This window comes from Pseudomonas sp. NCHU5216 (assembly GCF_052156495.1).
Lineage (GTDB): Bacteria > Pseudomonadota > Gammaproteobacteria > Pseudomonadales > Pseudomonadaceae > Aquipseudomonas.
Window position 1 is genome coordinate 1 of sequence record NZ_JBQLIX010000006.1, and the last position, 55,565, is coordinate 55,565.

Here is a 55,565-nt window from a genome sequence, read left to right on the forward strand (position 1 = left end):
AGTGAGCGAACCCTGGCGCAGCCAGGGCCGGATGAAAGGGCGGAGGTTTTGGTTACTTTTGCCCCAAAAGTGACTCGTCCGGGAGGGCGAAACCAAAAAACATCAGCAAAAACGCGGCAATCCGGAACAAGCACTCACACAAACTTGCCAGTCCAGTGTCAAGACTTACTTACCCGAGATTCCGCGAAGAACCTTTTTTGTTGCGCTTGTGCCGCGTAACTCGGAGGTAATCCGGATTACGTCAATTCGGGTTGCCCAGCCGTTCGCTGAGGAAATCGAGAAAGCAGGTGATACGCGAAGCCAGCGCGGTGTTGCGGTAGTACACCGCATTGATCGGCTGCCCCACCTCGACACGCTGCTCGGCCAGCACCTCCACCAGCGCGCCGCTGGCGCGGGCGGCAGCGGTCATGAAGTCCGACAGGCACACCAGGCCCTCACCGGCCATGGCCAGTGCCAGCAGGGTGTCGCCGCTGGAGGCACACAGGCTTGGGGCGATGCGCCAGCGCTCGCCAAGGGCATGGCGCAATGGCCACTCGTTGAGGCTGTCGGGTTCGGTGAAACCGAGCAGGCTGTGCCCAGCCAGCGCCTCGGTGCGTGCCGGGGTGCCGTGCTGACGTAGATATCCAGGGCTGGCCAGCACCCGCCGGCGGCTGTGGCACAGCGGCCGGGCGTGCAGGCTGGAGTCCGGTAGGTGGCCGATGCGGATGGCCAGATCGGTGCGTCGCTCCAGCAGGTCGATGATGCGGTCGTCGCTGTTCAGCTCCAGTTCGATCTGCGGATAACGCGCGCGAAACTCGCCGATCAGCGGCACGATCACATGCAGCATGAAGGGCGAGGCGGTGTTGATGCGCAGCCGCCCGGCCGGAGCCTGACGGCGCAGGGCCATCTGCTCCTCGGCTTCCTCGACGCTGGCCAGGATGCGCCGCGCCTGAGCCAGGAACAGTTCGCCCTCCTCGGTCAGCTCCAGGCGCCGGGTGGTGCGGCGCAGCAGGGTGACGGCGAGTTTTTCCTCCAGGCGGCTCAGCGCCCGGCTGACGCCCGACGCGGTTTGCTCGAGCTGCTCGGCGGCGGCGCTGATCGAACCGCTGTCGACCACGCTGACGAAGGCGAGCATTTCTTCCAGGCTGGTCTTCATGGTTGCGCTTCAGTCATGGACGCCTGCGGATTGGCCGGCGTTTCGAGCAAGAGTCTGCCGATCCGCCCGGCTGACGGCAACGCGCTCAACGCCCGCCGGCGATATCGATCAGTGCCCCGGTGGTGTAGCTGGCCTTGTCATCGAGCAGCCAGACGATCGCCTCGGCGACCTCTTCGGCACGCCCGGCACGGCCCAGCGGCGTGGTCTTGCCCAGGCGCTCGGCGCGATCCGGCTGGCCGCCGCTGGCGTGGATCTCGGTGTCGATCAGCCCCGGGCGCACCGCATTGACCCGCACGCCCTCGCCGCCCAGCTCCTTGGCCAGGCCACGGGTCAGCACATCCATGGCACCCTTGGCCCCGGCGTAGTCGACATACTCGAAGGGCGAACCGAGGCTGGCAGCCACCGACGACACCAGCACCATCGCGCCGCCCTCGCCGCCGCGACTACGGGCCATGCGCCGGGCGCCTTCGCGTGCGGTGAGGTAGCTGCCCAGCACGTTGACCTCGAACATACGCCGCAAGCGCTCGCCGCTCATGTCCAGCAACGGCATGGGTGGGGCGACGATACCGGCATTGATCACCAGGCCATGCAGCGGGCCGAGCGCGTCCATGGCCGCGAACAGGCGTTGAACCTCCTCTTCGACCGCCACATCGCCAGGTATGGCGACAGCCTTGCCGCCCAAGGCGGCTATCCGCGCCACCACCTCATCGGCAGCAGCACGGTCGCTGCGGTAGTTGATGCCGACCGTCCAGCCCTGCGCGGCGGCCAGCAGGGCGGTGGCACGGCCGATGCCACGGCTTGCGCCGGTAATCAGCAGATTCTTGCTCATCAGGCGTCTCCTGTTCGTTGTGGTCATCATGCGTAGGGTGGACGACGCTTCACCCGTCCACCACCTGGCGATCCCGCTGGTGAACAAAAGCGTTGTCCACCGAGAGGCGATTGTCGAGAGCCAGACACATGACGGGTGGCCGCCAGCGGACTCGGGGGTTACCATGCGCGCCCTTCTAGCGACCCGCACCTGCTCATGAAACCTGCAAGCTTGCGCGCCGACCTGCTGGCCGGCCTGACCTCCTCCTTCGCCCTGGTGCCCGAGTGCATCGCCTTCGCCCTGGTGGCCCAGGTCAACCCGCTGATGGGCCTGTATGGCGCCTTCATCATCTGCACCCTCACCGCCCTGTTCGGCGGCCGGCCGGGGATGATCTCCGGTGCCGCCGGTTCGATGGCCGTGGTGATCGTCGCCCTGGTGGTGCAGCACGGCGCGCAGTACCTGCTGGCCACGGTGCTGCTGGGTGGCCTGATCATGCTGGGGTTCGGTCTGTTGCGCCTGGGCAAGCTGATCCGCATGGTGCCGCACCCGGTGATGCTCGGCTTCGTCAACGGCCTGGCCATCATCATCGCCCTGGCCCAGCTCGAGCACTTCCAGCATGACGGCCACTGGCTGCAGGGCAAGGCGCTGTACCTGATGCTGGGCCTGGTGGCGCTGACCATGGTCGTCGTCTACCTGCTGCCGCGCCTGACCCGCGCGGTGCCGCCAGCGCTGGTGGCGATCCTCGGCATCGGTGCGCTGGTTTATGCGCTCGACCTGCCGACCCACACCCTCGGCGACATGGCGCATATCGCCGGTGGCCTGCCGAACCTGATGCTGCCGGACATTCCCTGGAACCTGGAAACCCTGGCCATCATCACCCCCTACGCCGTGCTGATGGCCCTGGTCGGCCTGCTGGAAACCCTGCTGACGCTGAACCTGACCGACGAGATCACCGCCACCCGCGGCCACCCGGATCGCGAATGCGTGGCCCTTGGCGTGGCCAACATGACCTCCGGCCTGTTCGGCGGCATGGGCGGCTGCGCGATGATCGGCCAGACCGTGATCAACCTCAGCTCGGGTGGGCGTGGGCGGCTCTCCGGTGTGGTCGCCGGGGTGATGATCCTGCTCTTCGTGCTGTTCCTCTCGCCGCTGATCGAGCGTATTCCGCTGGCCGCGCTGGTGGGGGTGATGTTCGTGGTGGCGCAGCAGACCTTCGCCTGGGGCTCGCTGCGGGTGGCCGGCAAGGTGCCGGCCAACGACGTGCTGGTGATCGTCGCGGTGACCGCCATCACCGTGGCCACCGACCTGGCTACGGCGGTGCTCTGTGGCATCGTCATCGCCGCGCTCAACTTCGCCTGGCAGCACGCCCGCGAGCTGTACGCCGACAGCGATATGCAGGCCGACGGCAGCAAGCTGTACCGCGCCCACGGCACCTTGTTCTTCGCCTCCTGCACCACCTTCCTGGCCCAGTTCGACCCGGCCGACGACCCGCAGCAGGTGACCCTGGACTGCCGCCACCTGAGCTTCGTCGACTACTCGGCCATCGCTGCGCTGAAGACCCTGCGTGAACGCTACGAACGCGCCGGCAAGCACCTGCGTGTGGTGCACCTGTCCGAGCGTTGCAAGCAGTTGCTCAAGCGGGCTGGCGCGGGTGAATAGGGCACGCCTGCGGCGTGATCATGGTGGTGCAGGCTGCATTCTCGATGAAAGAACATTGAAGAGTCCCAAATAAGGACTTATCGTTCCCTGATTGGGACTCAATGGATCTTCTATGCCAAAGCTTTCATTAAGCGAGGCGCTGTTCACCGGCACCCAGCGCAAGGTATTGGGCCTGCTTTATGGCAAGCCGGAGCAGAGCTTCTATACCAATGAAATCGCCCGCCACGCGCAAGTCGGCAAAGGCAGCCTGATGCGTGAGCTGGAGCGCCTGCAGCAGGCGGGCATCCTGACCATGAGCCACCAGGGCAACCAGACCCACTACCAGGCCAATCCGAACTGCCCGATCTATGCCGAGCTGCAAGGCATCGTGCGCAAGACCTTCGGTATCGGTGCGCCGCTGCGTGAGGCACTCGCGACGCTGGCCGGACAACTGACGTGGGCATTCGTCTATGGTTCGCTGGCCAAGGGCAGTGAACATGCCGATAGCGATATCGACCTGATGCTGATTGGCGATGGCCTCAGCTACGCCGGAGTGATGGAGCTCTTGCTGCCGGTCGAGGCGCAACTGGGACGCACCATCAACCCGACGCTATACACTCCGAGCGATTGGCTGGCGAGGAAAGCCGCTGGCAACAGCTTCGTATTGCGGGTGGCGCAGCAGGACAAGATCGAGCTGATCGGCCACGACCCGGAGGGAACCGAACATGGGCAGTAACGACAATCTGGACAATCTGGTGCGCACGGGCAACCTCAAGGCCGAAGCGCCAGACCGCAAGGAATGCGAAGGACTGCTGCGTTCGGCCATCGATCGCCTGCAGGACGCAAAGCATTCCGCGCTATCATTCGCCAGCCGCTTCGACCTCGCCTACAACGCCGCCCACGCACTGGCTCTGACTGCATTGCGCCTGCAGGGCTATCGCTCCGACCGCCGCTATCTGGTGTTCCAGTGCCTGACGCACACGCTTGCCGTCAGCAAGGCACAAGTGCGCCTGTTTGCGCTGTGCCATGACCGACGCAATTTGGCTGAATACGAAGGGTATATGGACGTGGATGAGCCGCTGCTGGCAGAGTTGGTTGCGGCTACCGACGCACTTCTGCCTGAAGTACAGAAGGCCATGGCGATGGTTTGGCCAGCATGAAGTCGTAGGATGGGTAGAGCTTCGCGAAACCCATCAAGCAATTCCTGGGTTTCGCTACGCTCGACCCAGGCTACAAAGCCATGAAAAAGCCGCTGACGGATCGCTCCGCCAGCGGCTTTTTCGTATGCCAGAGCGGGTATCAGCGACGCGCGCTGCGCACACCCTCGGCCAGTTCGCGGCACAGGCCGAGCACGCCGTCGATGGCCTGCTGCGGGCTCTTCGCTTCGGCGATCTTGTCGATCAGCGCCGAGCCGACCACCGCGCCCTCGGCGCGCTTGGCCACTTCGGCGGCGTGCTGCGGGGTGCGGATGCCGAAGCCGATGCACACGGGCAGGTCGGTATGGCGGCGCAGGCGAGTTACGGCTTCTTCGACATGATCCATGGTCGCCGCGCCAGCGCCGGTCACGCCCGCCACCGACACGTAGTAGACGAACCCGGAGCTGCCAGCCAGCACGGTGGGCAGGCGGTCGTCATCGGTGGTCGGCGTGGTCAGGCGGATGAAGTCCATGCCTGCGCTCTGCGCCGGTTCGCACAGCTCGTCGTTGTGCTCCGGCGGCAGGTCGACCACGATCAGGCCGTCGACGCCGGCCTCTTTGGCATCAGCGATGAAGCGCTCCACGCCGTAGACGAAGATGGGGTTGTAGTAGCCCATCAGCACCAGCGGTGTGCTCTGGTTGCCTGCGCGGAATTCGCGCACCATCTGCAGCGTCTGCTGCATGCCCTGCTTGCCAGCCAGCGCGCGGATGTTGGCGAGCTGGATGGCCGGGCCGTCGGCCATCGGGTCGGTAAAGGGCATGCCCAGCTCGATCACGTCAGCGCCAGCGTCCGGCAGGCCCTTGAGGATGCTCAGCGAGGTGGCGTAGTCGGGGTCACCGGCGGTGATGAAGGTCACCAGCGCGGCGCGGTTTTCCGCTTTCAGTTCGGCGAAACGGTTCTGCAGGCGGCTCATGCGTGCTTCTCCTGGTTATCCTGCATGTGGTGCATCACGGTCTGCATGTCCTTGTCGCCACGACCGGACAGGTTGATCACCATCAGGTGATCCTTGGGCAGCTTGGGTGCGCGTTTGAAGGCTTCGGCCAGCGCGTGGGCGCTTTCCAGGGCCGGGATGATGCCTTCCAGGCGGCAGCACTGGTGGAAAGCTTCGAGGGCTTCGTCATCGCTGATCGGCACGTACTCGACGCGCTTGATCTCGTGCAACCAGGCGTGCTCGGGGCCGACGCCGGGGTAGTCGAGGCCGGCGGAAATCGAGTGGGCATCGGTGATCTGGCCGTCCTCGTCCTGCAGCAGGAAGGTGCGGTTGCCGTGCAGCACGCCTGGCGCGCCACCGGCCATGCTCGCGGCATGCTTGCCGGTGTCGATGCCGTGACCGGCTGCCTCGACGCCGACGATCTGCACGCCCTGGTCATCGAGGAAGGGGTGGAACAGGCCGATGGCGTTGGAGCCACCGCCGATGCAGGCCACCAGCGAGTCGGGCAGGCGCCCTTCCTTGTCCAGGATCTGCTCACGCACTTCGTTGCCGATCACCGACTGGAAGTCGCGCACCATGGCCGGGTACGGGTGTGGGCCGGCAGCGGTGCCGATCAGGTAGAAGGTGTTGTGAACGTTGGTCACCCAGTCGCGCAGGGCCTCGTTCATGGCGTCCTTGAGGGTGCCGGTGCCGGCGGTGACCGGGATCACCTCGGCGCCGAGCAGCTTCATGCGGAAGACGTTGGCCTGCTGGCGATCGATGTCGGTGGTGCCCATGTACACCACGCACTGCATGCCGAAGCGCGCGGCCACGGTGGCGGTGGCCACGCCGTGCATGCCGGCGCCGGTCTCGGCGATGATGCGTTGCTTGCCCATGCGCTTGGCCAGGAGGATCTGGCCGATGCAGTTGTTGATCTTGTGCGCGCCGGTGTGGTTGAGGTCTTCGCGCTTGAGGTAGATCTTCGCCCCGCCGAAGTGCTCGGAGAGACGCTCGGCATGGTACAGCGGGCTGGCGCGGCCAATGTAGTCGCGCTGGAAGTAGGCCAGCTCTTCGAGGAAGGCCGGATCATTCTTGGCCTTCTCGTATTCGGCGGCCAACGAGTTGATCAGCGGCATCAGGGTTTCGGCGACGAACTGGCCACCGAAGCGGCCGAACAGGCCGCGGGCGTCGGGGCCGGTGCGGAAGGAATTCTGTGAACCAGACATGGCAGTCATCCATTGGTTAGTCAGACAATGGCGCCAGTGTAAGGCTCGAAAGCACGCCTAAAAACCGATTTATTTGCCTTGAAACGTGATATTTTCTCACATATCAATCATGGAAGAATTGTATGAATGACCGCTGGTTATGGACTTTCCCTGTGCTGGGTGGAATTTTCATTCTGTTTGCTCTGCTGCTCCAGATTCACAGATGGAATGCAGAGGAGCAGATGCTACGAACGACCGGAGAGGTGGTTGCAGTGATGGGAAGAGGCTGCCCAGTGGTCGAATTTTCCCCACGCCAAGGTGAGCTCACCCGCTTCACCGGCGAGGTGTGCAGCCGCCCCGGTTATGCCATGGGTGAAGTGGTGGACTTGTTCTATGACCCGCTGCAGCCGGAGAACGCTCATATCGATAGCTTCACGCAGAACTGGTTCATCAGCCTGATACTGGGCGCAGTCGGCCTCTTCTTCTGCCTGGTCGGATCCTTCCTGCTGATGCCTGACTCCTTTTCCAACAGGCGAGTCAAGCGCCTTGAAAGCAGAGCCCAGGCTGTTCAGGCGAAATTCGTCGACGTCCGGCGCAATCCTTTTTCCACACTCAACGATGTACCGGCCTGGCAGTTGGTCTGTCAGTGGCACAACCCGGAGAGCGGAGCCATGCACGTTTTCTATAGCGAAGATCTCTGGTTCGACCCCCGACCGTTCATCCAGGAAGAGTGCCTGCGGGTCATGGTCGATCCGGAAGATCCTCGACATTACAGCGTGGACACCAGCTTTCTGCCACGCCTGGCGGTATGAGCCATGAGCCGAGAACTACCGCCGCTCAACGCCCTGCGCGCCTTCGAGGCCGCCGCCCGCCTGCAAAGCATCAGCAAGGCTGGTGAAGAGCTGCACGTCACCCATGGCGCCATCAGCCGGCAGATTCGTGCATTGGAAGAACAGCTTGGCCTGAACCTGTTCGACAAGGACGGGCGCGGCGTGAAACTCACCGATGCCGGGCTGCGCCTGCGTGATGTCAGCAGCGAGTGCTTCGAGCGCCTGAGTAGCGTCTGCGCCGAGCTGCGCCGCGAAACCGAGCAACGCCCCTTCGTCCTCGGTTGCTCGGGCAGCCTGCTGGCGCGCTGGTTCATTCCACGTCTGGATCGCCTGCAGCGTGAGCTGCCGGATTTGCGCCTGCAGCTATCGGCCAGCCAGGGCGAGCTGGATCCGCGCAGCGCTGAAGTGGACGCCACCCTGCTGTTTGCCGACCCGCCCTGGCCCAGCGACATGCAGGTGTTCGAGCTGGCGCCTGAGCGCATCGGCCCGGTGCTCAGCCCGCGCTATGCCAATCATGCGCAACTGAGCGCCGCCAGTGCCGATACGCTGTATGCCGAGCCACTGCTGCACACCACCTCGCGCCCGCAGGCCTGGCCGCAGTGGGCGCACGCCCGGGGGCTGGCGCCCGAGCGGCTGCAAATGGGCCAGGGATTCGAGCATCTTTACTATCTGCTGGAGGCCGCCGCTGCCGGGCTGGGTGTGGCCATCGCGCCGCAGACCCTGGTGGCCGACGACCTGCACGCCGGGCGCCTGGTCGCGCCCTGGGGCTTCGTCGAAACCAGCGGCTGCCTGGCGCTATGGACGCGCCGCGCCGATCCGCGCAGCGAGCGGCTGGCGCGCTGGCTGACGAAAGAGTTGGCAGCAGCTCCGGATTGACCACCTGGTCGCCTCTGCGGCACGGCGTGACGTAACCAGCGACGCGGCGGACGAGGTCGGTTGCTAGCATCGTCGGACTTTCCTTTCGCTCAGCGGCCTGGCCGGTTCAGACGAGGCATCGATGTCCAACCCGTGCAGCAATTTCACCCCCTATACGCTGGAAGTGACCGGCAAGGGCATCCATGAAGTCGAGCAGGCGAAGGCGGCGATACCGGCTGGCACGCCGATCAACATTGCCTTTCTCGGCAACGAAGACCATGCCCAGCGCATCCATGCGGCGAAGGTCATCCGTGCCTGCGGCGCCGAGCCGGTACCGATCATTTCCTCACGCCGGTTACGCTCCGAGGCGGATCGCGACGAACTGATCGGCGCGCTGATCGCCCAGGCAGCGCCCAAGCGCTTCATGTTCGTCGGCGGTGACCCGAACACGCCAGCCGGGCCCTATCAGGACTCCCTGGCGCTGCTGGTCAGCGGCGTGCTGGAGCGCCACGGCATCGAGCAGGTGGTGATCACCGGTTACCCGGAAGGGCACCCGAAGATCGCCAGGGACGAACTCATGCGCGCGCTGAAATGGAAGCTGGATTTTCTCCGTGAAGCCGGTTGCGCCGTGGAGATCACCACGCAGTTCGGCTTCGACGCCGAGGCAGTGGTGCGCTGGATCGAGCAATTGCGCCAGCAGGGCATCGACACCCCGGTGCGCATCGGCGTGCCCGGCCCGGCCGATGTCGGCAAGCTGCTGCGCTTCGCCCGCCAGTTCGGCGTGGCAACCTCTGCCTCCATCCTGCGTCGCTATGGCTTGTCGATCACCAACCTGATGCAGCGTGTGGGTGCCGAGCGCTACTGGGATCAGTTGCAGGCTGGGCTGGGCGGCAGGCAACTGGGCCGCATCGGCTGGCACCTCTACCCCTTTGGCGGGATCGAGGAAGGCGTCAACTGGATCAATGCCCGACTGGGTGACATGAGCGCCCCTTCACCCCAGCCTATAGAGTGCAGTTCTGAGGCCGAGGTAGCGGTCGATGACACTTATGCGTAGCGAGCTAGTCTGAAGAAGACACCCCAAGACGCAGGAGTCCATCCATGACCGACCACCACACCTACAAGATGATCGAACTCGTCGGTTCGTCCCGCAGCAGTATCGAAGACGCCATCGACAACGCGCTGGCCGAATGCGCCAAGAGCGTGCGCAACATGGACTGGTTCGAGGTGGTGAGCACCCGCGGCCATATCGAAGGCGGCAAGGTCGGTCACTATCAGGTCACCCTCAAGGTCGGCTTCCGCCTCGGCGATAGCTGACCTGCCTGGCCGGGCGGGCTCCGCTAGCCACCAGCCCGCCCGGCTTCCCCGCCGCGCCTGTAATCGCGCCGCGGCGAGCACGTCCCTCAGCCGAAGAACCAGTAGGTCACCGAGATCGCCGCAATCACCCCGGCCAGTTCGGCCAGCAGGGCGCAACCCACGGCGTGGCGAGCACGCTGGATGCCCACCGCACCGAAGTACACGGCCAGCACGTAGAAGGTGGTTTCCGTGCTGCCCTGGATGGTGGCGGCGGCCAGGGCGGCGAAGCTGTCGACGCCCTGCGCCTGCATGGTTTCGATCAGCATGGCGCGTGCCGCGCTGCCTGAGAACGGCTTGACCAGCGCGGTGGGCAGGGCATCGACGAAGCGCGTGTCCCAGCCCAGCAGATCCACCAGCCAGCGGATGCCGTCGAGGCCGAATTCCAGCGCGCCGGAGGCACGTAGCACGCCGATGGCGCAGAGCATGGCCACCAGATAGGGCAGCAGGCTCTTGGCGATGTCGAAGCCTTCGCGTGCGCCTTCGATGAACTGCTCGTAGACCGCGACACGGCGCAGCGCGCCGATAAGCACGAAGGCGAGGATCACGCAGAACAGCGTCAGGTTACCCAGCAGCGATGACAGTGCCGCCAGCGCCGTGGCACTGAGCCCGGCCAGCAACGTCATGAAGCCGCCGAGCAGCAAGGCACCCGGCACCAGGTAAGCCAGCACCACCGGATCCCACAGGCGCAGGCGCTGCATCAGCGCCACCGACAGCAGGCCGACCACGCTCGATGCACTGGTGGCGAGCAGGATCGGCAGGAACACCAGGGTCGGATCCTCGGCGCCCTGCTGCACCCGGTACATGAAGATCGACACCGGCAGCAGGGTCAACGACGAGGCATTGAGTACCAGAAAGAGAATCTGCGCGTTGCTCGCCACCAGCTTGTTGGGATTGAGCTCCTGCAGGCTGCGCATGGCCTTGAGGCCGATGGGCGTGGCGGCATTGTCCAGGCCCAGGCCATTGGCGGCGAAGTTCATGGTGATCAGCCCCAGCGCCGGATGGCCGCGTGGCACCTCCGGCATCAGGCGAGCGAACAGCGGGCCGAGCAGGCGCGCCAGCAAGTCGACCAGGCCGGCCTGCTCGGCGATGCGCAGCAGACCGAGCCATAGCGTCATGGTGCCGAACAGCAGCACCATGACCTCGACCGACAGCTTGGCCATGGCGAACAGCGCCTCGACCATGGCGGCGAACACGCTCGGATCGTCGCCGATCAGCCAGCGGGAAAATCCCGCCACCGCGGCTATCAGGAAAAAGCTCAGCCACAGGCCGTTGAGCATGCCTCACCCCCTCGTTGCACTGGCCGGGGATGATAGCGCGACAGCCGTGGCGATGGGGCGCAAGCAGCGCCACCGCCACGGCTCATTGGTCAATGAGTTCGCTGCTGCGGGTGATCAGACGGGCTCAGAACCAGTTGGGATCGCTGCTTAGCTGCTCCTGCAGCAGCTTGCGCACTTCCTCGTCCGGCTCACCCAGCCAACGCAGGCTGGCATGCTCGCTCGGCGCGCGATCCTCTGGCAGGCCATCAGGCACTTGCACGTAGAGCGCGTAGGCATCGTCCTTGTCCCAGTCGAAGGCCACGTAGACGCGCTGGTTGAAGCAGTTGTGCGCCTCGCAGACCTGGCCGACGAGGAAGCGTCCCTCTTCGCTGTCCACGGCCTGCATGGGCGTGGAAGTGCCACTGAGGTTCATCACCCACTCCGGCAGGCGTTTTTCATCTTCGACCATGTCCTGCCAGGCTTCGCGGTACTCGCTGTCGCTGCCGAGCAGCTCGCTGGGCTGGAACATGGCGTCACGGTCGGCGGCGTGAGCCGCCACGGCGCCGCCCAGAAGCAGGGCGGCGACCAAGGCGTGAAGTGTCTGCATCGCGTCCTCCTTACATGCGCGGGCGACGGCCTATGAAGAAGGAGATGACGAACAGTACCAGGAAGACCACGAACAGGATCTTGGCGATACCCGCAGCGGTGCCGGCGATACCCCCGAAGCCCAGTACGGCAGCGACGATGGCGATGATCAGAAAGGTCAGTGCCCAGCTCAGCATGGCAGTTCTCCTCAAGTATTGCGGTTCAAGGCGGCCCGCGAGGGCCATGAGTCTTGTGTTTGACGCTCTACGCCCCGGTTCTGGAGGCGTTTGACAGAAAGATTGCACTGCCCGTGCCAGACTTGGTTTTTACACAAAGCCTTTAAAATCAAATAGATAAAAAACAACGCCGAGCAAGCTTCAAGGCATCCTGCCCGATGGCCGCTTGCAGGGTCGTGCGTTTTACCCGAGCGCTGCGCTTCAGCCAAGCGCCTCTACGCCGCAATGGTCGCTCACCGCCCGCTCAGCCGTTATACTCGCCAAGCCTTCTACCGCCAGGGTTCGCGCCCAGACCAACAACCGCGCCGTGAGTCTCGAGCCATGAACGACTACGAACAGGAAGATCCGATCCCTCAGGGCGACCTGGCCCTGCAGATCACCGCGCTGCCGCGCGAGACCAATGGTTTCGGCGACATTTACGGCGGTTGGCTGGTGTCGCAGATGGATCTCGCCGGCACGGCCATGGCCAGCAAGGTCGCCGGTGGCCGCGTGGCCACGGTGGCCATCGACCGCATGGCCTTTCTGGTGCCGGTGGCGGTGGGCGCGCAGCTTTCGTTCTATACCCAGACGCTGGAAGTGGGGCGCAGCTCGATCCAGATGATGGTCGAGGTGTGGAGCGACGACCCGCTGTCCAACGAGTGGCGCAAGGTTACCGAGGCGGTGTTCGTCTTCGTCGCCATAGATGGCAGCGGCCGCACCCGCCCGGTGCCGCCACGCCGCGGCTGACAGCCGGCGCGCAACCCGGGAATGCTAACGAAAACGCCGGCTGAAGAGCCGGCATTTTGCTGTGCAACGAACGCTTAGCCGCGGATGTTGTAGATATCCTTGTCTGCTACTTCCGCATAGTCGTACAGACGTTGCAGGTAGGCCTTCTGCTGCGCCCAGACCTTGGCGGCGGCCGGATCGGCAGCGGCGCTGGTCTCGACCACTTCGGCCGCCACTTCCTTGAGGCGCGCCAGCACCTCGTCCGGCAGGCGACGGACTTCCACACCTTCGGCCTTGAGCTGCTCCATGGCCTCCATGTTCTTGGCGTTGTAGTCGTCGAGCATGTCGGCGTTGACGTCACGCGCGGCGGCGCGAACGATGGCCTTGAGGTCGGCCGGCAGGGTTTCCCAGGCCTTGAGGTTGACGTCCAGCTCGAACAGCACGCTCGGCTCCTGCCAACCCGGGGTGTAGTAGTACTTGGCCGCCTTGTGCAGGCCCAGGGCCAGGTCGTTGTACGGGCCGATCCACTCGGTGGCATCGATGGCGCCGGTCTGCATGGCGGTGAAGATCTCGCCGGCCGGCATGTTGACCACGGTGCCACCCATCTTGGTCAGCACTTCGCCGCCCAGGCCCGGGGTGCGCATCTTCAGGCCCTTGAAGTCGTCGACCGAGTTGATTTCCTTGTTGAACCAGCCGGCGGTCTGTACGCCGGTGTTGCCACAGGCCATCGGCAGCACGCCGAACGGCTTGTACACCTCTTCCCAGAGCTGCTGACCGCCGCCGTAATTCAGCCAGGCGTTCATTTCCTGGGCGTTGGGGCCGAACGGCAGGGCGCAGAAGAACTGCGCGGCCGGCACCTTGCCTTTCCAGTAATAGGGTGCGCCATGGCCCATTTCCGCGGTGCCGCGCGATACGGCGTCGAACACTTCCAGCGCCGGTACCAGTTCGCCAGCGGCATAGACCTTGACCTTCAGGCGGCCATTGCTCATTTCATCGACCAGCTTGGCGAAGCGCTCGGCCCCCACGCCGACGCCCGGGAAGTTCTTCGGCCAGGAGGTGACCATCTTCCAGGTGAAGGTCTGCGAGCTGGAACCCTCTTGGGGTGCGCCACTCTTCGCTTCTTCTTTGCAGCCCACCAGCGCGGTGGCCGCAAGGCCCACACCTGCTGCGGCGAGTATGTCGCGACGTTTCATGCAATGCTCCTTGTTGTTGTATTGGTCTGACCACGGGATCGCCGACGGCAGACCGGGCTTGATTAACATAGGGCCAAGTGACTCTCAAGCCTAGTCGCTACGACTAAAGTTGCATGGGCATTGCTGCCGGGCCGGCAGCCTGCCTAGAATCGCCGGCCGGCGCCTCACAAGGGCGTGCGTGTCATGGCGTGCGACCTACGCCCTGCCTCCTTCCAATAACGATAAAGGACTCACTATGTCCGACAAGCCTTCACTTCCCCTCGCTCTTGCATCCCTGATCGACAGTCTCAACGCCGGGCTCGGCAAGGCCTGCGCCTGGCTGACCCTGTTCCTGGTGATCGGTACGGCCATCGTCGTGGTGCTGCGCTACGGTTTCGGCATTGGCGCCACCGCCCTGCAGGAGTCGGTGCTGTACGCCCACGCCCTGGTCTTCATGGGCGCGGCCTCCTGGGTGCTACAACGCAACGGCCACGTGCGTGTGGACATCTTCTATCAGAAATTCAGCGGTCGTCGGCAGGCCCTGGTGGATCTGCTCGGCACCCTCTTGTTCCTGCTGCCGGTAAGCCTGTTCCTCGGCTGGGCCAGTTGGGACTACGTCGCCAACTCCTGGGCCACCCACGAGGCCTCCAGCGAGTCCGGCGGCCTGCACTTCGTCTATCTGCAGAAGAGCATCATCCTGGTGCTGGTGGTCAGCCTGGTGCTGCAGGGGCTGTCCAACGCCATCAAGGCGCTCTACGTGGTCAGCGGTCGCCTGCCGGCTGTGGAGGTGAAACATGGCTGAGTTGATGGCGATTCTGCTGTTCGTCAGCATCTGCGCGGCCCTGATGGCCGGTTTTCCGGTGGCCTTCACCCTGGCCGGTGTCTCCCTGCTGTTCGCCGGTATCGGCGCGCTCACCGGCACCTTCGATGCCGGCTACCTCAGCGCTCTGCCGAACCGTCTGTTCGGCATCATGAACAACCAGACCATGCTGGCCGTGCCGCTGTTCGTGTTCATGGGGGTGATGCTGGAACGCTCACGGGTGGCCGAGGATCTGCTCGAATCCATGTCGCGCCTGTTCGGCACTCTGCGCGGCGGCCTGGCGATCTCGGTGTGCGTGGTCGGCGCCCTGCTCGCCGCCAGCACCGGCATCGTCGGCGCCACCGTGGTGACCATGGGCCTGCTGGCGCTGCCGACCATGCTGCGCCGCGGTTACGATCCGGCCATCTCCACCGGCACCCTGGCGGCTACCGGCACCCTGGGGCAGATCATCCCGCCGTCCATCGTCCTGGTGCTGCTGGGCGACGTGATGTCCAGCGCCTATCAGCAGGCGCAACTGAAAATGGGCATCTTCTCGCCCAAGACCGTGTCGGTCGGCGATCTGTTCGTCGGTGCGCTGCTGCCTGGCCTGCTGCTGGTCGGTCTGTACATCGCCTACATCATCTTCGTCGCCATCTTCCAGCCGAAGAAGCTGCCGGCGCTGCCGCAGGAAGAGCTCGGCCCGATCGAATGGGGCAAGCTGGCCAAGGCACTGATTCCGCCGCTGATTCTGATCGGTGCAGTGCTCGGCTCGATCCTCGCCGGTTACGCCACCCCCACCGAAGCCGCTGCGTTGGGCGCCGTCGGTGCCATGCTGCTGGCCCTGAGCAAGAACAAGCTGAACTTCGGTCAGCTAAAGGAAGTGGCTTACGGCACTACCGAGATCAGCGCCATGGTCTTCATGATCCTGATCGGCGCCTCGCTGTTCTCCCTGGTGTTCCGCGGCTTTGGCGGCGAAGTGCTGATCGAGGACGTGTTCGCCCAGCTACCCGGCGGCGTGCTCGGCGCCTTCTTCGTGGTGATGCTGGTGATCTTCCTGCTCGGCTTCATCCTCGACTTCATCGAGATCACCTTCGTGGTGGTGCCGATCGTCGGCCCGGTGCTGCTGGCCATGGGCCTGGATCCGATCTGGCTGGGGGTGATGATCGCGCTGAACCTGCAGACCTCCTTCCTCACCCCACCCTTCGGCTTCGCCCTGTTCTACCTGCGCGGGGTAACGCCTGCCAGCGTGGCCACCAGCACCATCTACAAGGGCGTGGTGCCGTTCATCCTGATCCAGATAGTGCTGCTGGTGATTGCCTATGTATTCCCTGGGCTGATCACCTGGCTGCCGGAACAGGTCTACGGCAACTAGGTCATAAAGGCTGGCAAGGAGCTCGAAACGCCCGTCCTTGTGACGGGCGTTTCATTTCCCCATACCCCATTCAGCAAAGCGAGACGCGTCATGAGCAGCCCTCAAGTCGAATGCCTGGAACTGGATCAACTGACCTGCTGGCGCATCCGTTGCGCAGGCAGCGAATTGCTGCTGGCGCAGCAGGGCGCGCAAATCCTCAGCTATGCCCAGGACGGGCAGCCGCCCCTGATCTGGCTCAGTCCCGAGGCCGCCTATCAGCGCGGGCAGAGCGTGCGCGGCGGCGTGCCGATCTGCTGGCCCTGGTTCGGTGACCTGCGGCGCAACCCGCAGGCGGTGCAGGCTCACTATCACCATGACCAGCCGCCAGCCCATGGCCTGGTGCGGGCGCGAGACTGGGAGCTGCTGGGTATCAACGAAGAGGCTGACGCAGCAACCCTGCGCTTCGCCTACGACACGCGCGAGGCGCCCCTGCCCGGCTGGCCCCGCGATGTCGGCCTGACCTTCATCGTGCGCCTCGGTGAAGATCTGAGCATGAGCCTGGAAACCCACAACCGCAGCGACACGCTCCTGGCCCTGAGTCAGGCGCTGCACAGCTACTTCGCCGTCAGCGACATCCGCCAGGTGCACGTCGAGGGGCTGCAGGGCTGCCGCTACATCGATACGCTGCAGGACTGGCGCGAACTGCAACAGGACGGCCCAGCGACTTTCAGCGGTGAGGTGGATCGCATCTACCTCGGCACATCTGAGCGCCTGAGCATCGTCGACCCGCTCTGGCAGCGGCGCATCCACCTCGACGCCCGGGGTTCGCACTCCGCGGTGCTGTGGAACCCCTGGATCGACAAGGCCAGACGCCTGTCGCAATTCGCCGATGACGCCTGGCAGGGCATGCTGTGCATCGAAACGGCCAACCTGCTCGAAGACATGTTGCAGCTACAACCCGACGAACGGCACCGTCTGGAATTACGCCTTCACAGCGCACCGCTCGACGCCTGAAACCTGCTCACCCTCGCCGGCCGCCCTTGCATAAAGCCCGCATGAAAACAGCGGCCGGCATCACAAACGGCAATATCAGAAAGCCAGCAAATGTGATGCGCCACTAATTTGCCAGTAAGTTATTTCTTACATGCATCCGATATGTTTTCTGAAAGGCAAAACATCGATAACGGATTGCTCCAAGTGCATGTGCAACATGCCTGAACGAGTCGCCTGCAATAATTCGATAGATATCGCTGAATGTTATGCATATCACACTTTGGATGGTTGCCCACCTCCGCTCATGGGGCTAGGATGCCCAACCCATAAGGATCTTGCGCAAGTTGTTGCACAAACGACTGCGCAAAAAGTTGCGCAAAACGGCGCTTTGCCATCATCTTGATGGCAACTTGTAGTTCCGTCTAAGTTGCCCACTTTCAATAGTCGAGTCATGGAATGACATACTCCAGCAAGCTGACCGCTCATTATCTCAACCTCGCCAAGACGCCTATTATCGAGGGCAACTTTGCAGGTGAGGATGTGCGTTATTCCAGCGAATACGAAATGCTGGAAACCGAACTGGGCAAAGCCTCATCGCTGCATGACACCGGCGGCATCGACTGGCAGAAAGTGCGCGAAGGCAGCGAGAATCTGCTGACCACCCAGTCCAAGGATCTGCGTGCCGCCACCTGGCTGACCTGGGGCCTGTTCCAGCGCGAATCCTTCGCCGGCCTGCAGGCCGGCCTGAATCTGCTGCACTACCTCTGCGAGCATCACTGGCACGAACTGCACCCACGCAAGGCACGTACCCGCGCCGCCGCCATCAACTGGCTGCTGCCACGCCTGGAACAGGCATTGGCCGATCACGTGCCAATCAGCGAGCAATTGCCGCTGTTCCGCCGCCTGGCCGAGCACCTGCACGGCCTCGAAGCCAGCCTTTCCGCTCATCTTGGCGAAGACTCGCCGCTGCTGCTGCCGCTGTGCCGTCGTCTCGATGAACAGATCAAGCGCGCCAGCCAGGGCCAGGCCGAGCCCGGCGCCGTGGGCGCCGCCATCGCCCAGGTCAAGCAGGTCGCCACCCAGATCATTACCGGCAGCGGCCCCATCGAAAGCGAGAAAGATGCGCACAAGGCCCTGCGCACCCAGCAGGACGCCGCCCGGCCGCTGTGCGCCTGGTGGCTGAAGAACAAGGCCACCGATCTCAAGCCACTGCGCCTAGCGCGCACCCTGCTATGGCTGCCCATCGAATCGCTGCCCGAGCGTAACGCCGAGCAGATCACCGCCCTGCGCGGCCTGCCGGCCGACAAGCTGGCCTCGTACAAGGAACGCTTCGCCCAGGGCGCCTACGCCGATCTGCTCGCCGACCTGGAAGCCAGCATCGCCCGTGCGCCGTTCTGGCTCGACGGCCAGCGCCTGGTCTGGGAATGCCTGCAGGAGCTCAAGGCAGAACAGGCCATGCGTGAAGTGGAAATCCAGCTCGCCCTGTTCCTGCAGCGCGTGCCCGGCCTGGACGAACTGCGTTTCCACGACGGTGTACCGTTCGCCGATGCCGAAACCCGTGCCTGGATCGGCGCCCATGTGCTGCCGCACCTGCAGGCACCGGAAGTGGAGAAGAAGCCCGCCGCCAACGAGCAGGGCGCCACGCCCCCCTGGGAAGAAGCCCTGCAAAAAGTGCTGCCCGACCTGCGCAAGGACGGCCTGAAAGCCGCCGTGCAACAGCTCAAGCAAGGCATGTCACGCGCCCGTGGTGGCCGCGAACGCTTCTTCTGGCAACTGACCCTGGCCCGTCTGTGCTTCGCCGCGAAGAAGTACGACCTGGCCAAGACCCAACTCGAATCGCTCGACCAGACGCTGCAGGCCTCCGGCCTCGGCGAGTGGGAACCCGATCTCGCCCTCGATGTGCTGCGTCTGCTGCACAACTGCTGCGAGCTACTGCCGCAGAACCATGCGGTGCGCGACAGCAAGGACGAGATCTATCGCAGGTTGTGCCACCTCGACCTCGAGGTGGTGCTGGACTAAGGCGCCAATACGCCCAACCAAAGGCCTCCGGGCCATAAACGCAAAGGAGAACACCCATGGCCAAAGAAGGCTCGGTAGCCCCCAAGGAACGCATCAACGTCACCTTCAAACCCGCCACCGGCGGCGCCCAGGAAGAAATCGAACTGCCCCTGAAGCTCATGGTGCTCGGCGATTTCACCCAGCGTGCCGACGATCGCAAGATCGAAGACCGCAAACCCATCAGCATCGACAAGAACAGCTTCGATGAAGTGCTGGCCAAGCAGGAACTGAACCTGACCTTCGCCGTGCCGAACCGTCTGCAGGACGAAGAGACCGACGACGAGCTGGCCGTGCAACTGAAGATCAACTCCATGAAGGACTTCAACCCCGCCAACCTGGTCGAGCAGGTGCCGGAGCTGAAGAAACTGATGGAGCTGCGCGACGCCCTGGTCGCCCTGAAAGGCCCGCTGGGCAACGCCCCGGCCTTCCGCAAGGCCATCGAGAGCGTGCTCTCCGACGACGACTCGCGTGACCGCGTGCTCGGCGAACTGGGCCTGGCCGCCAAAGACAAGCTCGACTCCTGATACTCAACTGACAAGGACGCATATCCATGAGCACGACTAGCGCAGCCGTAGAAAGCAGCCAAAGCGCCGCCGACCTCGGCATCCTCGACCGCATCATCGCGGAAACCAAGCTGACGCCCGACGACGAAGCCTACGACATCGCCAAGCGTGGCGTGTCGGCCTTCATCGAAGAGCTGCTCAAGCCGCAGAACGAAAACGAGCCGGTGAAGAAGGCCATGGTCGACCGCATGATCGCGGAGATCGACGCCAAGCTCAGCCGGCAGATGGACGAAATCCTCCACCACGAGCAGTTCCAGGCCCTGGAATCCTCCTGGCGCGGCCTCAAGCTGCTGGTGGATCGCACCAACTTCCGCGAAAACATCAAGCTGGAGATCCTCAACGCCTCCAAGCAGGATCTGCTCGATGACTTCGAGGACAGCCCGGAAATCGTTCAGTCCGGCCTGTACAAGCACATCTACACCGCCGAGTACGGCCAGTTCGGTGGCCAGCCGGTCGGCGCCCTGATCGCCAACTACTTCTTCGATCCGAGCGCTCCGGACGTCAAGACCCTGCAGTACGTCGCCTCGGTGGCCTGCATGTCCCACGCGCCGTTCATCGCCGCTGCCGGCCCGAAATTCTTCGGCCTGGAGACCTTCACCGGCCTGCCGGATCTGAAGGATCTGAAAGACCACTTCGAGGGCCCGCAATTCACCAAGTGGCAGAGCTTCCGCGAGCAGGAAGACGCCCGTTACGTCGGCCTGACCGTACCGCGCTTCCTCCTGCGCAACCCGTACGACCCGGAAGACAACCCGGTGAAGACCTTCGTCTACAAGGAAAACGTGGCCAACAGCCACGAGCACTACCTGTGGGGCAACACCGCCTACGCCTTCGCCAGCCGTCTGACCGACAGCTTCGCCAAGTTCCGCTGGTGCCCGAACATCATCGGCCCGCAGAGCGGTGGCGCGGTGGAAGACCTGCCGCTGCACCATTTCGAGAGCATGGGCGAGATCGAAACCAAGATCCCGACCGAAGTGCTGGTCTCCGACCGCCGCGAGTACGAGCTGGCCGAAGAAGGCTTCATCGCCCTGACCATGCGCAAGGGCAGCGACAACGCCGCGTTCTTCTCCGCCAACTCCGCGCAGAAGCCGAAGTTCTTCGGCATCAGCGAAGAAGGCAAGACCGCCGAGCTGAACTACAAGCTGGGCACCCAGCTGCCCTACATGTTCATCGTCAACCGCCTGGCTCACTACCTGAAAGTGCTGCAGCGCGAGCAGATCGGTGCCTGGAAGGAACGTACCGACCTCGAGCTGGAACTCAACAAGTGGATCCGCCAGTACGTGGCCGACCAGGAGAACCCCAGCTCCGAAGTGCGTAGCCGTCGTCCGCTGCGCGCCGCCCAGGTCATCGTCAGCGATGTCGAAGGCGAGCCGGGCTGGTACCGCGTCAGCCTGAACGTGCGCCCGCACTTCAAGTACATGGGTGCCGACTTCACCCTGTCGCTGGTTGGCAAGCTGGACAAGGAATAAGCATCGATGAACGGATACGGCAGCCTGTTCGAGCGCCTCGGTGGCGAGGCCGGCCAACGTGCCGGCTGGAGCCGCGAGGTCGCCGCCATGGCCTCGGTGGCTGCCCATCTGGCCAAGATGCTCAGCACCCGTGCGGGCAGTGTGCAAACGCTGCCCGACTACGGGTTGCCCGATTTGAACGATATGCGCCTGTCGCTGCACGACTCGCTGCAGCAGGCGCGTATCGCCATCGAACGCTTCATCGAAGCGTACGAACCGAGACTGACCCAGGTGCGGGTGATATCCCTGCCGCGCACCCATGACCCATTGCGTCAGGCCTTCGCCATCGACGCCATGTTGGAAATGGACGGCATCAAGCGCCAGGTCAGTTTCTCCGCGAGCCTGGATGGCAGCGGTCAGGTCAACGTCAACCCAGGAGCCTCACATGTCCGGTAAACCCGCCGCCCGCCTGAGCGACCCCACCGCCTGCCCGATTCCCGGCCACGGCACCAACCCGATCGCCGTCGGCTCGCCCGACGTGCTGTTCGACAGCCTGCCGGCTGCGCGCATGGGTGACCCTTCCGCCTGCGGCGGCGCCATGTCCGGCGCGGTGATTCCCACCGTGTTGATCAACGGCAAGCCGGCGGCGGTGGTGGGCAGTGTGGGGAGTCACGGCAATGTGGTGGTGAGTGGGTCGGGGACGGTGATTATCGGGACTAGCGGCGGAGGGGCGGCGTTTATACCTCCTCAGCCGTTGCTCACTAAGGGATTCGATATCTGCATTCAATTGCTTGACCAGGCAAGCGGTACACCGATGAAGAACATGGCCTATATCGCCACCTTGGAAGATGGCATTGAGGTTCATGGTACGACGGATGCAAACGGCTTGACACGGTGTTTAGGCAAGAAAGATATACCCCAATCGGTTGCCTTTTCTGTAAAGCCGGGCTGGATATTGCGGGGCGAATGGGATGACTGAAGCAGCAATTCCACTCGGCACAGTAAAGACAACCCCGGCTCAGGATCAAAGCCCTGCACAGCTATACTTGGTCGGGCAGGAAGACTTCGTTATTCCGGTAGTCTTTCCTGACTACTTGATTCACATTGATGGTTATGAAGCTGAGATTTTTGGCCGAAAAATAACAATTCCCGCACAGAAAGCTCCTTATCTGGGCCATGCGGGAGTATTGATCGTTAATGGAAAAACTGGGCTCACCAAGTATTACGAATACGGCCGCTATGGGCCAAATGGAAAGACCCGCTCCGGGAGGATCCCAGATGTGGCTTTAAAGGGCGGAATGATCACCGAATCCTCCCTGAAGAAAACTCTGCGAGTGGTTTCCGCTAATCACGGACAGTCAGGCCGAATTGCAGGAGTCGTATTGCGTGGTCAAATATTCGACCAAGCCCTTGCCTGGCTCAAGGCAAAGGAGGCTGAGAACGCGGACCCTGAGCGACAGCCATATGATCTTGGTAACCACAACTGTATGACGTTTGTAGCAGACCTGGTCGATCACATCGGCTTAGATAGTCCTTTCCGCCCACCTGTTGTGATTCCTAGCGCCTATATGAAGCAGTTCCAGTTCAGCAACCCTGACCTTGAGTACGACTACGCAAGCGACAATTTGGAGCTTTCAGATTGAAAGCTCTGAAATGGATATCTCTGGCAGGCATAGCACTATTGCTAGCCGTGACAGTTTTGGCGGTCTTCTTTATTCAGTGGGAGCCGATAGTGATTAAACCAGAAGCACTACGCGATCACCCAAATGCTCACTGGAGCGGCGGCGTAGACGGTGGCGCATTTTTTGAAATCACTAAAGCCGATCCGCCACATTACTTTCTCGAAATTCGCTACGAGAATGGGAATCTTTGGGCCAAAGGTTGGTTAAACGAGCAGGAAAAAAGCCTGACTAATAGTGATTTCCTTGGTTACTACGGTGGGGATACTGTCGAACTGAATAGTGGTAAGCAACTTCGACTGGAGAACCAAAACAGCACTCCAATCGACGTTAATTAAGTAGAGTCAGAGACCAATAAAATGCCAAGCACAAACACTTCCGGTTACCTAGCTACTGTTGCTGACAGCGATCTGTTTGGGCTATTGGCCGTCTACTGCTTTGTGACTGCAATCCTTGGGCTTTTTGAGAATGTGCGTAATACAACGCCCTATCAATTCATGGCATTCGTTGGGCTTTTGGTTGTTCCGGCGCTGCACGTTGCAGGTACCTATTTCCTTAACCAGGTGCCTGCCTGATGACCATGTCACCTGAATTGAAAACGTCGTTGGCGGCCTATCCACGCAAGGTCTTCATCGGTGAACAAGCCTCTGCAACGCATTACTGCGTCCTGATGATCACTGAAGCTGAGATTCAGCTACTTCGTGATCTGATCGCAGAGCGATTTGGCCACACGAACATCGAATTGGAGCAGGTTGCTGAGCTGGCGAATAAAGACGGAGAGTTGCTGAAGCTCTCTGCACGCGAAGAATTCAACGGCTTGATCATCGAGCTGATCACCAACTCACAGAGGTTTCTCGAAAGGCTCGACGCGACCTTCAAGGCGCCTCCAGCACCTTGGTTTGCCTTTCCAAACATGGCACCCATCGAGGCGATCATGAGCAAGCAGGGCAGCCTGGAATACTGGTGGGAAAATATCTGGAATGCCTTTTGGCTACACGCACCAGGTGAAGTACGCATGGCCTATCTGAAGCAACACGAGGCCAGCGATGAATGGATCGAGTATTTGGCTGAACCCGCCAATGGCTCCGACTGATCAAGGATAGATAGATGTCTTTCAACCACTACTACCAAAGCGAACTCACGGCCCTGCGCCAACTGGGCAAGCGCTTCGCCGAGCGCAGCCCGGCGCTGGCACCTTTCCTTGGTCAGGCCGGGCGTGATCCGGATGTCGAGCGCCTGCTCGAAGGCTTTGCCTTCCTCACCGGGCGCCTGCGGCAGAAGCTCGACGACGAGCTGCCGGAGCTGACCCATTCGCTGATGCACCTGCTGTGGCCGAACTACATGCGCCCACTGCCGGCCTTCAGCATGATCCAGTTCGACCCGCTGACTCGGCCCGGGCCGGCACTGCCGGTGGCACGGGGTACGCCGGTGGAGGCCAAGCCGGTCGAGGACGTTACCTGCCGTTTTCGTACCTGCTTCCCCACCGAGGTGCTGCCGCTGGCACTGAACGGTCTGGATTATTCGGTCAAGGGCGACGGTGCCCTGCTCAGCCTGCGCCTAGGGATGACAGCCGACGGCCATATCGGCGAGATCGGCCTGAACAAGCTGCGCCTGCACCTGGCCGGCGAGCGTTATATCGGCCAGATGCTCTACCTGGCACTGCTGCGTAACCTCGGCGGCATCCAGGTGGTGCTGCTCGATGCCGCCGGCAAGCCGATGCAGGATGCCTTCGGCCAGACCCTCGGCACGCTGCAGCTCAAGCCCGAGCAGGTGCAGCCGGTGGGCTTCGCCGAGGACGAGGCGCTGATCCCCTACCCGCTGAACACCTTCCGTGGCTACCGCTACCTGCAGGAGTATTTCGCCTTCCAGGAGAAATTCCTCTTCGTCGACCTGCTCGGCCTGAATGCCATCAACGGCCTGCCCGAGGATCTGCTCAAGCAGGCACGCGGCCTGGAGTTGCGTTTCGATATCCACAAGGCCGGCGTGCAACGCATCCGCCCGACCCTGGAAAACGTGCGCCTGTACTGCACGCCGGTGGTCAACCTGTTCAAGCACGACGCCATCCCGATCCGCCTCGACGGCAAGCAGGATCAGTACCTGCTGCTGCCCGCCGAATACGACTCGCAACACTGCGGGGTGTTCTCGGTGGACTGCGTGACCGGCTGGAAGCCGGGTGGCATGGGCTACGAGGAGTACGTGCCGTTCGAGTCGTTCGAGCACGACCCCAGCTTCGACGTGCCGGTGGCGCGCCCGCACTACAGCGTGCGCCAACAGCCGTCGATGCTCGGCGAAGGCCTGGAGACCTGGCTCAGCTTCGGCCTGTACAACCTCGAGCAACACGAGACGCTCTCCATCGAGCTGACCTGCACCAACCAGAACCTGCCACGCCAGTTGCGCCTGGGCGATATCTGCCTGCCCAGCGAAGACACCCCGGACTTTCTCAGCTTCCGCAACATCAGCGCGGTCACCCCGAGCTATGCACCGCCGCTGCACCGCGACTTCCTGTGGAAGCTGATTTCCAACATGTCGCTGAACTACCTGTCGCTGGCCAACGTCGAGGCGCTCAAGGTGATCCTCGAGACCTACGACCTGCCGCGCTACTACGACCAGCATGCCGAGCGCGTCAGCAAACGCCTGCTCGGCGGCCTCAAGAGCATCGGCCACCGCCATGTCGACCGCCTGCACCGCGGCCTGCCGGTGCGTGGCGTGCGTACCGAGCTGGTCATGAACCCGGAAGGCTACCTGGGTGAGGGCGATCTGTTCCTCTTCGCCTCGGTGCTCAATGAATTTTTCGCCCTCTACGCCAGTCTCAACAGCTACCACGAGCTGCACGTACAGAGTACACAGGGAGAGTCGTACAAATGGACGCCACGCATGGGGCAACAGCCCCTGCTCTGAATCGGCTCAGCCGGGGTATCCGCGAGTACAGCCTGTTCCAGGCCGTACAGCTGGTGCTCGAGCGCCTTGCAGCGGCCCATCCGCATCTGGATGAGGAGCGCCTCTACGAGCATCTGGAGTTCCAGGCCAACCCGAGCCTGGGCTTCCCGGGTAGCGACATCGACCGCGTGCAGTTCTTCGAGGAACACGGCGAGCTGCGCGCGCGCATGCGCGTCAATCTGGTCGGCCTGTTCGGCGGCGGCTCGCCGCTGCCGGCGTTCTACAGCGAACAGGCCCTGGGCGACAGCGAGGACGGCAACCCGACCCGCGATTTCCTCGACCTGTTCAACAACCGCCTGCAGCGCCTGCTGCTGCCGATCTGGAAGAAGTACCGCTATCGCGCATGCTTCCAGAGCGGTGCAGTGGACGCCTTCTCGGCGCATCTGTTCGCCCTGATCGGCCTCGGCAGCGAGCAGATCCGCCAGGCGCAGGAACTGAACTGGAAACGCCTGCTGCCCTACCTCGGCCTGCTCAGCCTGCGTGCCCATTCGGCGGCGCTGATCGAGTCGGTGCTGCGTTACTACTTCAAGCATGCCGAGCTATTCATCGAGCAGTGCCTGGAACGCCAGGTCACCGTGCTGGAGGAACAGCGCAATCGCCTCGGCCTCGCCAACAGCCGCCTCGGCGAAGACACCGTGCTCGGCGAGCATGTGCGCGACCGCGGCGGCAAATTCCGTATTCACGTGCGCCAGCTCGGCTGGACGCGCTTTCACGAGTTCCTGCCGATCGGCACGGGTTACCAGCCGCTGTGCGCGCTGGTGCGCTTCACCCTGCGCGATCCGCTGGACTACGACATCCGCCTGGAACTGCGCCAAGACGAAATTCGTGACCTGCGCATCGGCGAAGAAAATCCCTGCCTGTTAGGGTGGACGACCTGGCTCGGCCGTGAAAACGCCGACGGCTTGGTCACGCTCGGCAGCAAAACACATTAAGGAAGATGAAATGATCAACGTCGATCTGCAACAACTGGTTCAAGCCCTGGACGCCGCGAGCAAACGCGATCTGGAGATGGCCGCCGAGCGCTGCGTGGTACGCGGCGGCAACAAGATTCTCGTCGAAGACCTGCTGCTGGGCCTGCTGGAGCGCCCGGAAAGCCTGCTGGCACGCGCGCTGCAGGATGCCGAACTGGACGCTGGCGAGCTGGCCCAGGCCCTGCAGCCGCGCGGCGAACACAGCGAATCGCGCAACCCGGTGTTTTCCGCCGAGCTGGTGCAGTGGCTGCAGGATGCCCTGCTGGTGGCCAACCTGGAGCTGGGTGCCAGCCAGATCGACCAGGCTGCGCTGATCCTCGCCCTGCTGCGCAACCCCATGCGCTACGCCGGCAGCCGCTACCAGGCACTGCTGGGCAAGCTCAACGCCGAACGCCTGCGCGACTTCGCCCTCAGCCAGCAGCCGCAGGCCGCAGGTGGCAAGCCGGCAGCGGGTGGTGAATCCAACCTGGCGCGCTTCACCCACAACTTCACCCAGCAGGCCCGCGACGGCAAGCTCGACCCGGTGCTGTGCCGCGATGGCGCGATCCGCCAGATGGTCGACATCCTCGCCCGTCGGCGCAAGAACAACCCCATCGTGGTCGGCGAGGCCGGTGTCGGCAAGACCGCCATCGTCGAAGGCCTGGCCCTGCGCATCGCCAATGGCGAGGTGCCGCAGGTGCTCAAGGGCGTCGAACTGCTGTGCCTGGATCTCGGCCTGCTGCAGGCCGGCGCCAGCGTCAAGGGCGAGTTCGAGCGTCGCCTGCAAGGTGTGATCGACGAGGTCAAAGCCTCGCCCAAGCCGATCATCCTGTTCATCGACGAAGCCCACACCCTGATCGGTGCCGGTGGCCAGGCCGGCAGCGGCGACGCCGCCAACCTGCTCAAGCCCGCCCTGGCCCGTGGCGAGCTGCGCACCATCGCCGCCACCACCTGGAGCGAATACAAGAAGTACTTCGAGAAGGATCCGGCCCTGGCCCGCCGCTTCCAGCCGGTACAACTGCACGAGCCCACCGTGGAGGAGGCAGTGACCATCCTCCGTGGCCTGGCGCCGGTGTACGAGAAGAGCCATGGCATCTACCTGCGTGACGATGCGGTGGTCGCCGCCGCCGAGCTGTCGGCACGTTACCTGGCAGGCCGGCAACTCCCGGACAAGGCGGTGGACGTGCTCGACACCGCCTGCGCCCGCGTGCGCATCAGCCTGGCTGCCGCACCCGAGGCGCTGGAGCGTCTGCGCGGCGAGATCGCCGAAGGTGAGCGCCAGGGCGAGGCCATGCGCCGCGACCTGGATGCCGGCCTGAGCATCGACCACGAGGCGCTGGATGCGTTGGAAGAGCGCCTGGTCGCCGCCCGTGCCGAACTGGAGCAGGTGGAAACCCGCTGGGCCGTGCAGCGCGAGCTGGCCGAACGTCTGCTGGAACAACGCAAGCAATGCGCCGCCGCGCGTCTGCCGGGCGACGAAGAGCCCGGCGACGAACCGCGCCCGAGCCTGGAAGAACTGGAAACCGAGCTACGCGCCATCCAGGCCGAGTTGGCCGCTGCCCAGGCCAGCGAGCGCCTGGTCAGCTTCGAGGTTTGCCCGCGCCTGGTGGCCGAGGTGATCAGCCACTGGACGGGCGTGCCACTGAGCCAACTGGCCCGCGAGCACAACACCAAGGTCATCACCTTCGCCGAGGATCTGCGCCAGCGCGTGCGTGGTCAGGAGCAAGCGATCCAGGCGCTGGACAAGGCCATGCGCGCTACCGCCGCCGGCCTCAACAAACCCGATGCACCAGTCGGCGTGTTCCTCCTGGTCGGCCCCAGCGGCGTCGGCAAGACCGAAACCGCCCTGGCCCTGGCCGACCTGCTGTACGGCGGCGAGCGCTTCCTCACCGTGATCAACATGTCCGAGTTCCAGGAGAAGCACACCGTCTCGCGCCTGATCGGTGCGCCGCCCGGCTACGTCGGTTATGGCGAAGGCGGCATGCTCACCGAAGCGGTGCGGCAGAAGCCCTACTCGGTGATCCTCCTCGACGAGGTGGAAAAGGCCGATCCGGATGTGATGAACGTCTTCTACCAGATCTTCGACAAGGGCGTGGCCAACGACGGCGAAGGGCGTGAGATCAACTTCCGCAACACCCTGATCCTGATGACCAGCAACCTGGCCAGCGATCGCATCGCCAGCCTCTGCGCTGGCGGCGAGCGCCCGGCTGCCGAGGATCTGGAGCTGGCCATCCGCCCGCAACTGTCGCAACACTTCAAGCCGGCCCTGCTCGGGCGCATGCGCGTGGTGCCTTACTACCCCATGGACGCTGACCTGCTGCGCCAGTTGGTGGGCCTCAAGCTGGCCCGTTTCGGCGAGCGTTTGGCCCGCCGTCAGTTGGCCTTCAGCCACTGCGACGGCCTGGTCGAGCATCTGGCCGAGCGCTGCACCCATGGCGACAGCGGCGCGCGCCTGATCGATCATCTGATCGACCAGCACCTGCAACCGCTGGTGGTCGACCGCCTGCTCGACGCCATGGCCGCTGGCGAAAGCCTGCAGCGCGTGCACGCCACGCTGGATGCCGATTCCACCGTGATCTGCGAGTTCGCCTGAGATGACGCCGATGTTCGCCGCAATCCCGCAGCCGCTGCGCTACGCCGAGGCCCTGCTGCAGCGCTACGCCGAACTGGCCGGCGCGGCCAGCAGCGAGCGTCTGCTCGCCGAGCTGGTGCGCGCCGCGGCCGAGCTGGCCGACTGCGAGCTGGGTCAGCTCTACCTGCTGGATCACACCAACACCCGCCTGACCCTCAGCGCCGAGTGGCTGGACGGCACGCTGCAAGCGCGTACTGCCGCCAGCCTGCCCAGCGACTACGATGGCGAGCACTTGCTGCAGTACTGCCTGTGCCAGAACCAGCCGCTGTGCATCGAGGAACTCGACAGCAGCCTGCACGCCATCGACTGCCTGCCCGAGGGCACCACCTGGCGTAGCCTGCTGTGCCTGCCGCTGAGCAACGCCGAAGGCCACTGCCGTGGCCTGCTGCTGGTGGCCAGCCATGGCCCGCGCGAGCTGCAGGGTTTTGTCGCCTCGTTCGCTCATCTGGGCAGTTTCGCCCTGGCGCAACTGCAACTGCTGCAACGCCTGCGCACCCCGGCGAACGATGAACTAACCGCGCCGAGCGTGGCCACGTCCTGCGCCAGCGGCTACGGCCTGCTCGGCCAGAGCCAGGCCATCCAGCAGGTCTACCAACTGATCGGCAAGGTGCTGCACAGCCCGGTCAGCGTGCTGGTCACCGGCGAGACCGGCACCGGCAAGGAACTGGTCGCCCGCGCCATCCACGATTGTGGTTCGCGGCGCAGCAAGGCCTTCGTGGTGCAGAACTGCGCGGCCCTGCCGGAGAACCTGCTGGAAAGCGAGCTGTTCGGTTACCGCAAGGGGGCCTTCACCGGCGCCGATAGCGACAAACCCGGCCTGTTCGACATCGCCAATGGCGGCACCCTGTTCCTCGACGAGATCGGCGACATGCCGCTGGCCCTGCAGGCCAAGCTGCTGCGCGTGCTGCAGGAAGGCGAAGTGCGCCCGCTGGGCAGCAACGAGACGCACAAGGTGGACGTGCGCATCATCGCCGCCACCCATCAGGAACTGCGCAAGCATGTCGAGGACGGGCGCTTCCGCGAAGACCTGTTCTATCGCCTGTCCAACTTCCCCATCGAGCTGCCGCCGCTGCGCCAGCGTGGCGAAGACATCCTGCTGCTCGCCCGCCATTTCGCCAGTACCGCCAGCAGCCTGCTGCAGCGCGACGCCTGCCGCTGGAGCGACGCCGCGCTGGAGCATCTGGCCGGCTACGCCTTCCCCGGCAACGTGCGCGAACTCAAGGGCCTGGTGGAACGTGCGGTGCTGCTGTGCGAAGGCGGCGAGCTGCTGCCCGAGCACTTCAACCTGGAGCAGAGCCCCTACGTCGAAACCACACCGCTGAGCCTGCGTGAGCGCATGGATCGTCTCGAGCGCAACCTGCTGCTCGACTGCCTGCGCAAGAACCGTGGCAACCAGACCAGCGCCGCCAACGAGCTGGGCCTGCCCCGGCGCACCCTGCTGTACCGCATGCAGCGGCTGAAGATCAGTCCGAGCGAGGTCTGAGCATGTCCGCCCATCTTCCTTCCACGACCACCCAAGGAGCGCATTCCATGCAGCATCGCTACCGAACCGCCGTCCTGCTGGCCCTGGCCATCGTCCTGGCCGGCTGCGCAGGCAACTACAAGTTCAGCGACGACCAATACCGCCCGCTGGGCGACCCTCAAGCAGAAAAACGCGGCCACTGACCGCAAGGAGTAGGTTCACCATGGAACTGGTATTCGATGTGGTCAGCGCGCAGCAGTTCGTGCCAGGTCTGATGACCACCAAGACCTTCAAGCAGGCCGGTGGCGTGATCGGCCGTGCCGAGGAATGCGACTGGGTGATCCCAGATCGCAAGCGGGTCATCTCCAGCCGGCACGCGGAAGTGAGCTATCGCGATGGCGCCTTCTACCTGACCGATACCAGCAGCAATGGCATATCCCTCAAGGACAGCGGCGCCAGCCTGGCCAAGGGGCGCCCACAGCGTATCGAACACGGCAGCGTGTACTGCCTGGGCGATTTCGAGATACGCGCGCGACTGATCCGCGACCCGGCCATGTTCGAGGGCGATATCGGCCTGCCACAGGCGGCCGGTAGCATCATCCCCGATGATGCCTTTCTCGATCTCGACCCGATCACTGCACTGGAGCAACAGGAGCGCGTCTACGCCGAGGTGGACGACCTGACCGCCGTGCTGCGCCCCAGCAATGCTCAGGCGCAACAGCGTGACTATGCGCAGATCGACGAGGAAAACCTGCTGGTGCCCGAGCTGGTGATGCCGACCCCAGCACCGCAGCCAAAACCTGCCCCGGAACCCGAGCGCCTGCCGCCGACGTTCTGGGAGAAGTTCGCCGACGCCCTCGGCGTGCGCCTCGACGACCTCGACGAAGAAGCCCGCCAGGCCCTGGCACTGAACGCCGCGAAGCTGCTCAAGCAGAGCGTCGGCAGCCTGCAACAGGCCCTGCGCACCCGCAGCGAACTGAAGAACGAACTGCGCCTGGCCCTGACCACGGTGCAGAGCGCCGGCAACAACCCGCTCAAGCACGGCCTGGATACCAGCGAAACCCTCAGCGTCCTGCTGCGCGGCGGTAAGGCCGGGCAACTGCCGGCCGAGCAGGCCATCAGCCGCAGCTTCCGTGACCTGCAGGCGCATCAGGTGGCGCTGCTGGCCGCCAGCCGCGCGGCGGTCAAGGGCATGCTCGAACAACTGGCCCCCGAGCAACTGACCCTGCGCTTCGAGCGCGAGGGCCGCAAACCGCTGATCGCCACCGATGGCAGCCGCTGGCGCGCCTATCGTCGCCTGCACACCGCGCTGGAAAAGAACGACGACTGGAGCGACCGCCTGTTCGCCCGCGACTTCGCCAGCGCCTACGAAGAGCAGGTTCGCCTGATCGCCACCCTCAATACCGACCTTCAAGGATGATGCCCATGCCTCGCTTGCTTTCCCTGGCGCTCGCCGCCGCGCTGCTGACCCTCGCCGGCTGCTCCGCGCTGTCGCCCTACTCCAAGCTGACCAAACTGGATCTGAGCCTGGCCGGTAGCGACCAGCTCAACCCGGACCTCAACGGCAGGCCCTCGCCCATCGTGGTACGCCTGATGGAGCTCAAGCACCCGGTGGCCTTCGAGAACGCCGACTTCTTCTCCCTCTACCAGCGCCCCAAGGAAGCCCTGGCACCTGACCTGGTGGCCTTCGAGGAACTGGAGCTGCGCCCGGGTGAAACCCGCGAGCTCAAGCTCACGGTAGAGGAAGGCAGCCGTTACGTCGGCGTACTGGCTGCCTACCGCGACCTGCCGGAGGCCAGCTGGCGCTACGTCATCCCGGTGGAGGCGCTGGAGCGCAATCAGGCCAATCTGAGCCTGGACGAGCGCGGCATCCGCAGCCTCGATGACGAGCAGGAGCAGGCACAATGAGCCAGCACAAAGTCATCTGGCAGGAAGGCATGCTGCTGCGCCCGCAGCACTTCCAGCAGAACGATCGCTATCTCGATCACCAGCTCAAGGTGCGCACGCAGAAGCTGGCCAGCTATGCCTGGGGTTTCTTCGAGCTGGAGATCGACCGGCAATTCCTCAACATGGGCAAGCTGGTGGTGAGCAAGGCCAGCGGCGTGCTGCCCGACGGCAGCCTCTTCGACCTCGGCGTCGAGCGCGAGCCGCTGGGCCTGGACGTGCCACCGAACACCGGCAATACCCCGGTGTACCTGGCGCTGCCGCTGGTCACCGGCAACCACATCGAGAGCCGTCGCTCGGAGCAGAAGGACGTACTGGCCCGCTATGTCGCCTTCGACGAAGAAGTGGCCGACTGCAACGCTGGCGACAGCAGCGTCAGCCAGGTCAGCACCGGCCGCCCGGATTTCCGCCTTCTGCTCGGCGAGCAGCAGAACGACCAGGCTTACGTCAAACTCAAGCTGTGCGACGTGCTCGACACCACCCCGGACGGGGTGATCAGCCTCGACCCGGAATTCACCCCCACCTACGTCAACTTCCAGGCTTCCGGCTACCTGCTGAGCTGCCTCAAGGAAGTGATCAGCATGCTCGCCCACCGTGGCGACATCCTCGCCGAGCGTATCCGCGCCACCGGCAAGGTGGGCGGCGCCGAGGTCGGTGACTTCATGATGCTGCAGTTGATCAACCGCTACGAGCCGATCCTGCGTCATCACCTGGGCGTCGAGCAGGTGCACCCGGAGCAGATCTACCGCGAGCTGGTCGGCCTGCTCGGCGAGCTGGCTACCTTCTCCAGCGAAAGCAAACGCCCGCGCCTGGAGGGCCGCTACCTGCACAGCGACCAGGGCCTGAGCTTCCGCAAGCTGATGGACGCCATCCGCCAGGTGCTGTCGATGGTGCTCGAACAGCACGCCATCGAGATGCTCCTGCAACAACGCCAGTACGGCATCCAGGTGGCGCCGCTGCACGACCACAAGCTGCTCGGCACCTCCAGCTTCGTGCTCGCGGCCAGCGCCCAGTGCGACTCCGAGGAGCTGCGCCAGCGTCTGCCGGCGCACCTCAAGGTCGGCCCGGTGGAGCGCATCCGCCAACTGGTCAACCTGCACCTGCCGGGGATCAAGGTCAAACCGTTGCCGGTGGCACCCCGGCAGATCCCCTTCCACTCGGGCAAGACCTACTTCGCCTTGGAGCTCAGCTCCGAAGAGCTGGCGCAGTTGGAACGCTCCGGCGGCTTTGCCTTCCACGTGTCCGGCGAGTTCTCCGGGCTTGAGCTGAAATTCTGGGCGATCAGGAACTGACCATGACAACCAAGGAAATGGAATACGGCCAGGATGACAAGACCGTCATCCTCAACCGCAAGGGCGAAGCCCGCGCCGAAAGTCCGCTGACCGACTTCAGCGCGCCGCCGAAATTCGAGCAGCTCGAAGAGCGCATGATCTTCGCCGCACGCCTGCGCCCGGCGGAGAGCTTCAACATCAGTCTCAACCCGTTGGTGGCCGCGGCCTCCTCGCTGCTCTCGGAAGTGGTGCGCCTCAAGCACAGCTTCGAGAGCGAGGATCTGGACGCCCTCAACCAGCGCCTGACCCGCGAGATCAAGGTGTTCGAGCACCGCGCCCTGCAGGATGGCGCCGAGAGCAGCCAGGTGATGGCCGCGCGCTACGTGCTGTGCACCGTGGTCGACGAGGCGGTGGTGACCACCCCCTGGGGCAACGAGAGCCAGTGGTCGCAGATGAGCCTGCTGTCCTCCTTCCACAACGAGACCTTCGGCGGCGAGAAGTTCTTCCAGTTGCTCGAACGCCTGTCGCGCAACCCGGTCAAGCACCTGCCGATGCTGGAGCTGATGTACCTGTGCCTGTCGCTCGGTTTCGAGGGCAAGTACCGCGTGCTGCAGCGCGGCATGCTGGAACTGGAAGCGGTGCGCGACAGCCTCTACCGGCAGATTCGCCAGTTGCGTGGCGACGTGCCGCGCGAGGTGTCGCCGCACTGGCAGGGCCTCAAGGACACCCGTCGACGCCTGGTGCGCATCGTGCCCTGGTGGCTGGTGGCCCTGTTCACCCTGATGTGCCTGGTGATGATGTATGCCGGCTTCGCCTGGGTACTGGGCGAGCAGCGCGACACCGTCCTCAAGCCGTATCAGCAACTCGACCCGGCCTCGGGTGTCAGCATGGATGACGTGAAATGAAGAGCTTTTTCGCCAAATTAGGCGCCTTTTTCCGCAAGACCTGGGTCTGGAGCCTGTGCCTGGTGCTGGTGCTCGCCCTGCTGGTGTGGTTCGTCGGCCCGCTGCTGGCGGTCAACGACTACAAGTTCTGGGAGTCGGCCACCAGCCGCCTGCTGACCATCAGCCTGATCTTCCTGCTCTGGGGTCTGGCCATGGTCTTCGCCAGTTGGCGTGCCACCGCGCGCAAGAAGGCCGCCGAGAACGACGCCGACGCCCAGGAGCGCCTGCGCCGCGAGGAGCAGGTCAACGAGGAGCAGGCCGAGCTGCGCCACCGCTTCAAGGACGCCCTGCGCACCCTCAAGCGCTCAAGCCTGTACCGTGGCCGTAGCGAGAAATGGCGCAACGACCTGCCCTGGTACCTGCTGCTCGGCCCGCAAGGCAGCGGCAAGACCAGCCTGCTGGACTTCTCCGGCCTGGACTTCCCGCTCAACCGTGGCGAGAGCCAGCGCCTGACCAAGGACGTCTCCGGCACCCGTTACGCCGACTGGTACTTCGCCGACCACGCGGTGCTGATCGACACCGCTGGCCGTTACCTCACCCAGCCTGACGCGCAGGTCGACAGCAGCGGCTGGAATACCCTGCTCGGTCTGCTGCGCCAACGCCGTGCGCGTCCGCTCAATGGCGTACTGGTGAACATCCCGGTCGAGTACCTGCTGGGCGGCAGCGAAGTGGAGCTGGAAACCCTGGCCCGCCAGGCCCGCCAACGCCTGCATGAAATCCATCAGCGCCTCGGTGCCGACGTGCCGGTCTACCTGGTGCTGAGCAAAGCCGACAAGGTGCTGGGCTTCGACGAGTTCTTCGACCAGCTCTCGCGTGAGGAAAGCGAGCAGGTGCTCGGCGCCAGCTTCCGCAAGGAGCAGAACCCCAGCGACGTGGCCGTGGTACGCCAGGAGTTCGAGGAACTGCTGCGCCGCCTCAACAGCCAGGTGATCCTGCGCATGCACCAGGAGCGCGACACCCAGCGCCGTGGCCGCATCCTCGACTTCCCGCACCAGCTCGGCCTGATCGGTGAGCGCCTGTGCCTGTTCATCGAACTGGCCTTCGCCGGCAACCGCTACCAGCGTGCCAGCAAGCTGCGCGGCTTCTACCTGACCAGCGCGCCACAACTGAACGAACAACTCGACCCGTTGACCGCCGGCATCGGCCGCAACATCGGCCTGACCGACAGCGCCCTGCCCACCTTCCGCACGGGCCGTGCGCGCTTCATCAACCATCTGCTCAGCCGGGTGATCTTCCCCGAGTCGGAACTGGCTGGCCTGGATCAGAAGGAAGTACGCCGGATCGACTGGGGCCAGCGCGCCATGTACGCCACCGCCTTCGTCGTCCTGGCCGTGTTCGGCGTGCTCTGGGCCACCGGCTTCTCGGCCAACCATGGGCGCCTGGAAGAGCTGCGTGACATCGCCCAGAAACTCACCCAGGAGCACGACTCGATCAACCCGCAGGACGATGCCCTGCAAGTGCTCAAGGCGCTGGACAGCAGCTACGCCGCCACCCAGGTGTTCCCGCCCAAGGGTGACGTTTCCTACCTGCAACGCACTGGCCTGTTCCAGGGTGAGGCGGTCAACCCGCCGGTGTACTCGACCTACCGTGCCGAGCTGGAAAACCTCCTGCTGCCACGCGTGGCCCGGCAACTGGAGGCGCAGATCCGCGCCAACCTGGGTGATCGCGAGCGCCTGCTCGGCAGCCTGCGCGCCTACCTGATGCTCAACCTGGAAGAACGCCGCGACCCCGACTTCCTCAAGGAATGGGTGGCCGCCGACTGGTCGGTGCGTTACACCGGCAACAGCCTGGCGCAGCATGGCCTGAACACCCACTTCGCGCGTCTGCTGAGCGAGCCGTTCGCCCCCTATGCGCTCAATGCGCAACTGGTGGCCCAGGCACGCCAGGTACTGCGCAGCGAGTCGCTGGCCAACGTAGTCTATCGCATGCTCCGCGAGCAGGCACGCAGCCTGCCGGACTACCGTCTGAGCCAGAAGCTCGGCCCGCAGGCCGGGCTGATCAACGGCAGCGACTACGCCATCCCCGGCTTCTACACCCAGAGCGGCTACAGCAAGACCTTCACCGCCCAGGGCGGCAGCCTGGTGCGCGAGATCCTGCGCGACAACTGGGTACTGGGCGAAGGCGAAACCCTCAGCGCCGGCGACCTCAGCCGCCTGATGGTGGAGCTGGAGCAACTGTACTTCCGCGACTACGGCAACTACTGGGGCGAGGCCATCGCCCAGCTCAGCCTGGAGCCCATCGGCAGTGCCGGGCGCGGTGCCGCCATGCTCAATGGCCTGACCGCCGCCAACTCGCCGTTGCTGCAACTGCTGGTGGAAATTCGCGACAACACCCGCTTCAAGGGCCTGGCCGAAGCCGCCGATGATGCAGGGGCTGCCGCCGATGCGCTGGAAGGTGCCAAGGGCAAGCTGGGCAAGGCGGCCAAGCTGGCCAGCGCCGCCGCCGAACAGGCTCAGCAAGCCCTGGCCAAGAACACCCCGGACACCGCGCGCAAGACCCTGGAGCGCCGCTTCGAGAGTCTGCACAAGCTGCTCGACGACAACGGCGGTGCCGGTGTCGACCTGGCAGCCGGCATGCAGGCACTGGACGAGCTGCAACGGCAACTGGCCAGCCTGGCCAACGCCGGTGCCAGCGACCAGGCCGCGTTCGAGATGGCCAAGGCGCGCATGGCTGGCAAGCGTGACGCCATCAACCAGGTGCGCAGCGCCGCCGCGCGTCTGCCGCAGCCGGTGGGCAACTGGTTGGCACTGCTGGCCGAGGATAGCTGGACGCTGGTGTTGAACGATGCTTACCACTTCCTCAACCAGCGCTACCAGAGCGAGCTGTACGCCGCCTACGACAACTCGCTGAAGCAGCGCTACCCGTTCGCCGCGCACAGCGAGAGCGACGTGGCGGTGGCCGACTTCCGCGAGTTCTTCAAGGCCCAGGGCATCGCCGAGCGCTTCTTCGACCAGTACCTGCGCGCCTTCGTCAGCGGCAGTGCCGACGAATACCGCCTGCGTCGCGTCGATGGCCGTGGTCTGCCGCTGTCGCGCGAGTTCCTCCTGCAGATGAGCCGCGCCCAGGTGATCCGCCGCAGCTTCTTCGCCGAGAACCCGGCCGAGCCGCAGGTGCTGTTCAAGCTCGAGCCCTACTCGCTGGACTCCAGCCTGAGCCGCGCCGACTTCCGCTTCGGCAATCAGGAACTGGAATACCGCCACGGTCCGATCGTCGCCACCGCCTTCCGTTGGCCAGCAGCGGGTGGCGAGGATCGCACCAGCCTGGTGGTCGAGGAACTGGGCGGGCGCCGTGTCGGCATCGAGAAGAACACCGGCCCCTGGTCGCTGTTCCGCCTGCTCGACCTGATGGACGTGGACTACCACAGCGGGCGTGACGTGCTGATCCTCAAGGCCAACCTTGGGGGCTTGCATGCCAACTACCTGCTGCACAGCCAGCGTTCGCCGAATCCGTTCGACATCGGCCTGCTGCGCAGCTTCAAGTTGCCGGCGACGCTCTGATGAGCGCTGTTGCCAACGCCTGGCGCAGCGCCGCGCGCACCGACACCGGCAAGGTGCGCGCGCGCAACGAGGACGCCTTCCTGGCCCTGCCCGAGCAGGGCCTGTGGGTGGTGGCCGATGGCATGGGCGGGCACCAGAACGGTGCCCTGGCCAGCCGCCTGGTGGTCGAGCATTTGGCCGAGTTGCCACGCGATGGCGGCCTGGCAGAACGCCTGGTGAACCTGCGCCAGTGCCTGCATCGCCTCAACCATCGCCTCGGCCAGGAACTGACGGTGACCGCCGAACGCACCGACACGGTGATCGGCACCACAGTGGTCGCCCTGCTGCTGGAGGACGACCGTGCCGCCTGTGTCTGGGCCGGCGACAGCCGCTGCTACCTCTGGCGTGGCGCGCGGCTGTACCAACTGAGCCGCGACCATTCCTTGGTGCAGCAATTGATCGACGAACAGGGCCTGGCGCCGCAGGAGGCCGCGCGCCACCCGGCGGCCCATGCCTTGACCCGCGCCATTGGCGCCAGCGAAACCCTACAACTGGACATTCTCGAACTCGACGTGCTGCCCGGCGATGTCTTTTTGCTGTGCAGCGACGGGCTCTACCAGGGCGTTTCCGCCGACACACTGGGCGCCTGCCTCAACCTGCCTTCGCCGCACCTGGCCGTGGAGCGCCTGTTCCAGCACGCGCTCGACGGCCCAGCCCGTGACAACATCAGCGCCGTGGTAATCCGCCGATGACCGAATCCGCCGAAGCCAGCAACCTCACCTACTTCGCCCTGGCCGCCACCGCTGCCAAGCCCGCCGAGCGCGCAACCCCGCGCCAGGCGCCGGGCGAGCTGCCGGACGTACTCGGCGGGCGCTACAAGATCGAGCGCCTGCTCGGCGTCGGCGGCATGGGCGCGGTGTACCGTGCCCGCGACCTGCTGCGCGAACAGTTCGGCGATCCCGAACCCTACGTCGCGCTGAAAACCCTCAGCGACGACTTCGCCGAGTACCCGGACGCCAACGCTCTGCTCTACAGCGAGTTCGCCCTCACCTCGCGGCTCAACCACCGCCACGTGGTGCGCCTGTTCGGCTTCGAGGTGGACACGGCCTGCCAACGCGCCTTCATCACCCTGGAGCTGATGCGTGGCCTGACCCTGGATCAACTGCTCTGCGAGCGCCCCGAAGGCCTGAGCTGGGAAGAACTGCGCGATATCGCCATCCCCCTGCTCGACGCGCTGGCCTACTCCCATGAACTGGGCGTGCTGCACGGTGATCTGAAGCCCAGCAATGTGATGCTGGCCGACGACGGCCTGCGCCTGTTCGATTATGGTCTCGGTCAGCCGGTGGAAGGCCTGCTGCCCGGCCTGCCACGCCTGTGCCGCAATCGCATCGCCGCCTGGACGCCCCGCTACGCCGCACTGGAACTGCTCGAAGGCGCCGCGCTGTCGGCCGCCGCCGATGTCTACGCGGTGGCCTGCGTGCTGGTGGAACTGGCCAGCGGGCAACACCCGTTCCGCCGCCTGAGTGCCAAGCAGGCCAGGAGCATGGAACTGGACAAGCACCTGCAACGCCCGGCGCAGGTGCCCCAGCACTGCTGGCAGGCCCTGCGCACCGCGCTGGCCTTCGAGGAAAGCCAGCGGCAGATCGATTGCAACGCGCTGCTCGAGGCCTTTCGCCGGCCACCGGCTTCGCGTCTGCAACGCTGGCTGGGCAAGGCATGACAGGCAGTTGAAAACGGACTCACTCGAAAGGATACGCACATGTTCAACCCGGCCAACGAAACCCATTTCAGCCTGAACATCGAGGGTGTCGAGCACGACCTGCAGGTGCTCGAATTCAACGGACGAGAGGCCGTCAGCCAGCTCTACCGCTTCGACGTGGAACTGATCAGCGAGCGCCCCGACCTCGACCTCAAGGCCCTGCTGCAACAGCGTGCCTTTCTCGCCTTCAGCCCTAATGGCGATGGCATCCACGGCATCATCCACCGCGCCGAGCAGGGCGAGTCCGGCAAACGCCTGACCCGCTACCGCCTGAGCCTCGTGCCGCAGCTCAAGCTGCTCGAATACCGCACCAACCAGCGCATCTTCCAGCACCTGAGCGTGCCGCAGATCGTCGCCCAGGTGCTGGAAGAACACGGCATCGTCCAGGGCCGCTACGAGTTCCAGCTCGGCCCCACCGTCTACCCCGAACGCGACTACTGCGTGCAGTACGACGAGAGCGACCTGCACTTCGTCCAGCGCCTGTGCGAAGAGGAAGGTATCCACTACCACTTCCGCCATAGCGAAAGCGGCCATGTGCTGGTGTTCGGCGACGACCAGAGCGCCTTCGCCAAGCTGGGCCGGCCCACGCCTTACATTCAGGACAGCGGCATGACCGCCGACGACCCGGTGCTCAAGCGCCTGGCCCTGCGTCTGGAAACCCGCACCCGGCGCACCACCCGCCGCGACTACGACTTCGAGCAACCGCGCCTGCTGCTGGAAGCCACCTACCAGGGCGATAAGGCCGGCGAGCTCGACCACCTGCCCGCCCTGGAAGACTATGACTATCCTGGCCGCTACACCGACCGCACACGCGGCAAGCACCTGGCCAAACGCGCCCTGGAACGCCACCGCAGCGACTACCAGCAACTGCAAGGCAAGAGCGACCAACCGCGCCTGGTCAGCGGCCACCTGCTGGAAATCTCCGAACACCCACAACGCGAATGGAACGCCCTGTGGCTACTTACCGAAGTCATTCATGAAGGCAAACAGCCGCAGGTGCTGGAAGAGTCCATCACCAGTGATTCAGCCCTGCGCCGAACGGCTCCCTCGCCCCTTTGGGGAGAGGGGGACAAGAGCGACACCGACTTTCACCAAGGCTACCGCAACCGCTTCCTCGCCACCCCCTGGGACGTGCCCTTCCGCCCGCCGCTGAAACACCCCAAACCCAAGGTGCTGGCCAGCCAGACCGCCGTGGTCACCGGCCCTGCCGGCGAAGAAATCCACTGCGACCAATATGGCCGGGTGAAGGTGCAATTCTTCTGGGATCGTGAAGGCCAGGCCGACGACAAGACAAGCTGCTGGCTGCGCGTCAGTTCGAGCTGGGCGGGTGATCGCTATGGTGCCATCACCATCCCGCGCATCGGCATGGAGGTACTGGTCACCTTCCTCGAAGGCGACCCCGACCAGCCGCTGGTCACCGGCTGCCTGTACCACGCCGAACACGTGGTGCCCTACGACCTGCCGGCGAACAAGACCCGCAGCGTCTTCAAAACCCTCAGCAGCCCCGGCGGTGGTGGCTACAACGAACTGCGCATCGAGGATCGCAAGGGCGCCGAGCAGATCTACCTGCACGCCCAGCGTGACTGGGACGAGAACATCGAGCACGACCAGAAGATCCGCGTCGGCAACGAACGCCACGACACAGTGGAAAAGAACAGCTACACCGAACTGCTGGCCGAGGAACACCTCACCGTCACCGCCGAGCGCAAGGTGGAAGTCAAACCGCAGGATCACCTGACGGTAGGCACCGACCAGCACATCAAACTCGGCACCGCGCAACTGACCAAGGCCGGCCGCGAGATTCATCTGAAGGCCGGGCAGAAAATGGTCATCGAAGCCGGCATCGAACTGACCATCAAGGCCGGCGGCAGCTTTATCAAGCTCGACCCTGGCGGCATCACCATCAGCGGCCCATTGGCCAGACTCAACGCCGGCGGCTCACCGGGCAAGGGCTCAGGCATCGGCATCAAACCGCCCGTACTGCCAGGCGCGGCGGATAGTGACAAGGCGGGGAGTTTGTTGGAGCAGGCATTCGCCAACCTGCTCAACCCCAGCAAGAAAGTGAAGAGAACCATAAACTTTTCGGGCTGAACCAAGCGATGAATAAGAGGATGAAGAAACGCTCTCTGCAATACACCGCCGGCCGGGTAATGCTGTGCATCCTGTCCTGCGGATACCTGGCGGGTTGCGCCGCCCTCGAGCTCGAACCCATCACCTACGAGGAAGCCCTGACCCAGTATCTGGAAGGGGGCGGTATCGAGAACTACCGGTGCGCGCTGCTGCCCGCCGATGAGCAGTACCGCGCATTGCCCGACGCCCAGCCGATCGCCGTGGAAATCGATGAGGTGCTGTTCGTCAAGATCGACGGTTCCATCCAGGAGCTGCAGCAGACCGATATCACCGAGACTCGTGCGGCCTACGCCCGGGCCGACATGAGCGCCACGCTCACCATACTCAGGCAGTTCAACCAGACCGAATACAACGAGTCGGATGACCGCTACGTCGACCTTGCTTTCGAGGCAGGCGGCAAGACAGAGACCTACAAGACCTTCGGAGCGGCTTGCGGCCTCTGACCGTTCAATACGTTTAATACCCAGGACAAGACATGACAAGGCGTCGCTACAAAATCGTCGAAAGTGTTGGCAGCCGCACCGAGAACGTCAATCGCTACGAGGATCTCGCCAAGCACCACCCATCTGCAGGGCGCGAACCGAACCGCGACTACGCGACCATCAGCGGTCAGCTCGAAGAGGTACGCCGCGTCGGCGGCCGTACTCTGATCAAGAAGGACTTCGTGCTGCTAGTCGATGGCAGCAACCGCTCCATCCCCGTTCCCAGCCCTCTGGCCGGCTATGCCAAGACCAACCGCGCCTACGGCACGCTGAAGATTTTCGATGCTCCCAGCAATGGCAAGCTGCTCGGGCAGGTTCTGCACCTCGACCCGGCCTTCAAGGTCAAGGATGGCGACGCCATCAGCTACGGCCAACACATCGGCGTGCAGGCCGGAACGGGACGGACCGGGGCACAGAGCTATGCGATTCACGTGCATGCCGAACTTGAGGAAGCCGACTTCAAACGCTACATCGCCGACATGGTCAATGGCACCCTCAACCCGGACGAGGAAAAGCCGAACGCCGGCGGTGGAGAAGAAAACGCTGCCAAGGGGGACTGGTGCTACCCGTGCACCGCGTCTGCCGGCCATGCGCTGCAACACCTGACCGCCTTGAGCAAGGCCAAGGCCGGGTTCTACCCCATCGGTGGAAACGGCCTGTGGCACGGCGGTATCCACCTGGACAAGGGCACCAGCGAAGCCTTCGATCAGAGCCGCGTCAACTGCATCACCCATGGTGAAGTGGTCGCTTATCGCATCGATGACGAGTATCCCGTCAGCACCTATGCCGGCCGGCCACCACTGCAGATCAGGGCGCCGTTTTCCACCGGCTTCGTCCTGGTCAGGCATACGCTGCAGCCCAAGGCCCCGGCAACCACTGACGAGTCGAAACCCAAGCCGCCGAAGCTGACCCTCTACAGCCTGTACATGCACCTCAAGTGCTGGAAGGACTACCGCCAGGACGAGAAGCTGGTGCGACCGACCTTCTGGGGTGCCGGTATCTATACGGTCAACACTCGCAGCGGCGAACTCAATGTCAGGGCCGAAGCCCGCAGCAATGCCTCGATTATCGGCAAGCTCAGCAAGGGCGCCCAGATTCGCGCCTCGGGCGAGGGCGCCTTCCTCAAGCTCGAACAGGTGATCGGTGGCAATGACCAGCCCGCCCTCACGCCAAAGGAGGACGGCAGCCTGCCGGGCTATGTCGCGTCTTCCTTCCTGACGTCTCAATCGCAGCCCAAGGCCACGGGCTCGGTGGTGCTTCTCGATCCGCCCGTGCCAATCAAGGCCGGCGACCTGATCGGCCATGTCGGCAAGTACCAGAATCAGAGCGACGGCTCGCCTCAGGAATTGCTGCACCTGGAGGTCTTCAGTTGCGAAGACGTGCCGGCGTTCGTCAGCCAGAGCCGCACCTGGGCGCAGAGCCTGCCGGACGAGGAAAAGAGCCTGCTCAAGATCCACGCCGGGGCCAGCAAACTCATTGCGCACCGCGATGACATCAAGAGCGACAACCCGCCGAAACTAAGCGATGAAGGTACCCAGATCGACGTCGACCTGATCCTGCCGCAGAGCCTGCTGGATGCGCTGCCGGCCGAGGCCCGGATCAAGATTCCGGCCAGCAAGACGGCAAGCGGCGAAACCCCCGAAGTCCGCTGGTGGCGGCTCGACGATCTGCTGGCCGACAAGGACGGCAAGCCGATCAACGGCTGGCTGGCGGAGCAGGAACTGATCACCACCCGCCACAGCCCGTGGGAATGGGAAGGCTTCGATTTTCTCGAAGACGCCGATCCCCCCAGTTCGGGGCTGGCCTATTACCTCAATGCAGCTCGCCGCCTCTCCGAGGATGAACAGGCCAGCTACCAGGGCGCCATCGACCAGTCCGACAAAGGCCCGGTGCGCAGCCGTCTCTACGACATCATCGACACCAACCGCGATGGAAAGATGACCGCCGAAGAAGTCAAGGCAGCACTGGAAAAGCCCTGGCATGCGCAATCCATCTCGCAGCTCGTCACGCGCCACGACAGCGAGTGGTTCTGGGACGCGGCGCGCTGGGACGAACTTGACGAACTGATGGGTCACGCTCCCGACGACCCCAACCAGGACTGGGCCGAAGAGAAGAAACGCATCCAGACCCTGAGCTGGTGGAGTGATGTCGCCGGTAGCTTGGAGCTCGACGCGGCCGGCAAGGCCTGGCACTTGCAGCCGATCAACTTGGTAATCATGCACAACCTCTCGGCTTCGAGTTCCGAACTGATCAGCGTCGAGAATATGAAGAAAATCTTCCCGTCTTCCCAGGAGGCCGTACGGGAAGAAGTGCGGACACTGTTCAACAAGTACGCAGGGTTGTTCGAGGTCAACACGCCAGAGCGGGTTTCCCAGTTCTTCGCCCAGGTCAAAGCCGAAGTGGGCGACGCGCTCGTAGGCAAGGAAGAGGACCTGTGGTATTCGACGACTGCGCTGCGTAGCCTGTTCGGCAGGTATTTCAATACCTACCCACAGGAAGCGGACGAGCTGGGCTACAAACGTATCTCGATACAGCAGTACAACGCCCTTCCCGCCAGCGCGAAGAGCAGCTACAGGGTCATAAATAAATATGCCTACTCGCAACTGCCGCAGGAAGATGAAATCGCTAAGCGCATCTACTGCTGCAGCGTGCCCGGGCAGAACTTTCATCTGACCCCTGGGGGCTGCGCGGAAGGGCTTTCTTATAAGGGTAAAGGTTTCATTCAGCTCACTTGGAAAGAAAACTACAAGGCGGTGGAAAACCTGCTCAAAGCCAAGATTCCCAACGAAAACATCAATATCGTCGCCAACCCGAACCAGGTGCTGGAAACCAAGTACGGCTTGCTGACAGCCCTGGGCTTCTGGGAATGGCAAAGCCTGAATGCGAAGTCAGGCAACAGCACGGATCACACGGACGAGATCACCAAGATCGTGAACCTCCACACCAAGAGCTACGACAAGCGCAGAGAGAACTTCGAGTTCATTTACGGGATACTGAAAAATGCAAAATGAATCGAGCCTGCCGCGTTTCGCGCTCACCTCCCTGCTGATGCTGGCCGGTGCCCTGGCCCACGCCGAAACGATGCGGCCCGAAGGCCTGTCCGCATTGCAGGAGCTACGCATCGCCGAGGGTAACGCAGGTGCCCAGCGCCTGCAGATCACCAACCGTGCAGGCAAGGTGGTGCTCGACACGGACAATGCCCTGCCGGGTATCGAGAACGAATACTCGCCCAAAAGCTACGACGGCTACATGGCGGAGCTGCTCGCCGAGCACCAGGCCAGGGCAACGGCCATCGATCTGCAGGGCGAGCGCCATGTCCTGCTTTCGCCCACCACCCAGGCCGGGGATTACCTGCTGCTGATCACCCGTGAAGAGGGCAACGGCGCTTACAACTTCAACCTGAAATTCAGGTACGACGGCGCCACGAAGTCCTTCGACCTGACCCAGATCCTGCTCAACGAGAACGACATCCAGTGCGACCAGTCGCTATTGAGCAGCTATGCCATGGACAGCAAGGCCCTTGGCGCCACGTCGATCGCCGACTTCGATGGTAGCCGCGCCTTCGGCACGCTGAGGGCGTTGCGCCTGGCGCACCAGACATCGGCCAGCACGGCGGAGAAACTGATGCCCGAGGCGGTCGCCAGCAATTTCGACGCCGCCCTGAAGGCTTACAAGGCGGGTAATGCACAGGAACTGAAAACCCTGGTCGGCTACTTCCTCTCTGGTGACGAGGATGGCGACTGCGATCCCGGCAATTACATCGTCGAGAAATACTACTTTCCGCAAAGGGTCGGCTGGTCGAATGACCTGGGCTTTCTGTTCGAGCAGGCCGGTCATTACCCGGAGGCGGTGGAACTGCTGGGGCACATCACCCGCAAGCACCCGGACAGGATCGTCGCCTACCTCAACCTGGCGGATGCCTACTGGGCGCTGGGCGAGCGAGCTCAGGCCCGGGAAGCCTACGGCCAGTATCATGAGAAGATGCTCGCCGCTCAGAAACAGGCCAGGATTCCGCCGCGCGTACTGGAGAGAAAGTAGCGCGTGGCGGTCAGGGCCGTTTTGCGGCCAATGCCTGCTGCAAAGCCCCCGCCTCCTTGAACACCTTCTCCTCAACCAACTTCCCATCCTCCAACTGCAGCCACAGCACTTCGCCCTCGCCAGCCGGGTAGCGCGGGGCGATGCGGGCGTCGCGGTCGAGGAGGATGCGGTAGTTGTAGTCGCGCATCTTCGGCAGGGCGAAGAGGGTGGCGATGATGCTGGGCATGCGGCTGATATCGGCGAGGAACACCGCCTGGCGCTCGTCCAAGTAGCCCTTGGGTTTGCCTTCCAGGGCGGCGTTGACCAGCTTGGCGCCGTCCATGTCGCGGGCGACCAGCAGGATGTGGGTTTTGTCGTTCAGGGTGTAGGGGGCGTCGAACTGATCCAGCAGCGTCCAGGGTGCTAGGCGCTCGCCGGGCTCCAGGGCCAGTGCAGCGGTGGACAGCAGGCACAGCAACATCAAGAAAACAGCTTTCATGCTGGAACTCCTAGGCTTTGTACGAAAAGTGCCTGCGCTCGGTGATGCTTCGTTAAAAACGGGTTCGGAATGCTCATTTACAGCTCGTAAACTCCGCTTCCTCACCCGTTTTTGCCTCGCCTGACCTTCGCTCGACGACTTTTCGTTCAGAGCCGCGCAGGGATAGCAGGGGTTAAAGGTCTTCGTCGGTTACCAGGCGCACTTCGCTGGCATCCAGGGCGTAGGCGGCGTCGGCCAGATCATTGCTGATCTTCTCCACCTTGAGCGTGCCGCTTACCCAGATGGGCGCGTAGATGTCGTCGAGCGGAATGCCCTTGGGGTAGCGCACCAGCACCAGTTGGTTGGGCGGTGGTGGCGGGACGTGGATGCAGGCGCCGGGGTAGGGCACCAGGAAGAACAGGGTGCTATTGCCTTTGGCGTCGTTTTCCAGCGGTACGGGGTAGCCGCCCAAGCGGATGGCCTTGCCATCCAGCGCGGCGACGGTCTTGGCCGAGTACATCACCGCTGGCAGGTTCTTGTCCTGCTGGCGCAGGCCGCCCTTGCTGTAGAAGGTGCTGTCCCCTTCGGGAGTGTCATGGCTGATCTCGGGCATCTCTTCGAGGGCCTTGCGGTCATCCGGGGGCATGAGGTCGAGCCAGTCGGTTTCCGGCAGTTCGGCACGGGCCAGGCCGGTGAATAGCAGTAGAACGAGCAGCAGGTGGCGCATGGTGTGGGGGATCTCGTGGCGGCGGTAAGCGAGAGCCGGCGTACCGGCTCCTGCGCAGGAGGGCGGGTCAGCCCTTCTTGATCGCGCCGTAGATTACCAGCAGAACGATGGCGCCGATCACTGCGCCGATGAAACCGGCTGCCTGGCCGGCCTGGTAGATACCCAGCGCCTGGCCACCGTAGGTGGCAGCAATGGAGCCACCGATGCCGAGCAGGATGGTCATGATCCAACCCATGCTGTCATCGCCGGGTTTGAGAAAGCGTGCAACCAGACCGACGATCAGGCCGATGAAAATGGTGCCGATGATGCTCATTACATGTCTCCTTGATAAGGCCGCTAAAGGGCACCTCTAAAAACTACCTGCGTTGCCATCGCGGCGTTAAAAACAGACTCAGAATGCTCATTTACAACACGTAAACTGCGCTTCTTCGCCTATTTTTGCCTTGCGCTGCCTGCCTCGCCTACGTTTTTAGAGGTGCCCTCAAGAGCGGCAGGCCCTGTATGGGACAGGCCAACGGCAGGTCAGTTCGCTTCACCAGGTGGCGCAACGCCATGACGGCGATAGATCAGCGCCACTTCGCCCGCCTCACGCATATGTTCCAGCTCCGCACCCAGGCGGTCATAGAGTTGGCGTCGGTCACTGCGGTAACGCTCGAGCGAGGCGCCGAAGTGGTTGCCCAGTACCTGCCGGTGAACATAATGGGCATAGCTGTAGTCGCTAAACTCCATGGCCTCGAACTGCGCTTCCATGGGGATCCGGTCGAGCACGGCGATGGCGTCCAGACGGCCGGCGCGGAACATGGCCGCCAGTTGCGTATCGTCGCTGGCGTAGATGCGCCCGAGTTGGTCATCGCTGTCGAACGGCTCGAAATAGGCCGTACCACGTTTGACCCCAAGGGCCAGCGCGTAGAGATCTTCGTAACGATTCAGGTTGGCTTCCTGGCCGGGGCGCACGACGAAGCGAATGTGCAGCGGCTGATTGCCGATGCTGGGCAGGTAATGAACATACGCGCGGCGCTGTTCGGTGACCAATACCCGTGGCACCAGGTCGATACGCCCGGAGCGAAGATCTTCGAGGCTGCGCAGGAAGGGGGCCTGGCGCCAATGCAGCTCGACACCGACGCGTTGGGCCGCGGTTTCCAGCACGCTGATCAACGGGCCACTGGGCATGCCGTCGACCACACGCATTTCCGGCGTGCGCTCGCGAAAGTCCACACGCAGCACGTCCTGCGCAGCACTGCAGGTCAGGGCGAACAGCAGAGGCAGGAACGCGGCTAAGCGCTTCATGGCGGAGCTCTTGAACGACCACAGTCATTCAAGAGCGTAGTCGCAAAACGCCAGCTCAGCCTTTTGCGATCAAGGCCTGCACGGCTTCGATGGCGACAGCGAGGCCGGCACGATCAGCGCTGCGCAGCGTGGCATGGCCGACCTTGCGCCCGGCCTTGAAGGCTTTGCCGTAGTGGTGCAGGTGGCAGTCGGCAATGGCGATGACCTGCTCCACCGGCGGCACTTCACCGATGAAGTTGAGCATGGCGCTTTCGCCCAGCTTGGCGGTGGAACCGAGCGGCAGGCCGGCGACAGCGCGCAGGTGGTTCTCGAACTGGCTGCACTCGGCGCCTTCGATGGTCCAGTGCCCGGAGTTGTGCACGCGCGGGGCGATCTCGTTGGCCTTGAGGCCGCCGTCCACCTCGAAGAACTCGAAAGCCAGCACGCCGACGTAATCGAGCCTGTCCAGCACACGGCCGACGTAATCCTCGGCCAGCGCCTGCAGCGGGTGCGCGGTGCTGGCGATGGACAGGGCGAGGATGCCGCTGTCGTGGGTGTTGTGCACCAGCGGGTAGAAACGGGTTTCGCCATCACGGGCGCGCACGGCGATCAGCGACACCTCGCCAGTGAAGGGCACGAAGCCTTCGAGGATGCACGGCACGCTGCCCAGTTCGGCGAAGGCGCCAGTGACGTCTTCCGGCTTGCGCAGCACCTTCTGGCCCTTGCCGTCGTAGCCCAGGGTGCGGGTCTTCATTACCGCCGGCAGGCCGATACTGGCGACCGCCGCGTCGAGGTCGGCCTGCGACTGGATGTCGGCGAACTCCGGCGTGGGAATGCCCAGTTCGCGGAACATGGACTTCTCGAACCAGCGGTCGCGGGCAATGCGCAGCGCCTCGGCAGAGGGATAGACCGGCACGAACTGCGAGAGGAAGGCCACGGTTTCCGCCGGCACGCTCTCGAACTCGAAGGTGACCAGATCCACCTCGTCAGCCAGTTGCCGCAGGTGATCCTGGTCACCGTAGTCGGCGCGGATATGCTCGCCGAGGGCCTGGGCGCAGGCGTCCGGCGCCGGGTCAAGGAAGGCGAAGCTCATGCCCAGCGGGGTGCCCGCCAGGGCCATCATGCGGCCCAACTGGCCGCCACCGATCACACCGATTTTCATAACAAAGCCCCTTTTCAGCAGGTGGCGAGACCAAGCAGTTGAACGCTGCCCGCAGCGCAGGAAGCGGAGTTTACGCCGGTAAATAAGCATTCCGAGCAGCGGACAGCGTGCAGATGCACCGTGTCGCAGCCCCGGATGGAATAGGCTTCAGGCCTCGCGCGGGTCCGGATTGTTCAGCACGGTCTCGGTCTGATCCTGGCGGAACTGCTTGAGCGCGGCATGGAATTGCGGGTGCTGATGGCCGAGGATGCTCGCCGCGAGCAGGGCAGCATTGGCCGCGCCAGCCTTGCCGATGGCCAGGGTGGCGACCGGCACGCCAGCCGGCATCTGCACGATCGATAGCAGCGAGTCGACGCCCGAGAGCATGGACGACTGCACCGGCACGCCAAGCACCGGCAGGTGGGTCTTGGCCGCGCACATGCCCGGCAGGTGGGCCGCGCCACCGGCACCGGCGATGATCACCTGGATGCCACGGGCCTCAGCCTCTTCGGCGTACTGGAACAGCAAATCCGGGGTGCGGTGGGCGGACACCACCTTGACCTCGTGGGGAATGCCCAGCCGGTCCAGCATTTCGGCGGTGTGGCTAAGGGTGGACCAATCGGACTTGGAGCCCATGATCACGCCAACCAGTGCGCTCATCGTCGTGCCTCTTCATCTCGGGCGCCATGCGGCGCGTCATAGGTGTGCCCAGCAGGGCGCGTCAAAAACCAACAAGCCACGCGGGCAGGCCAGCGTGGCTTGTGATGATTCGGTTGGCCGGGCGTTGCCGGCCGAAGGCCGCGCAGTATAACGCAAAGCCACGGCGGGCGGGCATTGCCCATGACCGTTTGTCACGCCAACGGCTGCGCGCCGGGAAATCACCCAAACCTTGCTCTGGAGCAATGCCCAGGTGCAGCACAGGCGCACACTGGTCAGACACTCGCATGCAAGAGGAACAGCGCATGAACCAGACCATGAAAGCCGCCGTCGTCCACGCCTTCGGGCAGCCGCTGCGTATCGAGGAGGTGAAGACGCCGCTGCCAGGCCCGGGGCAGATTCTGGTGAAGATCGAAGCGTCGGGCGTATGCCATACCGACCTGCACGCCGCCGAGGGCGACTGGCCGGTGAAGCCCAGTCTGCCGTTCATTCCCGGCCATGAGGGGGTCGGCTACGTGGCGGCAGTCGGCAGCGGCGTGACCCGTGTGAAGGAAGGCGACCGGGTCGGCGTGCCCTGGCTGTACAGCGCTTGCGGCTGCTGCGAACACTGCTTGACCGGCTGGGAAACCCTCTGCGAAAGCCAGCAGAACACCGGCTACTCGATCAACGGCGGCTATGCGGAATACGTGCTGGCCGACCCCAACTACGTCGGCATTCTGCCGAAGAACGTCGAGTTCCTGGAAATCGCACCGATCCTCTGCGCAGGGGTGACTGTGTACAAAGGGCTCAAGGAAACCAAGGCCCGCCCAGGCCAGTGGGTGGCGATCTCCGGCATCGGCGGCCTCGGCCACGTCGCCGTGCAGTACGCCCGCGCCATGGGCCTGCATGTCATCGCAGTGGATGTCGATGATGCCAAGCTGGAGCTGGCACGCAAACTCGGCGCCAGCGTCACCATCAATGCGCGCAAGGAGAACCCGGCCGAGGTGGTGCAACGGGATATCGGCGGTGCTCATGGCGTGCTGGTCACGGCGGTCTCCAACGCGGCCTTCGGCCAGGCCATCGGCATGGCGCGGCGCCATGGCACGGTGGCCCTGGTCGGCCTGCCGCCAGGTGACTTCCCCACGCCTATCTTCGATGTGGTGCTCAAGGCCATCCACATCACCGGCTCCATCGTCGGAACCCGCGCAGACCTGCAGGAAGCGCTGGATTTCGCCGGCGAGGGTCTGGTCAAGGCCACAGTGCACAGCGACAGCCTGGACAACATCAACGGCATTCTCGATCAGATGCGCCAAGGCCAGATCGAAGGGCGCGTGGTATTGAGCTTCTGACGCTTGCGGGGGAAAGCGCCAAGGATTGGCACTTTTCCTACAAAGCGGACGAGGAGGAGCGCACAGAATGCCGGCAGACGGCTGCCTATACTGGCCACCCCTCATCCGTACAAGGACGTGCCACTCATGAAACATGCGTTACCCTTTTTCGCCCTCTCGCTGCTCTCCCTCCAGGTAAGCGCTCTCGAACTGGCCAAACATCCGCAAGTGTTCGATGCCGGCAAGGGCGTCAGCCTGGCCCTGGCCCCGTCCGCTGACGGCAAGCAGGCTCTGGTACAGGTGAGCGGCATCAACCATCCGCTTGATGAAGTGGTGTTCCTCACCGAGGTGCAGGAGCTGGGTAACGAGCAGCGTGATTACGGTATCCGCCTCGACGGTCGCGACTACAACCTGCTGAACAAGCGTCGCGCCTGGGGCGGCGAAAGCTACCAGCTCAACCTGCCCGATACCCAGGGCTTCGAGCTCAGCTATGACGAAGAAAAGAGCAAGGCGCTGAAAACCGCCGACCTGCTTGCCCTCTATGAAAAACAGCAAAAGGACGGCGTGCAGGCGCACCTGGCCGCCTTCGACCGCAAGCAGCGCGTGACCGACTACAGTGCCCGCCTGCAAGAGATGGACAGCGAAGCCTCCAAGGCCTGCGACACGCCGCTGGCGACAAAGGTGGACTGGAGCGCGCTCAGCGACGAACAACTGATCGGCCTCAGCGTGCCGAGCTTCTGCGGCGAGGTGGTCAATCAGATGGCCTACCTGTGCGAAAAGGACGATCGCTACAAGGCCGAAGCCAAGACCCTGAAGGGTGTCGACTGCCGCTTCGGCGAACGGCTGAAGCTTCAGGAGAAGGACGGCCGGCTGCAGTTCACCACCCGTGCAGATGAAGCCAACCAGGGTGACTTCATCAACGCCATTCTGCGCAATCGCTGAGTAGTTGCTGGCAGCCTGAAGTCCATAGCGGCGGCATGCTTCTTGCGTTCTTTTGCTGACCTGCGCAAACGGAACGCATCATGTTGCATGCCCCGCTGACGACCCTGCATGTGGTTTCCCTGATCCTGCAACGTTTCGCCGACCAGCCCGAGCTGCGCCCGCAGTTGCTGGCCGGGAGCGGAATTGGTGCGGCCGATCTGGACAACCCCGACGCACGCATCACCCGAGTGCAGGAGCTGCAGGTGTGTGCCAACGCCCTGGCTCTGCGCGCCGATCTGGGGCTGGATCTGGGGCGCAGCCTGCACGTTTCCTCCTATGGGCTGCTTGGTTACGCCGCGCTGTCGGCTGATACCCTTGGTGACGCCTTGCGCCTGCTGCTGCAATACCCGGCGTTGCTCGGTACCTACTTCCGCCTGGAGCTGTTGGTGGACGGCGATCTGGCCTGGATACGCGCCAGCGACTATCGCGACCGCGCGGCGCTGGAAGCTTTCAACGTGGAGATGTGCCTGGCGTCGATGAAGCTCACCTGCGATGAGTTGCTCGGCCAGCCATTGCCCGTCAGCCAGGCGTGCTTTCGCCACCCGCGCCCAGGCTATGCCGCGCGCTACGCCGACAGCTTTCCCTGTACGCTGCTCTTCGCCGCCAGCGCCAACGCCTTCGCCTTCCCCGCAGCGCTCCTGGAACGCCGCCTGCCGCTGGCCGACAGCGTCACCCATGGCGCCATGATCGAGCGCTGCCGTCGCCAGAACGCCGAGTTCAGTAGCCGCCAGGCCTGGCTGCAGCGGGTGCGCCAATTGCTCGCCGCACAACTGGCCGAGCCCCCGGGGCTGGAGAACCTGGCGCAGCAGATGCACTGCTCGCCGCGTACCTTGCGTCGTCACCTGCAGGAGCTGGGTACCAGTTATCAGGGCCTGCTCGACGAGTTGCGCTTCGAGCGCGCCAAGGCCTTGCTCAGCGAAGAGCAATGGCCGGTGTACCGCATTGCCGAGGTGCTCGGCTTCAGCGAGACCGCCAGCTTTCGCCATGCCTTCCAGCGCTGGAGCGGCGTAGCGCCAAGTCGCTTTCGCGCATAGCCCGGATGTAATCCGGGAATATCCGGCACCTCTTCCCCGGATTGCATCCGGGCTACGGGCGATCACCGTGGGAGCGGCTTCAACCGCGATAAAGGCTCGCCGCTAAAGCGCCTCCCACAGGTGAAGCTCACTACTCCGCCTGCACGTTGCGGTTCTGCAGCCACGACCTAGCAGGCTGTTGCCACTGGAACTCTTCCGCCCGGCGCCAGGCTAGGGTCAGTCTTCGATCTCGCTCTTCACGGCCTTGCCGCTGACCGGGTCGTGGTAGATCTCCACCTTGCGGCCTTCCTTGTCGAAGCCGTAGATCTCGTAGCAGTTGCCGTCGGTGACCTTGAACTTGTTGATCTTGTAGCCATCGGCCACGAGCTTGGCCTGGAACTGCTCGGGGTCTTGCCAGGTGGAGCGCTCGGCGGTGGTGCATTCGGTCTTGGCGAAGGCCGGGGCGGCGCAGGCCAACAGGGCGGAAACGAGCAAAAGACGACGCATGGTGAAGCTCCTGATAGGGAACGGAGCCGTCACCTTCAGCGCCCAGGCTTAACGAAAGCTTAAGCCTCACACCCGGTTACATCTTGCCGGCGAGCATGCCTGTGTCCGTGCAATTTGGCCATTTCGATCCCCTTTTGGCCATTAGCAGCGTTCTCCAGCGCGGCGCGACGAACGAACAATGCAGGCATAACAACGAGCCTGGAGCGCTTTGCATGCTCACTTACTACAGTGACGACCACCACCTGCACCATGGCAAATGCGAGCTGATCGACGGGCAACTGCTGCCCTGCTTCGAGATGCCGCTGCGCGCCGACCATGTCCTCGCGCGGGTCAAGGATCGCCAGCTCGGCGAAGTCCGTGCACCCAGGGACTTCGGCCTGGCGCCCATCGAGCGCATCCACAGCAAGGCCTACCTGGAATTCTTCCAGGGCGCCTGGGCGCGTTGGCAGGCGCAGGGCGGCAAGGGCGACCTGCTGCCCTTCACCTGGCCGGCGCGCACCCTGCGGCGGATGATCCCCAACGACCTGCACGGCCAGCTCGGCTACTACAGCTTCGATGGCGGCGCACCGATCACCGCCGGCACCTGGCAGGCCGCCTACAGCGCCGCGCAGGTGGCGCTCAGCGCCCAGGCCGAGATCGCCGCCGGTGCCCACAGCGCCTTCGCCCTGTGTCGGCCGCCAGGCCACCATGCCGCGGGCGACGTGATGGGTGG

Annotated in this window: 54 protein-coding genes (1 of these 54 running past the window's edge); 39 read left to right on the forward strand and 15 right to left on the reverse strand. The window is 63.9% G+C overall.

Features of this window, described 5'->3' with window-relative positions; translation table 11 throughout:
- Positions 1-241 precede the first annotated feature (241 nt).
- Both ACSVIK_RS06570 and ACSVIK_RS06575 read right to left on the reverse strand, forming a co-directional pair.
- Positions 242-1,135, reverse strand: a complete 894-nt coding sequence (locus ACSVIK_RS06570) for a LysR substrate-binding domain-containing protein (protein ID WP_442443556.1) — start codon at positions 1,133-1,135, stop codon at positions 242-244.
- 85 nt (positions 1,136-1,220) lie between these two features.
- Entirely contained in the window at positions 1,221-1,964 is a 744-nt protein-coding gene (locus tag ACSVIK_RS06575; RefSeq protein ID WP_442443557.1) for an SDR family oxidoreductase, read from the reverse strand.
- 195 nt (positions 1,965-2,159) lie between these two features.
- On the opposite strand from ACSVIK_RS06575, the gene ACSVIK_RS06580 reads away from it, so the two are divergent.
- The 3 genes from ACSVIK_RS06580 to ACSVIK_RS06590 all read left to right on the forward strand — a co-directional run bounded on the left by ACSVIK_RS06580 (position 2,160) and on the right by ACSVIK_RS06590 (position 4,741).
- Positions 2,160-3,602, forward strand: coding sequence for a SulP family inorganic anion transporter (locus ACSVIK_RS06580; protein WP_442443558.1), 1,443 nt, complete (start codon positions 2,160-2,162; stop codon positions 3,600-3,602).
- Positions 3,603-3,714: 112 nt separating this feature from the next.
- Positions 3,715-4,317 carry a nucleotidyltransferase domain-containing protein gene (locus tag ACSVIK_RS06585; protein ID WP_442443559.1) on the forward strand — a complete coding sequence of 201 codons (603 nt, stop codon included), beginning with the start codon at positions 3,715-3,717 and terminating at the stop codon, positions 4,315-4,317.
- Positions 4,307-4,741 (forward strand): hypothetical protein, encoded by a 435-nt coding sequence (locus ACSVIK_RS06590; RefSeq protein WP_442443560.1) that lies wholly within the window; start codon positions 4,307-4,309, stop codon positions 4,739-4,741. The genes ACSVIK_RS06585 and ACSVIK_RS06590 overlap by 11 nt, the downstream gene beginning before the upstream one ends.
- A 139-nt stretch (positions 4,742-4,880) precedes the next feature.
- Here the strand turns inward: ACSVIK_RS06590 and trpA are convergent, their stop codons facing one another.
- Both trpA and trpB read right to left on the reverse strand, forming a co-directional pair.
- Positions 4,881-5,690 carry a tryptophan synthase subunit alpha gene (gene trpA / locus ACSVIK_RS06595; protein WP_442443561.1) on the reverse strand — a complete coding sequence of 270 codons (810 nt, stop codon included), beginning with the start codon at positions 5,688-5,690 and terminating at the stop codon, positions 4,881-4,883.
- On the reverse strand, positions 5,687-6,913 hold the full coding sequence (gene trpB / locus ACSVIK_RS06600) for a tryptophan synthase subunit beta (protein ID WP_442443562.1): 1,227 nt from the start codon (positions 6,911-6,913) through the stop codon (positions 5,687-5,689). Before trpB ends, trpA begins: the two co-directional genes overlap by 4 nt.
- Before the next feature lie 122 nt (positions 6,914-7,035).
- Here trpB and ACSVIK_RS06605 point away from each other — a divergent pair, with 122 nt between their 5' ends.
- The 4 genes from ACSVIK_RS06605 (at position 7,036) to ACSVIK_RS06620 (ending at position 9,891) form a co-directional block, all read left to right on the forward strand.
- Positions 7,036-7,704: a DUF3592 domain-containing protein gene (locus tag ACSVIK_RS06605; protein ID WP_442443563.1), complete on the forward strand. Its 669-nt coding sequence runs from the start codon at positions 7,036-7,038 to the stop codon at positions 7,702-7,704.
- A 3-nt stretch (positions 7,705-7,707) separates the two neighbouring features.
- On the forward strand, positions 7,708-8,598 hold the full coding sequence (locus ACSVIK_RS06610) for a LysR family transcriptional regulator (RefSeq protein ID WP_442443564.1): 891 nt from the start codon (positions 7,708-7,710) through the stop codon (positions 8,596-8,598).
- A gap of 121 nt (positions 8,599-8,719) precedes the next feature.
- Positions 8,720-9,631: a methylenetetrahydrofolate reductase gene (locus ACSVIK_RS06615; RefSeq protein WP_442443565.1), complete on the forward strand. Its 912-nt coding sequence runs from the start codon at positions 8,720-8,722 to the stop codon at positions 9,629-9,631.
- Between the two features lie 44 nt (positions 9,632-9,675).
- Complete coding sequence (locus ACSVIK_RS06620; protein WP_268180335.1) at positions 9,676-9,891, forward strand: dodecin; 216 nt, start codon at positions 9,676-9,678, stop codon at positions 9,889-9,891.
- Positions 9,892-9,977: 86 nt separating this feature from the next.
- Here ACSVIK_RS06620 and ACSVIK_RS06625 read toward each other — a convergent pair whose 3' ends face one another.
- The 3 genes from ACSVIK_RS06625 to ACSVIK_RS06635 form a co-directional block, all read right to left on the reverse strand.
- Positions 9,978-11,207: a nucleoside recognition domain-containing protein gene (locus tag ACSVIK_RS06625; protein ID WP_442443566.1), complete on the reverse strand. Its 1,230-nt coding sequence runs from the start codon at positions 11,205-11,207 to the stop codon at positions 9,978-9,980.
- Positions 11,208-11,331: 124 nt separating this feature from the next.
- Positions 11,332-11,793: an inhibitor of vertebrate lysozyme family protein gene (locus ACSVIK_RS06630; RefSeq protein ID WP_442443567.1), complete on the reverse strand. Its 462-nt coding sequence runs from the start codon at positions 11,791-11,793 to the stop codon at positions 11,332-11,334.
- Between the two features lie 10 nt (positions 11,794-11,803).
- A complete protein-coding gene (locus ACSVIK_RS06635) occupies positions 11,804-11,968 on the reverse strand; it encodes a DUF1328 domain-containing protein (RefSeq protein ID WP_268180329.1) in 165 nt (54 codons plus the stop codon).
- A 360-nt stretch (positions 11,969-12,328) separates the two neighbouring features.
- Here ACSVIK_RS06635 and ACSVIK_RS06640 point away from each other — a divergent pair, with 360 nt between their 5' ends.
- Complete coding sequence (locus ACSVIK_RS06640; protein WP_268180327.1) at positions 12,329-12,733, forward strand: acyl-CoA thioesterase; 405 nt, start codon at positions 12,329-12,331, stop codon at positions 12,731-12,733.
- Positions 12,734-12,807: 74 nt separating this feature from the next.
- Here ACSVIK_RS06640 and ACSVIK_RS06645 read toward each other — a convergent pair whose 3' ends face one another.
- Positions 12,808-13,905, reverse strand: a complete 1,098-nt coding sequence (locus ACSVIK_RS06645) for a TRAP transporter substrate-binding protein (protein ID WP_442443568.1) — start codon at positions 13,903-13,905, stop codon at positions 12,808-12,810.
- Positions 13,906-14,140: 235 nt separating this feature from the next.
- On the opposite strand from ACSVIK_RS06645, the gene ACSVIK_RS06650 reads away from it, so the two are divergent.
- The 27 genes from ACSVIK_RS06650 to ACSVIK_RS06780 all read left to right on the forward strand — a co-directional run bounded on the left by ACSVIK_RS06650 (position 14,141) and on the right by ACSVIK_RS06780 (position 46,797).
- Complete coding sequence (locus ACSVIK_RS06650) at positions 14,141-14,686, forward strand: TRAP transporter small permease subunit (RefSeq protein WP_442443569.1); 546 nt, start codon at positions 14,141-14,143, stop codon at positions 14,684-14,686.
- Positions 14,679-16,055, forward strand: coding sequence for a TRAP transporter large permease (locus ACSVIK_RS06655; RefSeq protein WP_442443570.1), 1,377 nt, complete (start codon positions 14,679-14,681; stop codon positions 16,053-16,055). The genes ACSVIK_RS06650 and ACSVIK_RS06655 overlap by 8 nt, the downstream gene beginning before the upstream one ends.
- Before the next feature lie 90 nt (positions 16,056-16,145).
- On the forward strand, positions 16,146-17,048 hold the full coding sequence (locus ACSVIK_RS06660; RefSeq protein WP_442443571.1) for a D-hexose-6-phosphate mutarotase: 903 nt from the start codon (positions 16,146-16,148) through the stop codon (positions 17,046-17,048).
- A 435-nt stretch (positions 17,049-17,483) separates the two neighbouring features.
- Positions 17,484-19,046 (forward strand): type VI secretion system protein TssA, encoded by a 1,563-nt coding sequence (gene tssA / locus ACSVIK_RS06665; protein WP_442443572.1) that lies wholly within the window; start codon positions 17,484-17,486, stop codon positions 19,044-19,046.
- A gap of 56 nt (positions 19,047-19,102) precedes the next feature.
- Positions 19,103-19,609, forward strand: a complete 507-nt coding sequence (tssB, locus tag ACSVIK_RS06670) for a type VI secretion system contractile sheath small subunit (protein WP_322979908.1) — start codon at positions 19,103-19,105, stop codon at positions 19,607-19,609.
- Between the two features lie 26 nt (positions 19,610-19,635).
- Positions 19,636-21,114 (forward strand): type VI secretion system contractile sheath large subunit, encoded by a 1,479-nt coding sequence (gene tssC / locus ACSVIK_RS06675; RefSeq protein WP_442443573.1) that lies wholly within the window; start codon positions 19,636-19,638, stop codon positions 21,112-21,114.
- A gap of 6 nt (positions 21,115-21,120) precedes the next feature.
- Positions 21,121-21,549 (forward strand): type VI secretion system baseplate subunit TssE, encoded by a 429-nt coding sequence (gene tssE / locus ACSVIK_RS06680; protein ID WP_037002139.1) that lies wholly within the window; start codon positions 21,121-21,123, stop codon positions 21,547-21,549.
- Positions 21,539-22,072 carry a PAAR domain-containing protein gene (locus tag ACSVIK_RS06685; protein WP_442443574.1) on the forward strand — a complete coding sequence of 178 codons (534 nt, stop codon included), beginning with the start codon at positions 21,539-21,541 and terminating at the stop codon, positions 22,070-22,072. Before tssE ends, ACSVIK_RS06685 begins: the two co-directional genes overlap by 11 nt.
- Positions 22,065-22,736: a hypothetical protein gene (locus ACSVIK_RS06690; RefSeq protein ID WP_442443575.1), complete on the forward strand. Its 672-nt coding sequence runs from the start codon at positions 22,065-22,067 to the stop codon at positions 22,734-22,736. Before ACSVIK_RS06685 ends, ACSVIK_RS06690 begins: the two co-directional genes overlap by 8 nt.
- A complete protein-coding gene (locus ACSVIK_RS06695) occupies positions 22,733-23,110 on the forward strand; it encodes a hypothetical protein (RefSeq protein ID WP_442443576.1) in 378 nt (125 codons plus the stop codon). The genes ACSVIK_RS06690 and ACSVIK_RS06695 overlap by 4 nt, the downstream gene beginning before the upstream one ends.
- A 236-nt stretch (positions 23,111-23,346) precedes the next feature.
- Complete coding sequence (locus tag ACSVIK_RS06700; RefSeq protein WP_442443577.1) at positions 23,347-23,865, forward strand: hypothetical protein; 519 nt, start codon at positions 23,347-23,349, stop codon at positions 23,863-23,865.
- A gap of 14 nt (positions 23,866-23,879) precedes the next feature.
- Positions 23,880-25,670: a type VI secretion system baseplate subunit TssF gene (gene tssF / locus ACSVIK_RS06705; protein WP_442443578.1), complete on the forward strand. Its 1,791-nt coding sequence runs from the start codon at positions 23,880-23,882 to the stop codon at positions 25,668-25,670.
- On the forward strand, positions 25,634-26,641 hold the full coding sequence (gene tssG / locus ACSVIK_RS06710; protein ID WP_277373440.1) for a type VI secretion system baseplate subunit TssG: 1,008 nt from the start codon (positions 25,634-25,636) through the stop codon (positions 26,639-26,641). The genes tssF and tssG overlap by 37 nt, the downstream gene beginning before the upstream one ends.
- A 10-nt stretch (positions 26,642-26,651) precedes the next feature.
- The gene (gene tssH, locus ACSVIK_RS06715; RefSeq protein WP_442443579.1) at positions 26,652-29,252 is read left to right on the forward strand and encodes a type VI secretion system ATPase TssH; all 2,601 of its coding nucleotides are present in this window, start codon (positions 26,652-26,654) and stop codon (positions 29,250-29,252) included.
- Positions 29,253-29,262: 10 nt separating this feature from the next.
- Positions 29,263-30,774: a sigma-54-dependent Fis family transcriptional regulator gene (locus ACSVIK_RS06720; RefSeq protein ID WP_442443580.1), complete on the forward strand. Its 1,512-nt coding sequence runs from the start codon at positions 29,263-29,265 to the stop codon at positions 30,772-30,774.
- Positions 30,775-30,821: 47 nt separating this feature from the next.
- Entirely contained in the window at positions 30,822-30,956 is a 135-nt protein-coding gene (locus ACSVIK_RS06725; RefSeq protein WP_442443581.1) for a type VI secretion protein, read from the forward strand.
- Between the two features lie 20 nt (positions 30,957-30,976).
- Complete coding sequence (gene tagH, locus ACSVIK_RS06730; protein ID WP_442443582.1) at positions 30,977-32,173, forward strand: type VI secretion system-associated FHA domain protein TagH; 1,197 nt, start codon at positions 30,977-30,979, stop codon at positions 32,171-32,173.
- A gap of 5 nt (positions 32,174-32,178) precedes the next feature.
- A complete protein-coding gene (gene tssJ, locus ACSVIK_RS06735) occupies positions 32,179-32,661 on the forward strand; it encodes a type VI secretion system lipoprotein TssJ (protein WP_442443583.1) in 483 nt (160 codons plus the stop codon).
- On the forward strand, positions 32,658-33,989 hold the full coding sequence (gene tssK / locus ACSVIK_RS06740) for a type VI secretion system baseplate subunit TssK (RefSeq protein WP_442443584.1): 1,332 nt from the start codon (positions 32,658-32,660) through the stop codon (positions 33,987-33,989). The genes tssJ and tssK overlap by 4 nt, the downstream gene beginning before the upstream one ends.
- 2 nt (positions 33,990-33,991) lie before the next feature.
- The gene (gene icmH / locus ACSVIK_RS06745) at positions 33,992-34,873 is read left to right on the forward strand and encodes a type IVB secretion system protein IcmH/DotU (RefSeq protein WP_268180289.1); all 882 of its coding nucleotides are present in this window, start codon (positions 33,992-33,994) and stop codon (positions 34,871-34,873) included.
- Entirely contained in the window at positions 34,870-38,409 is a 3,540-nt protein-coding gene (gene tssM / locus ACSVIK_RS06750) for a type VI secretion system membrane subunit TssM (RefSeq protein ID WP_442443585.1), read from the forward strand. The genes icmH and tssM overlap by 4 nt, the downstream gene beginning before the upstream one ends.
- Positions 38,409-39,140 carry a PP2C family protein-serine/threonine phosphatase gene (locus tag ACSVIK_RS06755; RefSeq protein WP_268180285.1) on the forward strand — a complete coding sequence of 244 codons (732 nt, stop codon included), beginning with the start codon at positions 38,409-38,411 and terminating at the stop codon, positions 39,138-39,140. The genes tssM and ACSVIK_RS06755 overlap by 1 nt, the downstream gene beginning before the upstream one ends.
- Complete coding sequence (locus tag ACSVIK_RS06760; RefSeq protein WP_442443586.1) at positions 39,137-40,108, forward strand: serine/threonine-protein kinase; 972 nt, start codon at positions 39,137-39,139, stop codon at positions 40,106-40,108. Before ACSVIK_RS06755 ends, ACSVIK_RS06760 begins: the two co-directional genes overlap by 4 nt.
- A gap of 39 nt (positions 40,109-40,147) precedes the next feature.
- Positions 40,148-42,238 (forward strand): type VI secretion system tip protein TssI/VgrG, encoded by a 2,091-nt coding sequence (tssI, locus tag ACSVIK_RS06765; RefSeq protein ID WP_442443587.1) that lies wholly within the window; start codon positions 40,148-40,150, stop codon positions 42,236-42,238.
- 20 nt (positions 42,239-42,258) lie between these two features.
- Entirely contained in the window at positions 42,259-42,720 is a 462-nt protein-coding gene (locus ACSVIK_RS06770; protein ID WP_442443588.1) for a hypothetical protein, read from the forward strand.
- Between the two features lie 32 nt (positions 42,721-42,752).
- The gene (locus ACSVIK_RS06775; RefSeq protein ID WP_442443589.1) at positions 42,753-45,770 is read left to right on the forward strand and encodes a hypothetical protein; all 3,018 of its coding nucleotides are present in this window, start codon (positions 42,753-42,755) and stop codon (positions 45,768-45,770) included.
- A complete protein-coding gene (locus tag ACSVIK_RS06780; RefSeq protein ID WP_442443590.1) occupies positions 45,760-46,797 on the forward strand; it encodes a tetratricopeptide repeat protein in 1,038 nt (345 codons plus the stop codon). Before ACSVIK_RS06775 ends, ACSVIK_RS06780 begins: the two co-directional genes overlap by 11 nt.
- A 10-nt stretch (positions 46,798-46,807) precedes the next feature.
- Here the strand turns inward: ACSVIK_RS06780 and ACSVIK_RS06785 are convergent, their stop codons facing one another.
- The 6 genes from ACSVIK_RS06785 to purE form a co-directional block, all read right to left on the reverse strand.
- Entirely contained in the window at positions 46,808-47,275 is a 468-nt protein-coding gene (locus ACSVIK_RS06785; protein WP_442443591.1) for an FAD/FMN-containing dehydrogenase, read from the reverse strand.
- Between the two features lie 172 nt (positions 47,276-47,447).
- Positions 47,448-47,981 (reverse strand): DUF3299 domain-containing protein, encoded by a 534-nt coding sequence (locus ACSVIK_RS06790; protein ID WP_442443592.1) that lies wholly within the window; start codon positions 47,979-47,981, stop codon positions 47,448-47,450.
- 67 nt (positions 47,982-48,048) lie between these two features.
- Entirely contained in the window at positions 48,049-48,294 is a 246-nt protein-coding gene (locus tag ACSVIK_RS06795; RefSeq protein WP_277373422.1) for a GlsB/YeaQ/YmgE family stress response membrane protein, read from the reverse strand.
- A gap of 209 nt (positions 48,295-48,503) precedes the next feature.
- Complete coding sequence (locus ACSVIK_RS06800; protein WP_442443593.1) at positions 48,504-49,268, reverse strand: substrate-binding periplasmic protein; 765 nt, start codon at positions 49,266-49,268, stop codon at positions 48,504-48,506.
- Between the two features lie 55 nt (positions 49,269-49,323).
- The gene (locus ACSVIK_RS06805) at positions 49,324-50,409 is read right to left on the reverse strand and encodes a 5-(carboxyamino)imidazole ribonucleotide synthase (RefSeq protein ID WP_442443594.1); all 1,086 of its coding nucleotides are present in this window, start codon (positions 50,407-50,409) and stop codon (positions 49,324-49,326) included.
- Between the two features lie 147 nt (positions 50,410-50,556).
- Positions 50,557-51,048, reverse strand: a complete 492-nt coding sequence (purE, locus tag ACSVIK_RS06810; RefSeq protein ID WP_442443595.1) for a 5-(carboxyamino)imidazole ribonucleotide mutase — start codon at positions 51,046-51,048, stop codon at positions 50,557-50,559.
- A 302-nt stretch (positions 51,049-51,350) separates the two neighbouring features.
- On the opposite strand from purE, the gene adhP reads away from it, so the two are divergent.
- From adhP to ACSVIK_RS06825, 3 genes are all read left to right on the forward strand, one after another.
- The gene (adhP, locus tag ACSVIK_RS06815) at positions 51,351-52,373 is read left to right on the forward strand and encodes an alcohol dehydrogenase AdhP (protein WP_442443596.1); all 1,023 of its coding nucleotides are present in this window, start codon (positions 51,351-51,353) and stop codon (positions 52,371-52,373) included.
- 126 nt (positions 52,374-52,499) lie between these two features.
- Positions 52,500-53,294 (forward strand): hypothetical protein, encoded by a 795-nt coding sequence (locus tag ACSVIK_RS06820; RefSeq protein ID WP_442443597.1) that lies wholly within the window; start codon positions 52,500-52,502, stop codon positions 53,292-53,294.
- Positions 53,295-53,374: 80 nt separating this feature from the next.
- Entirely contained in the window at positions 53,375-54,367 is a 993-nt protein-coding gene (locus ACSVIK_RS06825) for an AraC family transcriptional regulator (protein WP_442443598.1), read from the forward strand.
- Between the two features lie 216 nt (positions 54,368-54,583).
- Here the strand turns inward: ACSVIK_RS06825 and ACSVIK_RS06830 are convergent, their stop codons facing one another.
- Positions 54,584-54,853, reverse strand: coding sequence for a PepSY domain-containing protein (locus ACSVIK_RS06830; protein WP_442443599.1), 270 nt, complete (start codon positions 54,851-54,853; stop codon positions 54,584-54,586).
- Positions 54,854-55,065: 212 nt separating this feature from the next.
- On the opposite strand from ACSVIK_RS06830, the gene ACSVIK_RS06835 reads away from it, so the two are divergent.
- Positions 55,066-55,565, forward strand: partial view of a histone deacetylase family protein gene (locus tag ACSVIK_RS06835; RefSeq protein ID WP_442443600.1) — the beginning only. It continues 529 nt past the right edge of the window; only the first 500 of its 1,029 coding nucleotides appear in the window; the start codon lies at positions 55,066-55,068; its stop codon lies off the right edge, out of view.

Excerpts from the sequence above, each read along its gene's own strand:
- ACSVIK_RS06640 (WP_268180327.1), top strand. The coding sequence starts at position 12,329 with ATGAACGACTACGAACAGGAAGATCCGATCCCTCAGGGCGACCTGGCC.
- ACSVIK_RS06770 (WP_442443588.1), top strand. The coding sequence starts at position 42,259 with ATGAAGAAACGCTCTCTGCAATACACCGCCGGCCGGGTAATGCTGTGC.
- ACSVIK_RS06800 (WP_442443593.1), bottom strand. The coding sequence starts at position 49,268 with ATGAAGCGCTTAGCCGCGTTCCTGCCTCTGCTGTTCGCCCTGACCTGC.
- tagH (WP_442443582.1), top strand. The coding sequence starts at position 30,977 with ATGGAACTGGTATTCGATGTGGTCAGCGCGCAGCAGTTCGTGCCAGGT.
- ACSVIK_RS06790 (WP_442443592.1), bottom strand. The coding sequence starts at position 47,981 with ATGCGCCACCTGCTGCTCGTTCTACTGCTATTCACCGGCCTGGCCCGT.
- tssH (WP_442443579.1), top strand. The coding sequence starts at position 26,652 with ATGATCAACGTCGATCTGCAACAACTGGTTCAAGCCCTGGACGCCGCG.
- ACSVIK_RS06660 (WP_442443571.1), top strand. The coding sequence starts at position 16,146 with ATGAGCAGCCCTCAAGTCGAATGCCTGGAACTGGATCAACTGACCTGC.
- ACSVIK_RS06650 (WP_442443569.1), top strand. The coding sequence starts at position 14,141 with ATGTCCGACAAGCCTTCACTTCCCCTCGCTCTTGCATCCCTGATCGAC.
- tssA (WP_442443572.1), top strand. The coding sequence starts at position 17,484 with ATGACATACTCCAGCAAGCTGACCGCTCATTATCTCAACCTCGCCAAG.
- ACSVIK_RS06645 (WP_442443568.1), bottom strand. The coding sequence starts at position 13,905 with ATGAAACGTCGCGACATACTCGCCGCAGCAGGTGTGGGCCTTGCGGCC.
- ACSVIK_RS06700 (WP_442443577.1), top strand. The coding sequence starts at position 23,347 with ATGACCATGTCACCTGAATTGAAAACGTCGTTGGCGGCCTATCCACGC.
- tssK (WP_442443584.1), top strand. The coding sequence starts at position 32,658 with ATGAGCCAGCACAAAGTCATCTGGCAGGAAGGCATGCTGCTGCGCCCG.
- ACSVIK_RS06720 (WP_442443580.1), top strand. The coding sequence starts at position 29,263 with ATGTTCGCCGCAATCCCGCAGCCGCTGCGCTACGCCGAGGCCCTGCTG.
- ACSVIK_RS06785 (WP_442443591.1), bottom strand. The coding sequence starts at position 47,275 with ATGAAAGCTGTTTTCTTGATGTTGCTGTGCCTGCTGTCCACCGCTGCA.
- tssC (WP_442443573.1), top strand. The coding sequence starts at position 19,636 with ATGAGCACGACTAGCGCAGCCGTAGAAAGCAGCCAAAGCGCCGCCGAC.
- purE (WP_442443595.1), bottom strand. The coding sequence starts at position 51,048 with ATGAGCGCACTGGTTGGCGTGATCATGGGCTCCAAGTCCGATTGGTCC.
- ACSVIK_RS06590 (WP_442443560.1), top strand. The coding sequence starts at position 4,307 with ATGGGCAGTAACGACAATCTGGACAATCTGGTGCGCACGGGCAACCTC.
- ACSVIK_RS06805 (WP_442443594.1), bottom strand. The coding sequence starts at position 50,409 with ATGAAAATCGGTGTGATCGGTGGCGGCCAGTTGGGCCGCATGATGGCC.
- ACSVIK_RS06610 (WP_442443564.1), top strand. The coding sequence starts at position 7,708 with ATGAGCCGAGAACTACCGCCGCTCAACGCCCTGCGCGCCTTCGAGGCC.
- ACSVIK_RS06760 (WP_442443586.1), top strand. The coding sequence starts at position 39,137 with ATGACCGAATCCGCCGAAGCCAGCAACCTCACCTACTTCGCCCTGGCC.
- ACSVIK_RS06620 (WP_268180335.1), top strand. The coding sequence starts at position 9,676 with ATGACCGACCACCACACCTACAAGATGATCGAACTCGTCGGTTCGTCC.
- tssG (WP_277373440.1), top strand. The coding sequence starts at position 25,634 with ATGGACGCCACGCATGGGGCAACAGCCCCTGCTCTGAATCGGCTCAGC.
- ACSVIK_RS06605 (WP_442443563.1), top strand. The coding sequence starts at position 7,036 with ATGAATGACCGCTGGTTATGGACTTTCCCTGTGCTGGGTGGAATTTTC.
- ACSVIK_RS06690 (WP_442443575.1), top strand. The coding sequence starts at position 22,065 with ATGACTGAAGCAGCAATTCCACTCGGCACAGTAAAGACAACCCCGGCT.
- ACSVIK_RS06830 (WP_442443599.1), bottom strand. The coding sequence starts at position 54,853 with ATGCGTCGTCTTTTGCTCGTTTCCGCCCTGTTGGCCTGCGCCGCCCCG.
- ACSVIK_RS06615 (WP_442443565.1), top strand. The coding sequence starts at position 8,720 with ATGTCCAACCCGTGCAGCAATTTCACCCCCTATACGCTGGAAGTGACC.
- ACSVIK_RS06580 (WP_442443558.1), top strand. The coding sequence starts at position 2,160 with ATGAAACCTGCAAGCTTGCGCGCCGACCTGCTGGCCGGCCTGACCTCC.
- tssB (WP_322979908.1), top strand. The coding sequence starts at position 19,103 with ATGGCCAAAGAAGGCTCGGTAGCCCCCAAGGAACGCATCAACGTCACC.
- ACSVIK_RS06570 (WP_442443556.1), bottom strand. The coding sequence starts at position 1,135 with ATGAAGACCAGCCTGGAAGAAATGCTCGCCTTCGTCAGCGTGGTCGAC.
- ACSVIK_RS06630 (WP_442443567.1), bottom strand. The coding sequence starts at position 11,793 with ATGCAGACACTTCACGCCTTGGTCGCCGCCCTGCTTCTGGGCGGCGCC.
- ACSVIK_RS06575 (WP_442443557.1), bottom strand. The coding sequence starts at position 1,964 with ATGAGCAAGAATCTGCTGATTACCGGCGCAAGCCGTGGCATCGGCCGT.
- adhP (WP_442443596.1), top strand. The coding sequence starts at position 51,351 with ATGAACCAGACCATGAAAGCCGCCGTCGTCCACGCCTTCGGGCAGCCG.
- icmH (WP_268180289.1), top strand. The coding sequence starts at position 33,992 with ATGACAACCAAGGAAATGGAATACGGCCAGGATGACAAGACCGTCATC.
- tssJ (WP_442443583.1), top strand. The coding sequence starts at position 32,179 with ATGCCTCGCTTGCTTTCCCTGGCGCTCGCCGCCGCGCTGCTGACCCTC.
- tssE (WP_037002139.1), top strand. The coding sequence starts at position 21,121 with ATGAACGGATACGGCAGCCTGTTCGAGCGCCTCGGTGGCGAGGCCGGC.
- ACSVIK_RS06625 (WP_442443566.1), bottom strand. The coding sequence starts at position 11,207 with ATGCTCAACGGCCTGTGGCTGAGCTTTTTCCTGATAGCCGCGGTGGCG.
- tssF (WP_442443578.1), top strand. The coding sequence starts at position 23,880 with ATGTCTTTCAACCACTACTACCAAAGCGAACTCACGGCCCTGCGCCAA.
- ACSVIK_RS06725 (WP_442443581.1), top strand. The coding sequence starts at position 30,822 with ATGCAGCATCGCTACCGAACCGCCGTCCTGCTGGCCCTGGCCATCGTC.
- trpA (WP_442443561.1), bottom strand. The coding sequence starts at position 5,690 with ATGAGCCGCCTGCAGAACCGTTTCGCCGAACTGAAAGCGGAAAACCGC.
- ACSVIK_RS06780 (WP_442443590.1), top strand. The coding sequence starts at position 45,760 with ATGCAAAATGAATCGAGCCTGCCGCGTTTCGCGCTCACCTCCCTGCTG.
- ACSVIK_RS06775 (WP_442443589.1), top strand. The coding sequence starts at position 42,753 with ATGACAAGGCGTCGCTACAAAATCGTCGAAAGTGTTGGCAGCCGCACC.
- ACSVIK_RS06825 (WP_442443598.1), top strand. The coding sequence starts at position 53,375 with ATGTTGCATGCCCCGCTGACGACCCTGCATGTGGTTTCCCTGATCCTG.
- ACSVIK_RS06795 (WP_277373422.1), bottom strand. The coding sequence starts at position 48,294 with ATGAGCATCATCGGCACCATTTTCATCGGCCTGATCGTCGGTCTGGTT.
- ACSVIK_RS06685 (WP_442443574.1), top strand. The coding sequence starts at position 21,539 with ATGTCCGGTAAACCCGCCGCCCGCCTGAGCGACCCCACCGCCTGCCCG.
- ACSVIK_RS06585 (WP_442443559.1), top strand. The coding sequence starts at position 3,715 with ATGCCAAAGCTTTCATTAAGCGAGGCGCTGTTCACCGGCACCCAGCGC.
- ACSVIK_RS06820 (WP_442443597.1), top strand. The coding sequence starts at position 52,500 with ATGAAACATGCGTTACCCTTTTTCGCCCTCTCGCTGCTCTCCCTCCAG.
- ACSVIK_RS06755 (WP_268180285.1), top strand. The coding sequence starts at position 38,409 with ATGAGCGCTGTTGCCAACGCCTGGCGCAGCGCCGCGCGCACCGACACC.
- trpB (WP_442443562.1), bottom strand. The coding sequence starts at position 6,913 with ATGTCTGGTTCACAGAATTCCTTCCGCACCGGCCCCGACGCCCGCGGC.
- tssM (WP_442443585.1), top strand. The coding sequence starts at position 34,870 with ATGAAGAGCTTTTTCGCCAAATTAGGCGCCTTTTTCCGCAAGACCTGG.
- ACSVIK_RS06655 (WP_442443570.1), top strand. The coding sequence starts at position 14,679 with ATGGCTGAGTTGATGGCGATTCTGCTGTTCGTCAGCATCTGCGCGGCC.
- ACSVIK_RS06635 (WP_268180329.1), bottom strand. The coding sequence starts at position 11,968 with ATGCTGAGCTGGGCACTGACCTTTCTGATCATCGCCATCGTCGCTGCC.
- tssI (WP_442443587.1), top strand. The coding sequence starts at position 40,148 with ATGTTCAACCCGGCCAACGAAACCCATTTCAGCCTGAACATCGAGGGT.